The following is a 57,393-nucleotide window of genomic DNA, read 5'->3' as shown; positions in this document are numbered from 1 at the left end:
GCTTTTAAACTTCCTAACTTGTTACGCCGTATCTTTGCCGAAGGGGCATTTTCCCAGGCATTTGTACCGATTCTGGCAGAATATAAAAGCAAGCAGGGTGAAGACGCCACGCGGGTCTTTGTCTCTTATGTTTCTGGCCTGCTGACACTTGCGCTGGCGGTTGTGACGGTCGCTGGCATGCTCGCTGCACCGTGGGTGATCATGGTGACCGCGCCTGGCTTCGCTGACACTGCCGACAAATTTGCCCTGACCAGCCAGCTACTAAAGATAACCTTTCCCTATATCTTGCTGATCTCCCTGGCGTCGCTGGTGGGAGCGATTCTGAATACCTGGAACCGCTTCTCAATTCCGGCGTTTGCCCCGACATTGCTCAATATCAGCATGATTGGTTTTGCGTTGTTTGCCGCGCCGTACTTTAATCCACCGGTGCTGGCGCTGGCCTGGGCTGTTACGGTCGGCGGCATCCTGCAGCTGGTGTATCAGCTACCTCATCTGAAGAAGATCGGCATGCTGGTTTTGCCACGCATTAACTTCCACGATGCCGGAGCAATGCGTGTGGTGAAACAGATGGGACCGGCAATCCTTGGCGTCTCTGTGAGCCAGATCTCCTTAATCATCAACACCATTTTTGCCTCGTTTCTTGCTTCCGGTTCGGTGTCGTGGATGTATTACGCCGACCGCTTAATGGAGTTTCCGTCCGGTGTGCTGGGCGTGGCGCTTGGCACCATTTTGCTACCGTCGCTGTCGAAAAGTTTTGCCAGTGGCAATCATGATGAATACAACCGTTTGATGGACTGGGGGCTGCGTCTTTGTTTCCTGTTGGCGCTGCCAAGTGCGGTTGCGTTGGGCATTCTTTCCGGTCCGTTAACCGTTTCGCTGTTCCAGTACGGTAAATTTACCGCCTTTGATGCGCTGATGACCCAGCGGGCGTTAATTGCCTACTCGGTGGGTTTGATTGGCCTGATTGTAGTGAAAGTGTTGGCTCCTGGCTTTTATTCCCGCCAGGACATTAAAACGCCAGTGAAAATTGCCATCGTTACGCTGATTTTAACGCAATTGATGAACCTGGCGTTTATTGGTCCGTTGAAACATGCCGGGCTGTCACTTTCTATTGGTCTGGCGGCGTGTCTGAATGCTTCGCTGCTTTACTGGCAGTTGCGTAAGCAGAAAATCTTTACCCCGCAACCCGGCTGGATGGCGTTTCTGTTGCGTCTGGTGGTGGCGGTACTGGTGATGTCTGGCGTGCTTTTAGGTATGTTACATATCATGCCGGAGTGGTCATTGGGTACTATGCCCTGGCGTTTACTGCGTTTAATGGCGGTCGTGCTGGCGGGGATTGCCGCGTACTTCGCTGCACTGGCAGTACTGGGCTTCAAAGTTAAAGAATTTGCCCGCCGGACGGTGTAACGATACATTCCGGCCTGCAGTGCAGGCCGGAGTTAATCTTCAGATCGAAATCTTTTTACTGCCGCGATGGGTTGTTGAGGTCTGACCGTTCGCCCCATACAGCGTCGGTTCCTGATGCGGTTTCAACATTTCCAGCGCCTGTTGATTGCGTTCAATCTGTCCTTCCAGTAACCAGCCGTTATGTTGATTCAGTTGGCGTAGTTGCTGCGTTTTGCCAGTAATTTCCTGCCAGCGTTGACTAATATCAACGCTATTTGCTGTATTGGGTTCTTTCCTGCGTAACTGTTCGAGGTAATCCAGCGTCGCCAGCAGAGAGCTTTTTTGTTCTGTAATCCATTGCAACTGGCTGCCGTTGATCTGCCCCATAGAGAGATGTTGCTGCTCTTGATCCATTACCGTTTTGAGATCGTTAAGCACAGCGGACATCTGGTCGAGGATCTCTGCAAGACGCGTCATACGATCAATTACTCTGCAAGTCTTGCTGCGCTTCGTTGATCAGCGCATCGGCAATTTTGCCGGTGTCCATTTTTAGTTCACCGTTACGAATCGCCAGCTTTAACGCTTCGACACGTTCAAGATTGATATCACTGCTGCCGGGTTGCATCAGTTTTGCTTGCGCGTCGCTTAACGTCACACTGGTGCTGGTGGAGGCTGTTGTTTTTGCCGCCCGGGTGTTTGTTACCGGCGCGTCAGTGGTTTCGCGCGGTTGAACGGTGCTTACAGGCTTCAGAGGCGAAGTGCGATCAATACTCATGGTTTATTCCTCATTGAGGGCGCTTTTATCATGTGTTGCTTATTTATCGGCAAGGGACGGGTAATCTTTAACAGCTTACAGGTTTATAAGAATATTCCCATCTGCATCAACAACGCCGCTGACCACTTGTCCCGATACCATGCGCACCCGCGCATTTTGTGCGACGGCTGCATTGTTCAGCGCCTGACCTTCTGCGTTGGCGCTAAACCCATCACCGCTGGCGATAACGTTGACGCGTTGCCCCGCTTTTATCCGCCATGCCTGGCGAAACTGGGTTAACTGGATAGGTTGATCGGGTGATAGATCGCGCAGGCTAACGGCATCAACAAGTTGATTGATATCCAGCACCGTACGCGGTGGCAAGGTATCCAGCCGTCCGCGTTTCAGTTTGACATTGCCAGCTTCCAGCTTTCCTCCACGCACAATGGGCATCGCGGCAACCACATAATTTCCTGTGGCCTGCACATTAACCTGTAAATATCGTTTGTCGTTACCGCAGCGTGCCAACACATTCACATTGCCCCACAGACGGGAATTATTGCTCATCGAAAGCAATGGCTGATCGCACGGCGGTAGCAGATTGGGTGCTGTACGAATAGAAACACGAACCTCATCACTTACCCCCGCGAGTTGGGCGCTAAAAAAGGTGTGCAATTGCGATGTGAGATTGCTCGCCGTACTTAACGGACTGAACAGTATCGCGATGATCGCCACGCTACGTTTTATTGTCAGCATTTTCGCCCCCAGCCATTTCTACAACGTGAATTGTACCTGTCCGCAATGACCATCAACGGCATAAATAGCGACCCATTTTGCGTTTATTCCGCCGATAACGCGCGCGTAAAGGCATTTAAGCTGATGGCAGAATTTTGATACCTGCGGAGGAGATATGCTCGATAAGCTCGACGCCGCCTTACGTTTTCAACAAGAGGCGCTCAATCTGCGCGCCCAGCGTCAGGAAGTGCTGGCAGCAAACATCGCCAATGCCGATACCCCTGGTTATCAGGCGCGCGATATCGATTTTGCCAGTGAACTTAAAAAAGTCATGCAACGTGGACGGGATGCAACCAGTGTGGTTGCTCTGACGATGACCTCAACGAAACACATTCCGGCGCAGGCGCTGACGCCTCCTTCCGCAGAACTGCAATACCGTATTCCGGACCAGCCTTCGCTTGACGGGAATACTGTCGATATGGATCGCGAACGCACCCAGTTTGCCGATAACAGCCTGCAATACCAGATGAGCCTTAGCGCGTTGAGCGGGCAGATCAAAGGCATGATGAACGTTTTACAGAGCGGAAATTAACGGATGGCACTGCTGAATATTTTTGATATCGCCGGGTCGGCGTTAACTGCCCAGTCCCAGCGCCTGAACGTGGCGGCCAGTAATCTGGCGAATGCTGATAGCGTGACCGGTCCCGATGGACAGCCATATCGGGCAAAACAGGTGGTATTCCAGGTTAACGCTGCGCCAGGTGCTGCGACAGGCGGCGTAAAGGTTGCCGATGTTATAGAAAGTCAGGCTCCGGACAAACTGGTTTATGAACCGGGTAATCCGCTGGCGGATGCAAAGGGCTACGTGAAAATGCCAAACGTTGATGTCGTCGGAGAGATGGTTAACACCATGTCGGCGTCACGCAGTTATCAGGCCAATGTTGAAGTGCTCAACACGGTGAAAAGCATGATGCTGAAAACCCTTACGCTCGGTCAATAAAGGAGAAAGCTATGTCTATTGCGGTAACCACCACCGATCCGACGAATACCGGCGTCAGTACCACCAGCAGTAGTTCGCTCACGGGCAGCAACGCCGCAGATTTACAAAGCAGTTTTCTGACTTTGTTGGTGGCGCAGCTGAAAAACCAGGACCCGACCAATCCAATGGAAAACAACGAGCTGACGTCGCAATTGGCACAAATCAGCACGGTCAGTGGGATTGAAAAACTCAATACCACGCTCGGATCTATTTCCGGACAGATTGATAACAGCCAGTCGTTACAGGCCAGTAACCTGATTGGTCACGGCGTGATGATCCCCGGTACCACTGTTCTTGCGGGAATCGGCAGTGAAGAAGGGGCTGTGACCACGACCACGCCGTTTGGTGTTGAGTTGCAACAGGCAGCAGACAAAGTGACGGCCACCATCACCGATAAAAACGGCGCGGTCGTCCGTACCATTGATATCGGTGAACTGACTGCCGGAGTCCACAGTTTCACCTGGGACGGTACGTTGACTGACGGCAGCACTGCGACGAATGGTTCTTACAATGTAGCGATTAGCGCCAGTAACGGTGGTACACAACTGGTTGCCCAACCGCTGCAGTTTGCTCTGGTGCAGGGGGTGATCCGCGGCAACAACGGTAATACGCTGGATCTCGGCACTTACGGCACCACTACCCTCGACGAAGTACGGCAGATAATTTAAGCCTTCACATTTCAGGAGTCAGTCATGGCCTTTTCTCAAGCGGTTAGCGGATTAAACGCTGCCGCCACCAACCTCGATGTTATTGGCAACAATATCGCCAACTCCGCCACCTACGGCTTTAAATCAGGCACGGCCTCTTTTGCCGATATGTTTGCCGGTTCGAAAGTGGGACTGGGGGTAAAAGTTGCTGGTATCACTCAGGACTTTACCGATGGCACGACCACCAACACCGGGCGTGGTCTGGACGTTGCTATTAGCCAGAACGGTTTTTTCCGTCTGGTAGACAGCAATGGTTCGGTGTTCTACAGCCGTAACGGACAATTTAAGCTGGATGAAAACCGTAACCTGGTGAATATGCAAGGTTTACAGCTGACGGGTTACCCGGCAACCGGTACGCCGCCGACTATTCAGCAAGGGGCGAATCCGACCAATATTTCGATTCCGAATACCCTGATGGCAGCGAAAACTACCACCACGGCGTCGATGCAGATCAACCTGAATTCCAGTGATCCGCTTCCCTCTGTTAACGCATTTGATGCCAGCAATGCGGATAGCTATAACAAAAAAGGTTCGGTGACTGTTTTCGATAGTCAGGGTAATGCTCATGATATGAGCGTGTACTTTGTGAAGACCGGGGATAATAACTGGCAGGTCTACACCCAGGATAGTAGTGATCCAAACAGCATTGCGAAGACAGCGACAACACTGGTGTTTAATGCCAATGGCGTTCTGACCTCAAATCCAACAGCGAATATTTCCACTGGCGCAATTAACGGCGCAGATCCCGCCACGTTTAGCCTGAGCTTCCTCAACTCCATGCAGCAAAATACCGGCGCTAACAACATTGTGGCAACCACCCAGAACGGCTACAAACCGGGCGATCTGGTGAGTTATCAAATCAATGATGACGGTACGGTTGTCGGCAACTATTCCAACGAACAAACCCAACTGCTGGGGCAGATTGTACTGGCGAACTTTGCCAACAACGAAGGTCTGGCATCCGAAGGCGACAACGTCTGGTCCGCTACGCAATCTTCTGGCGTGGCGCTGTTGGGGACAGCCGGGACGGGCAACTTTGGCACACTGACCAACGGTGCGCTGGAAGCGTCCAACGTCGATCTCAGTAAAGAACTGGTCAATATGATCGTTGCCCAGCGTAACTATCAGTCTAACGCCCAGACCATCAAAACCCAGGACCAGATCCTCAATACGCTGGTTAACTTACGCTAATCGCTGACGGGATAGCTCAATGGATCACGCAATTTATACCGCGATGGGAGCAGCCAGCCAGACGCTGAATCAACAGGCGGTAACCGCCAGTAATCTGGCCAATGCCTCAACGCCCGGTTTTCGCGCGCAGTTAAACGCCTTGCGCGCAGTGCCGGTGGAAGGGCTTTCACTGCCCACGCGCACGCTGGTAACGGCGTCAACACCGGGTGCAGACATGACGCCCGGCAAGATGGATTACACCTCGCGCCCGCTGGACGTTGCGTTGCAGCAGGATGGTTGGCTGGTCGTGCAGACCGCTGACGGTAGTGAAGGGTATACGCGTAATGGCAGCATTCAGGTTGATCCCACCGGGCAACTGACAATTCAGGGACATCCGGTGGTAGGCGAGGCGGGGCCAATTGCTGTGCCGGAAGGGGCGGAAATCACTATTGCTGCCGATGGCACAATCTCGGCGCTGAATCCGGGCGATCCGGCAAATACGGTTGCGCCAGTGGGGCGTCTGAAGCTGGTGAAAGCCACGGGCAGCGAAGTCCAGCGCGGTGACGATGACATTTTTCGTTTAAGCGCAGAAAGCCAGGCTACGCGTGGGCCGGTACTGCAGGCAGATCCAACCTTGCGTGTGATGTCGGGTGTTCTGGAAGGCAGTAACGTCAATGCCGTTGCGGCAATGAGCGACATGATTGCCAGCGCGCGGCGTTTTGAAATGCAGATGAAGGTGATCAGCAGCGTCGATGATAACGCAGGCCGTGCCAACCAACTGCTGTCGATGAGTTAATTGAAAGGATACATGACAAGTATAAGTTGCCCTATGCGCAAGTTTATCGGGTCTATGGGGGCAATCGCAATTTATCGATTTTGCGAGCACTTGTAGGCCGGATAAGGCGTTTACGCCGCATCCGGCAAGAAGACATATGCACTTTGTCACTAATCCACTACAGGACATTTTATGATCAGTTCATTATGGATCGCCAAAACGGGCCTTGACGCCCAGCAAACCAATATGGACGTCATTGCCAACAACCTGGCAAACGTCAGTACTAACGGTTTTAAGCGTCAGCGCGCGGTGTTTGAAGATCTGCTTTATCAAACCATTCGCCAGCCGGGGGCACAGTCTTCCGAACAAACCACCTTACCCTCCGGATTACAAATCGGCACGGGGGTACGCCCGGTCGCCACGGAACGTTTACACAGCCAGGGCAACCTGTCGCAAACCAATAACAGTAAAGACGTCGCGATTAAAGGGCAGGGCTTTTTCCAGGTGATGTTGCCAGATGGCTCATCAGCCTATACCCGTGACGGCTCTTTCCAGGTGGATCAGAACGGGCAGCTGGTGACGGCCGGTGGTTTTCAGGTGCAGCCAGCGATCACCATTCCGGCGAATGCGTTAAGTATCACCATCGGTCGTGATGGCGTGGTCAGCGTAACCCAACAAGGCCAGGCAGCTCCGGTTCAGGTTGGGCAGCTCAATCTCACCACCTTTATGAATGACACCGGACTGGAGAGCATTGGCGAAAACCTCTACACCGAAACGCAATCCTCCGGTGCACCGAACGAAAGCACGCCGGGCCTGAACGGCGCGGGACTGCTGTATCAAGGGTATGTTGAAACGTCTAACGTCAACGTGGCGGAAGAACTGGTCAATATGATTCAGGTGCAACGCGCTTACGAAATCAACAGTAAAGCGGTGTCCACCACCGATCAGATGCTGCAAAAACTGACGCAACTCTAAGGCTTAACCGGTGGCAGGTTCACCGGTTTACTGATTTTTGAAGATGATAGCCATGCAAAAAAACGCTGCGCATACTTATGCCATTTCCAGCTTGTTGGTGCTTTCACTAACCGGCTGCGCCTGGATACCCTCCACGCCGCTGGTACAAGGGGCGACCAGTGCACAACCGGCTCCCGGTCCGACGCCCGTCGCCAACGGGTCTATTTTCCAGTCTGCTCAGCCGATTAACTATGGCTATCAACCGCTGTTTGAAGATCGTCGACCACGCAATATTGGCGATACGCTGACTATCGTGTTGCAGGAGAACGTCAGCGCCAGCAAAAGCTCCTCTGCGAATGCCAGCCGTGACGGTAAAACTAATTTTGGCTTTGATACTGTGCCGCGCTATTTGCAGGGGTTGTTTGGTAACGCTCGTGCCGATGTCGAAGCCTCCGGTGGTAACACGTTCAACGGAAAAGGCGGGGCCAATGCCAGCAATACCTTTAGCGGTACGTTGACGGTGACGGTTGACCAGGTACTGGTCAACGGCAACCTGCATGTGGTGGGTGAAAAACAGATCGCCATTAATCAGGGTACCGAATTTATTCGCTTCTCTGGCGTGGTTAATCCACGCACTATCAGCGGCAGCAATACCGTACCATCTACTAAGGTGGCGGATGCGCGCATTGAATACGTAGGCAATGGCTACATTAACGAAGCGCAAAATATGGGCTGGTTGCAGCGTTTCTTCCTTAACCTGTCGCCAATGTAAGTGAGGCTGTGGTGATTAAATTTCTCTCTGCATTAATTCTTCTACTGGTTATCACGGCGGCTCAGGCTGAGCGTATTCGCGATCTCACCAGTGTTCAGGGGGTAAGGCAAAACTCACTGATTGGCTATGGCCTGGTGGTGGGGCTGGATGGAACCGGTGACCAGACAACCCAGACGCCGTTTACCACACAAACGCTTAATAACATGCTCTCACAGCTGGGAATTACCGTTCCGACGGGCACCAATATGCAGCTAAAAAACGTCGCTGCGGTAATGGTGACAGCGTCACTTCCGCCGTTTGGACGCCAGGGGCAAACCATCGATGTGGTGGTTTCTTCCATGGGTAATGCCAAAAGCTTGCGTGGCGGTACGTTGTTGATGACACCGCTTAAGGGCGTTGACAGTCAGGTGTATGCGCTGGCGCAGGGCAATATTCTGGTTGGTGGCGCTGGAGCCTCCGCTGGCGGTAGCAGTGTTCAGGTGAACCAACTGAACGGTGGACGGATCACCAATGGTGCGGTTATTGAACGTGAATTGCCCAGCCAGTTTGGCGTCGGGAATACCCTTAATTTGCAACTTAACGACGAAGATTTCAGCATGGCGCAGCAAATCGCTGACACCATCAACCGCGTGCGTGGATATGGCAGCGCCACCGCGTTAGATGCGCGGACTATTCAGGTGCGCGTACCAAGTGGCAACAGTTCCCAGGTCCGTTTCCTTGCCGATATCCAGAATATGCAGGTTAATGTCACCCCGCAGGACGCTAAAGTAGTGATTAACTCGCGCACTGGCTCGGTGGTGATGAATCGCGAAGTGACCCTGGACAGCTGCGCAGTAGCGCAGGGGAATCTCTCGGTTACGGTCAATCGTCAGGCCAATGTCAGCCAGCCAGATACACCGTTTGGTGGTGGACAGACTGTGGTTACTCCACAAACGCAGATCGATTTACGCCAGAGCGGCGGTTCGCTGCAAAGCGTACGTTCCAGCGCCAGCCTCAATAACGTGGTGCGCGCGCTCAATGCGCTGGGCGCTACGCCGATGGATCTGATGTCTATTTTGCAATCAATGCAAAGTGCGGGATGTCTGCGGGCAAAACTGGAAATCATCTGATGATCAGCGACAGCAAACTACTGGCAAGTGCGGCCTGGGATGCGCAATCACTCAACGAACTAAAGGCGAAAGCGGGCGAAGATCCAGCGGCAAATATCCGTCCGGTGGCCCGCCAGGTGGAAGGGATGTTCGTGCAGATGATGTTGAAAAGCATGCGCGACGCTTTACCAAAAGATGGCCTGTTCAGCAGCGAGCACACTCGCCTGTATACCAGTATGTATGACCAGCAGATTGCCCAACAGATGACGGCGGGCAAAGGTCTGGGGCTTGCAGAGATGATGGTTAAACAGATGACGCCAGAACAACCATTGCCAGAGGAGTCCACGCCAGCAGCACCGATGAAATTCCCGCTCGAAACCGTGGTGCGTTATCAAAATCAGACGCTTTCGCAGCTGGTGCAAAAGGCCGTACCACGTAACTACGATGATTCGCTGCCGGGTGACAGTAAAGCATTCCTCGCGCAACTCTCGTTGCCCGCCCAACTGGCAAGCCAGCAAAGCGGTGTGCCACATCATTTGATCCTCGCTCAGGCGGCGCTGGAATCTGGCTGGGGACAACGGCAAATCCGCCGTGAAAACGGCGAGCCGAGTTATAACCTGTTTGGCGTCAAAGCCTCTGGCAACTGGAAAGGGCCAGTCACTGAAATCACCACGACTGAATATGAAAACGGCGAAGCGAAGAAAGTAAAAGCGAAATTTCGGGTCTACAGCTCGTATCTGGAAGCATTGTCGGATTACGTTGGGCTGTTAACACGTAATCCGCGCTACGCTGCCGTGACGACCGCCGCGAGTGCGGAGCAGGGGGCGCAGGCCCTACAGGACGCGGGCTATGCCACCGATCCTCACTATGCCCGCAAACTCACCAACATGATTCAGCAGATGAAATCGATAAGCGACAAAGTGAGCAAAACCTACAGTATGAACATTGATAATCTGTTCTGAATAACTCAAGTCCGGCGGGTCGCTGCCGATAATACTCTGTAATTGAAGGCTTATAAGGAACCTCCATGTCCAGCTTGATCAATAACGCCATGAGCGGACTGAACGCGGCCCAGGCGGCGTTAAATACGGCAAGTAATAATATCTCCAGCTATAACGTTGCCGGATATACCCGCCAAACCACTATTATGGCGCAGGCCAATAGCACGCTGGGCGCTGGCGGCTGGGTTGGCAATGGCGTCTACGTTTCTGGTGTGCAGCGTGAGTATGATGCATTTATTACCAACCAGTTACGTGCGGCGCAGACGCAAAGTAGCGGCCTGACTGCCCGCTATGAGCAGATGTCGAAAATCGACAATATGCTCTCCACCAGTACCTCTTCGCTGGCAACACAGATGCAGGATTTCTTCACCAGCCTGCAAACGCTGGTAAGTAACGCGGAAGACCCGGCAGCGCGCCAGGCGCTGATTGGGAAATCAGAAGGGTTGGTGAATCAGTTTAAAACCACCGATCAATATCTGCGCGACCAGGACAAACAGGTCAATATCGCGATAGGTGCCAGCGTTGATCAGATCAACAATTACGCTAAACAAATCGCCAGCCTGAACGATCAAATCTCGCGTCTGACAGGCGTGGGGGCAGGGGCGTCACCTAACAATCTGCTGGATCAACGCGATCAACTGGTGAGTGAATTAAACCAGATTGTTGGCGTAGAAGTTAGCGTTCAGGATGGTGGCACTTATAACATCACGATGGCCAATGGCTACTCACTGGTTCAGGGAAGTACGGCGCGGCAGCTGGCGGCAGTTCCTTCCACCGCCGACCCTTCGCGTACGACTGTCGCTTATATTGATGGGACGGCTGGCAATATTGAGATCCCGGAGAAATTACTGAATACCGGGTCGCTGGGCGGCATTCTGACATTCCGTTCTCAGGATCTGGACCAGACGCGTAATACGCTTGGACAACTGGCGCTGGCATTTGCCGAGGCTTTCAACACCCAACACAAAGCCGGATTTGATGCTAACGGCGATGCCGGTGAAGATTTCTTTGCTATCGGTAAGCCCGCGGTACTGCAAAACACGAAAAACAACGGTGACGTTGCGATCGGTGCCACGGTAACTGATGCCTCCGCGGTACTGGCGACAGATTACAAAATCTCGTTCGATAATAATCAGTGGCAGGTCACCCGCCTTGCCAGTAATACCACTTTTACGGTGACGCCGGATGCCAACGGTAAAGTGGCATTTGATGGTCTGGAGTTGACGTTTACAGGAACGCCTGCCGTTAACGACAGCTTCACACTGAAACCGGTAAGTGACGCCATCGTCAACATGGATGTATTAATCACCGACGAAGCGAAAATCGCCATGGCGAGCGCAGAAGATGCGGGTGATAGCGACAACCGCAACGGTCAGGCCCTGCTGGATCTGCAAAGCAACAATAAAACGGTGGGCGGTGCGAAATCCTTTAACGACGCTTATGCCTCATTAGTGAGTGATATCGGGAATAAAACCGCGACGTTGAAAACCAGTAGCGCCACGCAAGGTAATGTGGTGACGCAGCTTTCCAATCAGCAGCAGTCGATTTCCGGTGTCAATCTCGATGAGGAGTACGGAAATCTGCAACGTTTTCAGCAGTATTACCTCGTGAATGCGCAGGTTCTGCAGACGGCAAACGCGATTTTTGATGCGCTGATTAACATTCGCTAAGGGGAGATAAAATGCGTTTCAGTACCCAGATGATGTACCAGCAAAACATGCGTGGCATCACCAATTCTCAGGCAGAATGGATGAAGTACGGCGAACAGATGTCGACGGGTAAGCGAGTCGTTAACCCTTCAGATGATCCCATTGCTGCATCACAAGCTGTTGTTCTCTCCCAGGCACAGGCGCAAAACAGCCAGTACACGCTGGCGCGTACTTTCGCCACTCAAAAAGTGTCACTGGAAGAGAGTGTACTTAGCCAGGTCACCACTGCTATCCAGAATGCCCAGGAAAAAATTGTTTACGCCAGCAATGGCACCTTGAGTGACGATGACCGGGCCTCGCTGGCTACGGATATTCAGGGGCTTCGTGACCAGTTGCTGAATCTGGCGAACACCACTGACGGTAACGGGCGCTACATTTTTGCCGGTTATAAAACAGAGACTGCGCCGTTTAGTGAGGTTGACGGTGATTATGTCGGCGGAACAGAAAGTATTAAGCAACAGGTCGATGCTTCGCGTTCGATGGTGATAGGACATACGGGCGACAAAATTTTCGACAGTATTACCAGCAACGCGGTAGCGGAACCAGACGGTAGCGCTTCTGAAACCAATCTTTTTGCCATGCTGGATAGCGCCATCGCAGCCCTGAAAACGCCGGTCGCGGATAGCGAAGCGGATAAAGAAACCGCCGCTGCGGCACTGGATAAAACCAACCGCGGACTGAAAAACTCGCTGAACAATGTGCTGACTGTTCGCGCGGAATTAGGCACGCAGCTGAACGAACTGGAGTCGCTGGATTCATTAGGTAGCGATCGCGCTTTAGGGCAAACGCAGCAGATGAGCGATCTGGTTGATGTGGACTGGAATGCAACTATTTCATCTTACATCATGCAGCAAACGGCATTGCAGGCATCGTATAAAGCATTTACCGATATGCAGGGATTGTCGCTCTTCCAGCTCAACAAATAAGCTCGCTTTAAAACATATCATGAAACTGGGTATGTTTTGTCTGCCCGCTCCGGGATCGCCGGGGCGGGCATTTTTTTGCCTATTTTGTATTGTTGGTTAGCAAGGATGCCATTTGATGAATTTTAATATGTTGACTCAAAGATGAAATAAAAAAGCCCTGGCAGTTACCAGGGCTTGATTACTTGAGCTAATTATTACTCAACAGGTTGCGGACGCGCAGGAGCGGCAGATGCATGATGCGTTGCCGTATGACCACCTGCGGCACCTTTACCTTCGAAGGCGAAAGTAGGGCGCTGCCAGTCACTGTGACGCGGTGCTTCCGGAACATATTCCGGTGCCGGAGCGCGCGTCATCGGCGCGGTAGCGTGGTTATGCTCAACGGTGACCTCAGGTTCAACCGCAGCTACCGTTTCAACTTCTGCTGTGACTTCAGCGACGACTGGCGCGGCAGGTTGAGCAACAACTTCAGGTTCAGCAACCACAACCTCAGCAGTTTCGGCAACTTCTTCAATATCTGCCGTCTCTTCCTGCGGTTCAACCACCGGTTCTGCGTGTTCTGCAACTTCCTGGGCTACGGCAACATCAGACTCGGTAATCACCTGCGGCTGTTCAGTTACCGCGGCAGCAATCACTTCAGGATGCGTCGTTTCAACCACTTCCGGTTGCGGTTCGGTAACCTGAACGGGGGCTTCTACGACTTCAGCCACTTCTTCAACAACTGGCGTGCTAACAACAGGTTCGGCAGCGGCGGCGACAGGGACCTCAGTCACCATCGGCTGCACTTGTACTTCTTCCTGTTCGCGCTGCTCTTCAACCTGTACATCTTGCGGACGTACAATTGGATAGCGGATCCAGACTTTGCCAGAGGCCAGTTCCGGAGACGCGCACGCTACGGTCAACGGCATTGGCGACTGGGTTGGATAACGCTCGTCACGATAGCGACGACGACGCTGACCACTTACGCGCAGGTGACGAGGCGAGCGGCGAGAACGACGCGGCATGCCACCGTTGTCACGGTTATCAGCATTGTTCTCTTCTTGCTGTTCTGGTGCAGTTTGCGCTACGACTGGCAGCGGAACTTTCACCAATTCTGTGCGTGGGGCTGCCGCTTCCTGAACAATTGGTTCGGCTGCGACAGTTTCTTCAACCACCGGTGCGACTACCGCTTCTTCGGCTACGCTTTGCTCGTAACGCACTTTCTGATTGAGCTGACGCTGTTTACGACGCGGCTGAACCGGACGTACACGTTCTTCCTGTTCGGTTTCCTGAACAGATTGCTCTTCAACATTCAGCGCCTTCACTTCTTGTTGCGCCTGACGTTTATCATCGTTACGGCGGCGGCTACGTTCACGACGCGGCGTTTGCTGCTCGTCGGTGGTACGCGCTTTTTCCGTTACCTCTGCCTGCTGACGGCTCTCACGCGTCTCGGCAGTCTGCTGCTGTGCCTGGCGACGATTACGACGGTTTTCTTCGCGATTATCGCTGCCTTCAGTACGTTCACTACGAGGGTCGCGGCGCTCATTACGGTCACGGCGGTTGTTCTGACGAGGCTTGCGACGATCCTGTTGACGTTCCGGTTTCGCTTCTGCTTTCGGTGTTGGTTGCTCGGACGGTTTGGTTTCTTCACCACCGCTGAACAGCGCTTTCAGTGCGCCGAAGAAGCGGCTCAACAGCCCAGGTTGGGCAGGAGCGGCTGGTGTTGCCGGTGCAGATTTAGGTGCTGGGGCTACGACAGGCGCGGCAGGTTCAGCTGGCGTTGGTGCTGGCGGCACATCCGGCATGGCAAAGGTTGCCAGCGCAGGTTGTTCCGGACGCTTACGTTCAGCGAACTCTTCTTCAGACGGCAGCGCCATCGCTTCTTCATGCAGCTTCGGCAGCATGTAGCTTAAGGTTGGGGTTTCTTCCCCTTTGCGCACGCGCAGCACATGGTAGTGCGGGGTTTCCATCTGATCGTTTGGCACAATCACACAGCGTACGCCGTCCTGACGAGTTTCAATCGCATTTACCGCAGAACGTTTTTCATTCAGCAGGTAAGAAGCAATTGGCACAGGAACAATGGCGTGAACTTCCTGGGTGTTCTCTTTCAGCGCTTCTTCTTCGATCAGACGCAGAATAGAGAGCGACAGCGATTCGTTGTCACGAACGGTACCGGTACCGGAGCAGCGCGGGCAGACGTGATGGCTGGATTCACCCAGTGATGGGCTCAGGCGCTGACGGGACATTTCCAACAGGCCAAAGCGAGAAATATGGCTGATTTGAATACGCGCACGGTCCTGACGCACCGCTTCACGCAGACGGTTTTCTACCGCACGCTGGTGGCGTACAGGCGTCATGTCGATGAAGTCGATAACAATCAGGCCGCCGAGGTCACGCAGGCGCAGCTGACGAGCAATCTCATCGGCAGCTTCGAGGTTAGTGTTAAACGCGGTTTCTTCGATATCGCCGCCGCGGGTCGCGCGTGCGGAGTTGATGTCGATGGCCGTTAACGCTTCGGTGCTGTCGATAACAATCGAACCACCGGATGGCAGACGAACTTCACGCTGGAAGGCGGACTCGATCTGCGACTCGATCTGGTAGTGGCTGAACAGCGGGATCTCGCCGGTGTACAGTTTGATTTTGCTGCTGAAATCCGGGCGGCCTAATGCAGCGATATGCTGACGTGCCAGTTCGAGCACTTTCGGGTTATCGATAAGGATTTCGCCGATGTCCTGGCGTAAGTAATCGCGGAATGCGCGAACGATTACGTTGCTCTCCTGATGAATCAGGAACGGAGCCGGGCGGCTTTCAGCGGCTTTTTTGATGGCTTCCCAGTGTTTCAGACGGAAGCTTAAATCCCATTGCAGCGCCTCAGCAGATTTGCCGACGCCAGCGGTGCGCACGATAAGCCCCATGCCTTCCGGCAGTTCAAGGCTTGCCAGTGCTTCTTTTAATTCGGTACGGTCGTCGCCTTCGATACGACGAGAAATACCGCCCGCGCGCGGGTTGTTCGGCATCAGAACCAGATAGCTACCCGCCAGACTGATAAAGGTGGTTAATGCCGCGCCTTTGTTGCCGCGCTCTTCTTTATCGATCTGAACAATGACTTCCTGACCTTCACGCAACACATCTTTAATGTTGGGACGACCATGAGCACTGTAGTTAGCAGGGAAATATTCGCGGGCAATTTCTTTTAGTGGGAGGAAACCGTGACGTTCAGCGCCGTAATCAACAAAAGCAGCTTCCAGACTCGGTTCAATGCGGGTGATTTTACCTTTGTAGATGTTTGCCTTTTTCTGCTCGTGCCCTGGACTTTCGATATCCAGGTCATACAGACGCTGCCCATCTACAAGGGCAACGCGCAACTCTTCCTGCTGAGTTGCGTTGATTAACATTCTTTTCATCGTAACTTACTCATTATTCTTACATTGACGACTAAGCTGCGGGCAAAGTAACGCCTTTCCGGGTGTGAACCGATGGCCTCGTGTCTAGTCGCGTCGCCAACCTCACGGTTATCGTCAGCTCAAAGAGGCGCAGAGTGTCGGTTGCCCGTTTTTCATGCGGAAAAACAGCGCAATTATCAAAGAAACAGACTGGGTATTACTCTCCAGAAATATTTCCATCTACCGGTAAGGACTGCAACCCGCAGCCCGCTAACTGCCTGAAAGATCAATACGTCTTACGCCATTGCTGCGTGGATGATCGGTCGGGCAAAATGGGTTATTCCGTAAAATTTCTTGTTTTAACAAGGATGGACACGGAAACGGCCTCATTATTCCACTGCAAGCCTTGTTATAGCAAGATGACTTTTACCATTTATCACCCGCTTACTCACAGTTTTTTCACTTCTTGCTGGTGATTGGTTTAATAACCATCAATAAAGTGATCACCTAGTGAAGTAATAAGGTGTAAAACTAAATATAAGCATAGAAAAATGAGTGGCGCGAATCCTGTTGGCTAATTAGAATCGCCCACCATGAAAACAGAGACTCCATCCGTAAAAATTGTTGCTATCACCGCTGACGACGCGGGGCAACGTATCGACAACTTTTTGCGTACCCAATTGAAAGGCGTACCAAAAAGTATGATTTACCGTATTTTGCGTAAAGGCGAAGTGCGGGTGAACAAAAAACGTATTAAGCCTGAATATAAACTCGAAGCGGGTGATGAGGTGCGTATCCCACCGGTTCGCGTTGCTGAGCGGGAAGAAGAGGCGGTTTCGCCACATCTGCAAAAGGTGGCGGCGCTGGCGGACGTCATCTTATATGAAGATGATCATATCCTGGTGCTGAATAAACCTTCCGGTACGGCGGTACATGGCGGCAGTGGTTTAAGCTTCGGCGTTATTGAAGGTTTGCGGGCGTTGCGCCCGGAAGCGCGGTTCCTTGAACTGGTTCATCGTCTTGACCGGGACACCTCAGGTGTGTTGCTGGTAGCGAAAAAACGCTCGGCGTTGCGTTCTCTGCATGAGCAATTACGTGAAAAAGGGATGCAAAAAGATTACCTGGCGCTGGTGCGCGGTCAGTGGCAGTCGCATGTGAAGAGCGTCCAAGCGCCGTTACTGAAAAATATTCTGCAAAGCGGCGAACGTATCGTGCGTGTGAGTCAGGAAGGCAAACCGTCGGAAACACGCTTTAAAGTGGAAGAGCGCTATGCATTTGCCACCCTGGTGCGTTGTAGCCCGGTAACAGGGCGTACTCATCAGATCCGTGTGCATACACAATATGCGGGTCATCCGATTGCCTTTGACGATCGCTACGGTGACCGTGAATTTGACAGACAGCTCACTGAAGCAGGCACGGGATTAAATCGCCTGTTCCTGCACGCCGCAGCGTTGAAGTTTACTCATCCGGGGACCGGTGAGGTGATGCGTATTGAAGCGCCGATGGATGAAGGTTTGAAGCGTTGTTTGCAAAAGCTGCGTAACGCGCGCTAATACAAGCATATAAACCTGATAATGGGCGGTTGGCCTGATAAGGCGTTTACGCCGCATCAGGCCGCCAGCACCGATTGCCGGATGCGAAGTAACCGCATCCGGCGCAAAAAACTATCCCATCAGCGGGTTTTTCCCTTCCCGACGTAACATCTGACACAGCGCGATTAGCGGTAAACCAACCAGCGTGTTAGGATCACGCCCCTCTAAACGCTCAAACAGCGTAATGCCAAATCCTTCACTCTTAAAGCTACCCGCGCAGTGCAGGGGATGCTCTTTACGCACGTAATTATCAATCTCCGCCTCGCTCAGGTGACGGAAATGGACGTCAAAAGGCTCCACTTCTGTTTGTAGATGCCCATTCGCCGAATTAAACAACGCCAGTCCAGTATAGAAGGTGACGATATTGCCGCTGGCTTTGCGTAATTGCAGACGGGCATTTTCTTCCGTTAACGGTTTACCGGTGATTTCGCCATCAAGAACACATACCTGGTCTGAACCAATAATTAAATGATCCGGATAACGTGACGCCAGAGATTGCGCTTTTTCTTGTGCCAGTCGAAGCACCAACTGTCGCGGTGATTCGTCGCTGCGTGGAGTTTCGTCGACCTCGGGTGCTGCACATTCAAAAGAGATTTGCAGTTTTTCCAGAAGAGCGCGACGCCAGGGCGAGGTGGAGGCTAAAATAAGTTTAGGCATATTTTTTTCCATCAGATATAGCGTATTGATGATAGCCATTTTAAACTATGCGCTTCGTTTTGCAGGTTGATGTTCGTTATCAGCACTGAACGAAAATAAAGCAGTAACCCGCAATGTGTGCGAATTATTGGCAAAAGGCAACCACAGGCTGCCTTTTTCTTTGACTCTATGACGTTACAAAGTTAATATGCGCGCCCTATGCAAAAGGTAAAATTACCCCTGACTCTCGATCCGGTTCGTACGGCTCAGAAACGCCTTGATTACCAGGGTATCTATACTCCTGATCAGGTTGAGCGCGTCGCCGAATCCGTAGTCAGTGTGGACAGTGATGTGGAATGCTCCATGTCGTTCGCTATCGATAACCAACGTCTCGCAGTGTTAAATGGCGATGCGAAGGTGACGGTAACGCTCGAGTGTCAGCGTTGCGGGAAGCCGTTTACTCATCAGGTCTACACAACGTATTGTTTTAGTCCTGTGCGTTCAGACGAACAGGCTGAAGCACTGCCGGAAGCGTATGAACCGATTGAGGTTAACGAATTCGGTGAAATCGATCTGCTTGCAATGGTTGAAGATGAAATCATCCTCGCCTTGCCGGTAGTTCCGGTGCATGATTCTGAACACTGTGAAGTGTCCGAAGCGGACATGGTCTTTGGTGAACTGCCTGAAGAAGCGCAAAAGCCAAACCCATTTGCCGTATTAGCCAGCTTAAAGCGTAAGTAATTGGTGCTCCCCGTTGGATCGGGGATAAACCGTAATTGAGGAGTAAGGTCCATGGCCGTACAACAGAATAAACCAACCCGTTCCAAACGTGGCATGCGTCGTTCCCATGACGCGCTGACCGCAGTCACCAGCCTGTCTGTAGACAAAACTTCTGGTGAAAAACACCTGCGTCACCACATCACTGCCGACGGTTACTACCGCGGCCGCAAGGTCATCGCTAAGTAATCACGCGTCTGCGTGATGAAGCTTAGTGAGGATTTTCCCCAGGCAACTGGGGAAAGACCAAACCGGGCGGCGACGATACCTTGACACGTCTAACCCTGGCGTTAGATGTCATGGGAGGGGATTTTGGCCCTTCCGTGACAGTGCCTGCAGCATTGCAGGCACTGAATTCTAATTCGCAACTCACTCTTCTTTTAGTCGGCAATCCCGACGCCATCACGCCATTACTTGCTAAAGCTGACTTTGAACAACGTTCGCGTCTGCAGATTATTCCTGCGCAGTCAGTTATCTCCAGTGATGCCCGGCCTTCGCAAGCTATCCGCGCCAGTCGTGGGAGTTCAATGCGCGTGGCCCTGGAGCTGGTGAAAGAAGGTCGAGCGCAAGCCTGTGTCAGTGCCGGTAATACCGGGGCGCTGATGGGGCTGGCAAAATTATTACTCAAGCCCCTGGAGGGGATTGAGCGTCCGGCGCTGGTGACGGTATTACCGCATCAGCAAAAGGGCAAAACGGTGGTCCTCGATTTAGGGGCCAACGTCGATTGTGACAGTACAATGTTGGTGCAATTTGCCATTATGGGCTCAGTTCTGGCTGAAGAGGTGGTGGAAATTCCTAATCCTCGCGTGGCGTTGCTCAATATTGGTGAAGAAGAAGTAAAGGGTCTCGACAGTATTCGGGATGCCTCAGCGGTGCTTAAAACAATCCCTTCTATCAATTATATCGGCTATCTTGAAGCCAATGAGTTGTTAACTGGCAAGACAGATGTGCTGGTTTGTGACGGCTTTACAGGAAATGTCACATTAAAGACGATGGAAGGTGTTGTCAGGATGTTCCTTTCTCTGCTGAAATCTCAGGGTGAAGGGAAAAAACGGTCGTGGTGGCTACTGTTATTAAAGCGTTGGCTACAAAAGAGCCTGACGAGGCGATTCAGTCACCTCAACCCCGACCAGTATAACGGCGCCTGTCTGTTAGGATTGCGCGGCACGGTGATAAAAAGTCATGGTGCAGCCAATCAGCGAGCTTTTGCGGTCGCGATTGAACAGGCAGTGCAGGCGGTGCAGCGACAAGTTCCTCAGCGAATTGCCGCTCGCCTGGAATCTGTATACCCAGCTGGTTTTGAGCTGCTGGACGGTGGCAAAAGCGGAACTCTGCGGTAGCAGGACGCTGCCAGCGAACTCGCAGTTTGCAAGTGACGGTATATAACCGAAAAGTGACTGAGCGTACATGTATACGAAGATTATTGGTACTGGCAGCTATCTGCCCGAACAAGTGCGGACAAACGCCGATTTGGAAAAAATGGTGGATACCTCTGACGAGTGGATTGTCACTCGTACCGGTATCCGCGAACGCCACATTGCCGCGCCAAACGAAACCGTTTCAACCATGGGCTTTGAAGCGGCGACACGCGCAATTGAGATGGCGGGTATTGAGAAAGACCAGATTGGCTTGATCGTTGTGGCAACGACTTCTGCGACGCACGCTTTCCCGAGCGCAGCTTGTCAGATTCAAAGCATGTTGGGCATTAAAGGTTGCCCGGCATTTGACGTTGCAGCAGCCTGCGCAGGTTTCACCTATGCATTAAGCGTAGCCGATCAATACGTGAAATCTGGGGCGGTGAAGTATGCTCTGGTCGTCGGTTCCGATGTACTGGCGCGCACCTGCGATCCAACAGATCGTGGGACTATTATTATTTTTGGCGATGGCGCGGGCGCTGCGGTGCTGGCTACCTCTGAAGAGCCGGGAATCATCTCCACCCATCTGCATGCCGATGGTAGCTATGGTGAATTGCTGACGCTGCCTAATGCTGACCGTGTGAATCCAGAGAATTCAATTCATCTGACGATGGCGGGCAACGAAGTCTTCAAGGTTGCGGTAACGGAACTGGCGCACATCGTTGATGAGACGCTGGCGGCGAATAATCTTGACCGTTCTCAACTGGACTGGCTGGTTCCGCATCAGGCTAACCTGCGTATTATCAGTGCAACGGCGAAAAAACTCGGCATGTCGATGGACAATGTCGTGGTGACGCTGGATCGCCACGGTAATACCTCTGCGGCCTCTGTCCCGTGCGCGCTGGATGAAGCTGTACGTGACGGGCGCATTAAGCCGGGACAGTTGGTTCTGCTTGAAGCCTTTGGCGGTGGATTCACCTGGGGCTCCGCGCTGGTTCGTTTCTAGGATAAGGATTAAAACATGACGCAATTTGCATTTGTGTTCCCTGGACAGGGTTCTCAAACCGTTGGAATGCTGGCTGATATGGCGGCGAGCTATCCAATTGTCGAAGAAACGTTTGCAGAAGCTTCTGCGGCGCTGGGCTACGATCTGTGGGCGCTGACCCAGCAGGGGCCAGCTGAAGAACTGAATAAAACCTGGCAAACTCAGCCAGCGCTGTTGACTGCATCTGTTGCGCTGTATCGCGTATGGCAGCAGCAGGGCGGTAAAGCACCGGCAATGATGGCCGGTCACAGCCTGGGGGAATACTCCGCGCTGGTTTGCGCTGGTGTGATTGATTTCGCTGATGCGGTGCGTCTGGTTGAGATGCGCGGCAAGTTCATGCAAGAAGCCGTACCGGAAGGAACGGGCGCTATGGCGGCAATCATCGGTCTGGATGATGCGTCTATTGGAAAAGCGTGTGAAGAAGCTGCAGAAGGTCAGGTCGTTTCTCCGGTAAACTTTAACTCTCCGGGACAGGTGGTTATTGCCGGTCATAAAGAAGCGGTTGAGCGTGCTGGCGCTGCCTGTAAAGCTGCGGGCGCAAAACGCGCTCTGCCGTTACCAGTGAGCGTACCGTCTCACTGTGCGCTGATGAAACCAGCAGCCGACAAACTGGCAGTAGAATTAGCGAAAATCACCTTTAACGCACCAACAGTTCCTGTTGTGAATAACGTTGATGTGAAATGCGAAACCAATGGTGATGCCATCCGTGACGCACTGGTACGTCAGTTGTATAACCCGGTTCAGTGGACGAAGTCTGTTGAGTACATGGCAGCGCAAGGCGTAGAACATCTCTATGAAGTCGGCCCGGGCAAAGTGCTTACTGGCCTGACGAAACGCATTGTCGACACCCTGACCGCCTCGGCGCTGAACGAACCTTCAGCGATGGCAGCGGCGCTCGAGCTTTAAAAGAGGAAAATCATGAATTTTGAAGGAAAAATCGCACTGGTAACCGGTGCAAGCCGCGGAATTGGCCGCGCAATTGCTGAAACGCTCGCAGCCCGTGGCGCGAAAGTTATTGGCACTGCGACCAGTGAAAATGGCGCTCAGGCGATCAGTGATTATTTAGGTGCCAACGGCAAAGGTCTGATGTTGAATGTGACCGACCCGGCATCTATCGAATCTGTTCTGGAAAAAATTCGCGCAGAATTTGGTGAAGTGGATATCCTGGTCAATAATGCCGGTATCACTCGTGATAACCTGTTAATGCGAATGAAAGATGAAGAGTGGAACGATATTATCGAAACCAACCTTTCATCTGTTTTCCGTCTGTCAAAAGCGGTAATGCGCGCTATGATGAAAAAGCGTCATGGTCGTATTATCACTATCGGTTCTGTGGTTGGTACCATGGGAAATGGCGGTCAGGCCAACTACGCTGCGGCGAAAGCGGGCTTGATCGGCTTCAGTAAATCACTGGCGCGCGAAGTTGCGTCACGCGGTATTACTGTAAACGTTGTTGCTCCGGGCTTTATTGAAACGGACATGACACGTGCGCTGAGCGATGACCAGCGTGCGGGTATCCTGGCGCAGGTTCCTGCGGGTCGCCTCGGCGGCGCACAGGAAATCGCCAACGCGGTTGCATTCCTGGCATCCGACGAAGCAGCTTACATCACGGGTGAAACTTTGCATGTGAACGGCGGGATGTACATGGTCTGACCGCGATTTGCACAAAATGCTCATGTTGCGCGCAGTCTGCGTGGTTATGAGTAATAATTAGTGCAAAATGATTTGCGTTATTGGGGGGTAAGGCCTCAAAATAACGTAAAATCGTGGTAAGACCTGCCGGGATTTAGTTGCAAATTTTTCAACATTTTATACACTACGAAAACCATCGCGAAAGCGAGTTTTGATAGGAAATTTAAGAGTATGAGCACTATCGAAGAACGCGTTAAGAAAATTATCGGCGAACAGCTGGGCGTTAAGCAGGAAGAAGTTACCAACAATGCTTCTTTCGTTGAAGACCTGGGCGCGGATTCTCTTGACACCGTTGAGCTGGTAATGGCTCTGGAAGAAGAGTTTGATACTGAGATTCCGGACGAAGAAGCTGAGAAAATCACCACCGTTCAGGCTGCCATTGATTACATCAACGGCCACCAGGCGTAAGTGAACATCTCCAGGCGGTCGTTCGACCGCCTGAGTTTTATCTTTTTGTCCCACTAGAATCATTTTTTCCCTCCCTGGAGGACAAACGTGTCTAAGCGTCGTGTAGTTGTGACCGGACTGGGCATGTTGTCTCCTGTCGGCAATACCGTAGAGTCTACCTGGAAAGCTCTGCTTGCCGGTCAGAGTGGCATCAGCCTAATCGACCATTTCGATACTAGCGCCTATGCAACGAAATTTGCTGGCTTAGTAAAGGATTTTAACTGTGAGGACATTATCTCGCGCAAAGAACAGCGCAAGATGGATGCCTTCATTCAATATGGAATTGTCGCTGGCGTTCAGGCCATGCAGGATTCTGGCCTTGAAATAACGGAAGAGAACGCAACCCGCATTGGTGCCGCAATTGGCTCCGGGATTGGCGGCCTCGGACTGATCGAAGAAAACCACACATCTCTGATGAACGGTGGTCCACGTAAGATCAGCCCATTCTTCGTTCCGTCAACGATTGTGAACATGGTGGCAGGTCATCTGACTATCATGTATGGCCTGCGTGGCCCAAGCATCTCTATCGCGACCGCCTGTACTTCCGGCGTGCACAACATTGGCCATGCTGCGCGTATTATCGCGTATGGCGATGCTGACGTGATGGTTGCAGGTGGCGCAGAGAAAGCCAGTACGCCGCTGGGCGTTGGTGGTTTTGGCGCGGCACGTGCATTGTCTACCCGCAATGATAACCCGCAAGCGGCGAGCCGCCCGTGGGATAAAGAGCGTGATGGTTTCGTACTGGGCGATGGTGCCGGTATGCTGGTACTTGAAGAGTACGAACACGCGAAAAAACGCGGTGCGAAAATTTACGCTGAACTCGTCGGCTTTGGTATGAGCAGCGATGCTTATCATATGACGTCACCGCCAGAAAATGGCGCAGGCGCAGCTCTGGCGATGGCAAATGCTCTGCGTGATGCAGGCATTGAAGCAAGTCAGATTGGCTACGTTAACGCGCACGGTACTTCTACGCCGGCTGGCGATAAAGCTGAAGCGCAGGCGGTGAAAACCATCTTCGGTGAAGCTGCAAGCCGCGTGTTGGTAAGCTCCACGAAATCTATGACCGGTCACCTGTTAGGTGCGGCGGGTGCAGTAGAATCTATCTACTCCATCCTGGCGCTGCGCGATCAGGCTGTTCCGCCAACCATCAACCTGGATAACCCGGACGAAGGTTGCGATCTGGATTTCGTACCGCACGAAGCGCGTCAGGTTAGCGGAATGGAATACACTCTGTGTAACTCCTTCGGCTTCGGTGGCACTAATGGTTCTTTGATCTTTAAAAAGATCTAAGTTGTCATTTTCCACCCTTATAAAAGGTCCGCTTGCGGGCCTTTTTTCTTAGCTTTTATTCCGACTTGTTCCGTAGTGAACATGCTGCCACACTAACAATTCTCTGATAAGGAGCCGGTATGTTCTTAATTAACGGTCATAAGCAGGAATCGCTGGCAGTAAGCGATCGGGCAACGCAGTTTGGTGATGGTTGTTTTACCACCGCCAGAGTTATCGACGGTAAAGTCAGTTTGTTATCGGCGCATATCCAGCGACTACAGGATGCTTGTCAGCGGTTGATGATTTCCTGTGACTTCTGGCCTCAGCTTGAACAAGAGATGAAAACGCTGGCAGCAGAACAGCAGAATGGTGTGCTGAAAGTCGTGATCAGTCGCGGTAGTGGCGGGCGAGGGTACAGCACATTGAACAGTGGACCGGCAACGCGGATTCTCTCCATTACGGCTTATCCTGCACATTACGACCGTTTGCGTAACGAAGGGATGATGTTGGCGCTAAGCCCGGTGCGGCTGGGGCGCAATCCTCATCTTGCAGGTATTAAACATCTTAATCGGCTTGAGCAAGTATTGATCCGCTCTCATCTTGAGCAGACAAACGCTGATGAGGCGCTGGTCCTTGACAGCGAAGGGTGGGTTACGGAATGCTGTGCGGCTAATTTGTTCTGGCGGAAGGGTAACGTAGTTTATACGCCGCGACTGGATCAGGCAGGTGTTAACGGCATTATGCGACAATTCTGTATCCGTTTGCTGGCACAATCCTCTTATCAGCTTGTCGAAGTGCAAGCCTCTTTGGAAGAGGCGTTGCAGGCAGATGAGATGGTTATTTGTAATGCGTTAATGCCAGTGATGCCCGTACGTGCCTGTGGCGATGTCTCCTTTTCGTCAGCAACGTTATATGAATATTTAGCCCCACTTTGTGAGCGCCCGAATTAGTCATGAAAAAAGTGTTATTGATAATCTTGTTATTGCTGGTGGTACTGGGTATCGCCGCTGGTGTGGGCGTCTGGAAGGTTCGCCATCTTGCCGACAGCAAATTGCTTATCAAAGAAGAGACGATATTTACCCTGAAGCCAGGGACCGGACGTCTGGCGCTAGGTGAACAGCTTTATGCCGATAAGATCATCAATCGCCCACGGGTTTTTCAATGGTTGCTGCGTATCGAACCGGATCTTTCTCACTTTAAAGCCGGGACTTACCGCTTTACACCGCAGATGACCGTGCGCGAGATGCTGAAATTGTTGGAAAGCGGTAAAGAAGCACAGTTCCCGCTGCGACTGGTAGAAGGGATGCGTCTGAGCGACTACCTCAAGCAATTGCGTGAGGCTCCGTATATCAAGCACACGCTGAGCGACGATAAGTACGCCACCGTAGCGCAGGCACTTGAACTGGAAAACCCGGAGTGGATTGAAGGTTGGTTCTGGCCAGACACCTGGATGTATACCGCCAATACCACCGATGTCGCGTTACTCAAGCGAGCGCACAAGAAAATGGTGAAAGCGGTCGATAGCGCCTGGGAAGGGCGTGCGGACGGTCTGCCTTATAAAGATAAAAACCAGTTGGTGACGATGGCATCAATTATCGAAAAAGAAACCGCCGTTGCCAGTGAACGCGATCAGGTTGCCTCAGTATTTATCAACCGTTTACGCATTGGTATGCGCCTGCAGACCGACCCGACCGTGATTTACGGGATGGGAGAGCGTTATAATGGCAAACTTTCTCGTGCAGACCTGGAAACGCCGACAGCGTATAACACCTATACCATTACCGGTCTGCCGCCAGGTGCGATAGCGACGCCGGGGGCGGATTCGCTGAAGGCTGCTGCGCATCCGGCAAAAACGCCGTATCTCTATTTTGTGGCCGATGGTAAAGGTGGTCACACGTTTAATACCAATCTTGCCAGTCATAACAAGTCTGTGCAGGATTATCTGAAAGTGCTTAAGGAAAAAAATGCGCAGTAAGTATATCGTCATTGAGGGGCTGGAAGGCGCAGGCAAAACTACCGCGCGTAACGTGGTGGTTGAGACGCTTGAGCAACTGGGTATCCGCGACATGGTTTTCACTCGGGAACCTGGCGGTACGCAACTTGCCGAAAAGTTAAGAAGCCTGGTGCTGGATATCAAATCGGTAGGCGATGAAGTCATTACCGATAAAGCCGAAGTTCTGATGTTTTATGCCGCGCGCGTTCAACTGGTAGAAACGGTCATCAAACCTGCGCTGGCTAACGGCACCTGGGTGATTGGCGATCGCCACGATCTCTCCACTCAAGCCTATCAGGGTGGAGGACGAGGTATTGACCAACATATGCTGGCAACACTGCGTGATGCTGTTCTCGGGGATTTTCGCCCTGACTTAACGCTTTATCTTGATGTCACCCCAGAGGTCGGCTTAAAACGTGCTCGCGCCCGTGGTGAGCTGGATCGTATTGAGCAAGAGTCATTCGATTTCTTTAATCGCACCCGCGCCCGCTATCTGGAACTGGCAGCACAAGATAAAAGCATTCATACCATTGATGCCACCCAGCCGCTGGAGGCCGTGATGGATGCAATCCGCACTACCGTGACCAACTGGGTGAAGGAGTTGGACGCATGAGATGGTATCCATGGTTACGACCTGATTTCGAAAAACTGGTAGCCAGCTATCAGGCCGGAAGAGGTCACCATGCGCTACTCATTCAGGCGTTACCGGGCATGGGCGATGATGCTTTAATCTACGCCCTGAGCCGTTATTTACTCTGCCAACAACCGCAGGGCCACAAAAGTTGCGGTCACTGTCGTGGATGTCAGTTGATGCAGGCTGGCACACATCCCGATTACTACACCCTGGCTCCCGAAAAAGGGAAAAATGCGCTGGGCATTGATGCGGTACGTGAGGTCACCGAAAAGCTGAATGAGCACGCACGCTTAGGTGGTGCGAAAGTTGTCTGGGTAACCGATGCTGCCTTACTAACCGACGCCGCGGCTAACGCATTGCTGAAAACGCTTGAAGAGCCACCAGCAGAAACGTGGTTTTTCCTTGCTACCCGCGAGCCAGAACGTTTACTGGCAACATTACGTAGTCGTTGTCGGTTACATTACCTTGCGCCGCCGCCGGAACAGTACGCCGTGATCTGGCTTTCACGCGAAGTGACAATGTCACAGGATGCACTACTTGCCGCATTGCGCTTAAGCGCCGGTTCGCCTGGGGCGGCACTGGCGTTGTTTCAGGGAGATAACTGGCAGGCTCGTGAAACATTGTGTCAGGCGCTGGCATATAGCGTGCAATCGGGCGACTGGTATTCGCTGCTAGCGGCCCTTAATCATGAACAAGCTCCGGCACGTTTACACTGGCTGGCAACGTTGCTGATGGATGCGCTAAAACGCCATCATGGCGCTGCGCAGGTGACCAATGTTGATGTGCCGGGCCTGGTCGTCGAACTGGCAAACCATCTTTCTCCCTCGCGCCTGCAGGCTATACTGGGGGATGTTTGCCACATTCGTGAACAGTTAATGTCTGTCACAGGCATCAACCGCGAGCTTCTCATCACCGATCTTTTACTGCGTATTGAGCATTACCTGCAACCGGGCGTTGTGCTACCGGTTCCTCATCTTTAAGAGAGACATCATGTTTTTAGTCGACTCACACTGCCATCTCGATGGTCTGGATTATGAATCTTTGCATAAGGACGTGGATGACGTTCTGGCGAAAGCCGCCGCACGCGATGTGAAATTTTGTCTGGCAGTCGCCACAACATTACCGGGTTATTTACACATGCGGGATCTGGTAGGCGAACGCGACAACGTCGTATTTTCTTGTGGCGTGCATCCACTCAACCAGAATGATCCCTACGATGTAGAAGATTTACGTCGTCTGGCGGCAGAAGAGGGCGTTGTAGCGCTGGGTGAAACCGGGCTGGATTATTATTACACGCCGGAAACTAAAGTACGTCAGCAAGAGTCCTTCATCCATCATATCCAGATTGGTCGTGAACTGAACAAGCCGGTTATCGTCCACACCCGTGACGCCCGCGCCGATACGCTGGCAATTCTGCGCGAAGAAAAAGTGACGGATTGCGGTGGCGTACTACACTGTTTTACAGAGGACAGAGAAACGGCGGGCAAATTACTGGATCTCGGATTTTACATCTCCTTTTCCGGCATTGTGACCTTCCGTAATGCGGAGCAACTGCGCGATGCTGCGCGTTATGTCCCCCTGGATCGGTTACTGGTGGAAACTGACTCACCTTACCTTGCGCCAGTACCGCATCGAGGAAAAGAGAATCAACCTGCGATGGTTCGTGACGTTGCAGAATACATGGCTGTGTTGAAAGGTGTTGCCGTTGAAGAACTGGCGCAGGTAACCACCGATAACTTCGCCCGTCTGTTTCACATCGACGCTTCCCGCCTTCAATCCATCCGTTGAATGAGTTTTTTTAAAGCTCGTAATTAATGGCTAAAACGAGTAAAGTTCACCGCCGAAAATCGGGCGGTGAATAACCACGTTTGAAATATTGTGACATATGTTTTGTCAAAATGTGCAACTTCTCCAATGATCTGAAGTTGAAACGTGATAGCCGTCAAACAAATCGGCACTGAATTATTTTACTCTGTGTAATAAATAAAGGGCGCTTAGATGCCCTGTACACGGCGAGGCACTCCCCCCTTGCCACGCGTGAGAACGTAAAAAAAGCACCCATACTCAGGAGCACTCTCAATTATGTTTAAGAATGCATTTGCTAACCTGCAAAAGGTCGGTAAATCGCTGATGCTGCCGGTATCCGTACTGCCTATCGCAGGTATTCTGCTGGGCGTCGGTTCCGCGAATTTCAGCTGGCTGCCCGCCGTTGTATCGCATGTTATGGCAGAAGCAGGCGGTTCCGTCTTTGCAAACATGCCACTGATTTTTGCGATCGGTGTCGCCCTCGGCTTTACCAATAACGATGGCGTATCCGCGCTGGCCGCAGTTGTTGCCTATGGCATCATGGTTAAAACCATGGCCGTGGTTGCGCCACTGGTACTGCATTTACCTGCTGAAGAAATCGCCTCTAAACACCTGGCGGATACTGGCGTACTCGGGGGGATTATCTCCGGTGCGATCGCAGCGTACATGTTTAACCGTTTCTACCGTATTAAGCTGCCTGAGTATCTTGGCTTCTTTGCCGGTAAACGCTTTGTGCCGATCATTTCAGGCCTGGCTGCCATCTTTACTGGCGTTGTGCTGTCCTTCATTTGGCCGCCGATTGGTTCTGCAATCCAGACCTTCTCTCAGTGGGCTGCTTACCAGAACCCGGTAGTTGCGTTTGGCATTTACGGTTTCATCGAACGTTGCCTGGTACCGTTTGGTCTGCACCACATCTGGAACGTACCTTTCCAGATGCAGATTGGTGAATACACCAACGCAGCAGGTCAGGTTTTCCACGGCGACATTCCGCGTTATATGGCGGGTGACCCGACTGCGGGTAAACTGTCTGGTGGCTTCCTGTTCAAAATGTACGGTCTGCCAGCTGCCGCAATTGCTATCTGGCACTCTGCTAAACCAGAAAACCGCGCGAAAGTGGGCGGTATTATGATCTCCGCGGCGCTGACCTCGTTCCTGACCGGTATCACCGAGCCGATCGAGTTCTCCTTCATGTTCGTTGCGCCGATCCTGTACATCATCCACGCGATTCTGGCAGGCCTGGCATTCCCAATCTGTATTCTTCTGGGGATGCGTGACGGTACGTCGTTCTCGCACGGTCTGATCGACTTCATCGTTCTGTCTGGTAACAGCAGCAAACTGTGGCTGTTCCCGATCGTCGGTATCGGTTATGCCATTGTTTACTACACCATCTTCCGCGTGCTGATTAAAGCACTGGATCTGAAAACGCCGGGTCGTGAAGACGCGACTGAAGATGCAAAAGCGACAGGTACCAGCGAAATGGCACCGGCTCTGGTTGCTGCATTTGGTGGTAAAGAAAACATTACTAACCTCGACGCATGTATTACCCGTCTGCGCGTCAGCGTTGCTGATGTGTCTAAAGTGGATCAGGCTGGCCTGAAGAAACTGGGCGCAGCGGGCGTAGTGGTTGCTGGTTCTGGTGTTCAGGCGATTTTCGGTACTAAATCCGATAACCTGAAAACCGAGATGGATGAGTACATCCGTAACCACTAATCCGTAAGACGTTGGGGAGACTAAGGCAGCCAGATGGCTGCCTTTTTTACAGGTGTTATTCAGAATTGATACGTGCCGGTAATGCTGAAATTACGCGGTGCGCCGTAGACGATAGAACCTTCCACGTTGGTATCGTAGGTTTTGTCGAACAGGTTATTGACATTCCCCTGTAACGAGAAGTTTTTCGTCACCTGGTAGCGGGTGAAGAGATCCACCAGCGCGTAGCTACCTTGCTCGGCGCGGAAGGTGCCATACGGCGTCACGGTGTCGGTATACACGCGATTTTGCCAGTTAACACCACCGCCGACCGTCAACTCTGGCATGACAGGCAACCGATAGCTGGTGAACATTTTAAACGTGGTGCGTGGCAGATTAGGATTAACGGCGTTTCCTTCGTTATCCTCGGCAATATAGCGCGTTGCGCCAAACGTCAACTGCCAGTTGTCGGTAATTGCGCCGTTGAGTTCAAATTCCACACCTTTACTGACTGTCCCATCCACCGCTTTATAGGCGGTTTCGCCGTTGCTGCCGGGGATAGGTGTACCGGTGGACTGAGCGACATTATCCTGCTCAATACGGAAGATGGCTAACGTGGTGGTCAGACGGCTATTCATCCAGTCCGATTTCAGACCTAGCTCGTAGTTGTTACCGGTGATTGGAGTCAGATATTTGCCTGAACTGTCACGATCATTTTGCGGCTGGAAAATAGAGGTATAGCTGGCGTAGGTCGACCAGTTGTCATTGATGTCAAACACCAGTCCAGCATAAGGCGTGGTGTGGTTTTTCTCCATGCTGTAAGTCAGCGTATCAACTCGCCAGTTGGTATAACGTGCGCCGAGGATCAGATGCAGCGGATCGGCAAGGGTGACACGAGTGGCAGCATATAACGATTTCATATGTGTGGTATCGTTCTGCGCCAGGCTCTGTGGTGACCAGTCGGTTTGTGGGAAATTGCCATTAAAGTTGTAGAAACTGCCAATTTCATCCGGGAAAATGTTGGCCCATGAACTGAAGTAACGATTGTTTTGTTTGCTGTAACTGCCACCAAACATTAAATTGTGCTGACGACCAAACAATTCATAACTACCGTCAGCGAACAGATCCAGCGCATCAACTTTACGTTTGCCGCTGTTCCAACCGGTGCCGCCGACATAATCAAAGCCAGGTCCATAATTGCTGTATGGCCCAACCAGCATACCATCCGCTTTGTTTACGTAGGCATCGACATACATCATTTTGCTGTCAAATTCGACTTCAGAGTGGGTGGCATTCAGCGTCGCTTGCCAGGTATCAGCAAACCGCTGCTTCAGGGTCATAAAGACCTTGTTGATCTCTTTATCGTTGTACGCCCAGTCAGGTGCGGTACTGCGTGCGCGATCGTAACTGTTGCTGCTGCCATCAGTATTCCAGCGCGGTAAACCACCCCAGGTTGGGCTATTAACATCAATACGCTGATATTCGTAACCGGCTGAAAGCATCGTAAGATCGCCTAAATCAGCATCGACAATGCCGGAGAAGAAGGTCTTTTCACTGTTGTAGCGGTCCAGCCATGAGTCGTTATTCTGGTAGCCGCCGACAATTCGTGCGCGGATTTTACCGTCTTCGGTGAGTGGGCTTTGTAAATCCGCCACATACCGTTCTTTGTTCCAGCTACCGTATTCCGCCGAGACATCGCCTTTAAATTCACGACTGGTCGCGTGTTTTCGAACCATATTAATTGCCGCAGATGGATTACCCGTCCCGGTCATGAGGCCTGTCGCGCCACGCACTACTTCTACGCGTTCAAACAGTGCCATATCAGAAAGTGCGTCGCCCAGATTCCAGCGCGATTCAAAATAGGTGGGGATACCATCAACCATATAGTTATCGATCTGGAATCCGCGGGAATAATAAAGAGCACGATCGGAATCCGCCTGACTTTTGCTGATCCCCAGCGTGTTTTCCATCACTTCGCCCAGCGTTTGTAACTGCTGATCTTCCATCCGCTGCTGGCTAACAATAGTGACCGACTGAGGAATATCACGTTGAGTCATCTGCATTTTTGTACCCGCAGAGGTAGACGTTACGTTGTAATCATTTTCGCCATCATCTGGGGCTGTGGCTGAACCCTCAACAATCACCGTTTCTTCAGTGGCTGGTGCAGCAAAAGCGGCGGAAGGTAATAGTGCCAGTGCTATGCAACCGGCAAGGAGTGACGGTTTGATGATGGCTTGATGTTGATTATCCCTGTTAAATTGTGTCGAAAGCATTTGAAATCTCTTGGTTTATGTTGGCGTCAGGCTCATGCCGAAGCAGGGTGATGAGCGGTTATATTTAGTGTGCGAATAATTTTTGTGTGTAAATGCAAATGAGAAATACACGCATTCATATTTGGAGTGTAAACCAAACAGAGAATGTCTTTTCAGCGCATTCGCAGGCAGAAATGGGAATAATGGCGATATATACGGCAGCAAAACGATTTTTTGCTTAAGAAATCGTGAGTTAAGGTTGAAAGAGCAGGTTTAACTCGACCATACTCTATACTCGCAGTGTGGCGCGGCGTAGCATGGCGCAACGCATGGCTATTTGAAAAAGGAAAATGTCGTGGCAGAAGAAACTATATTCAGCAAAATTATTCGTCGTGAGATCCCCTCCGATATCGTCTACCAGGATGATCTGGTAACGGCGTTTCGCGATATTTCGCCGCAAGCGCCAACGCATATTCTGATCATTCCGAATATCCTCATTCCGACTGTGAACGACGTGTCAGCTGAGCATGAGCAGGCGCTGGGACGCATGATCACCGTAGCGGCAAAAATTGCTGAGCAAGAAGGTATTGCCGAAGATGGCTATCGTCTGATCATGAACACCAACCGCCATGGCGGACAAGAGGTTTACCACATCCATATGCATTTGTTGGGTGGCCGTCCGCTGGGACCAATGCTGACGCATAAAGGTCTGTAACGATGAGAAAAGGATGCTTTGGGCTGATGTCTCTGGCGTTGTTAGTGCTGGTGGGCTGTCGTTCACATCCGGAAATTCCGGTGAATGATGAGCAATCGCTGGTGATGGAGTCATCTTTATTGGCTGCGGGCATCAGTGCAGAAAAGCCCGTCCTTTCGACATCTGATATTCAACCTTCAGCATCCTCAACGCTTTATAACGAAAGGCAAGAACCCGTTACCGTTCATTATCGTTTTTACTGGTATGACGCCAGAGGGCTGGAGATGCATCCTCTGGAAAGGCCACGCAGCGTTACCATTCCCGCACATTCGGCGGTCACGCTGTACGGCAGCGCCAATTTTCTGGGGGCGCACAAAGTCAGACTTTATCTATATTTGTAAGGGGTGAATCTTGATGACAAAAATGAGTCGCTACGCCTTGATTACCGCGCTGGCGATGTTTCTTGCCGGGTGTGTGGGGCAACGTGAACCTGCACCGGTAGAAGAAGTGAAACCAGCGCCGGAACAACCTGCTGAGCCACAACAGCCTGTCCCCACAGTGCCATCGGTGCCGACGATACCGCAGCAGCCAGGCCCAATTGAGCACGAAGATCAAACTGCACCGCCTGCGCCGCATATTCGTCATTATGACTGGAATGGCGCAATGCAGCCGATGGTCAGTAAGATGCTTGGGGCTGACGGCGTGACTGCGGGTAGCGTCCTGCTGGTTGATAGCGTTAACAACCGTACTAACGGTTCGTTGAATGCCGCAGAAGCGACCGAAACGCTGCGAAATGCGCTGGCTAATAACGGTAAATTTACCCTGGTTTCCGCCCAGCAGCTGTCAATGGCTAAGCAACAATTAGGTTTATCGCCGCAGGACAGTTTAGGCACCCGTAGTAAAGCCATAGGCATTGCCCGCAATGTTGGCGCTCATTACGTGCTGTACTCCAGCGCCTCTGGCAACGTTAACGCTCCGACCCTACAAATGCAGCTGATGCTGGTGCAGACGGGCGAAATTATCTGGTCAGGTAAAGGTGCCGTTTCGCAGCAATAATCCCCTCACGCGCGACGAATTGCTGTCGCGCTTTTTCCCGCAGTTTCATCCCGTCACGACGTTTAATAGTGGGCTTAGTGGCGGGAGTTTTCTCATTGAACATCAGGGCCAGCGTTTTGTTGTGCGTCAGCCGCACGATCCTGATGCGCCGCAGTCCGCGTTCTTGCGCCAGTATCGGGCTTTATCACAACTACCCGCATGCATTGCACCGAAGCCGCATTTATATCTCCGTGACTGGATGGTGGTCGACTATCTGCCCGGCGAGGTAAAAACGTATTTGCCGGATACCAACGAACTGGCAGGCTTGCTGTATTATCTACATCAACAACCGCGTTTTGGCTGGCGAATAACGCTGTTGCCGTTACTGGAACTGTACTGGCAGCAAAGCGATCCGGCGCGGCGGACAGTGGGTTGGCTGCGAATGTTAAAACGTCTGCGCAAAGCGCGGGAACCACGGCCTTTACGCTTAAGTCCATTGCATATGGATGTCCACGCCGGAAATTTAGTGCATAGCGCGTCAGGGTTAAAACTCATCGACTGGGAGTATGCCGGAGATGGTGATATCGCGCTGGAACTGGCGGCGGTGTGGGTGGAAAATATTGACCAGCATCGGCAATTGGTCAATGACTATGCCACTCGCGCGAAGATTTATCCGGCGCAATTATGGCGTCAGGTCAGGCGATGGTTTCCCTGGCTGCTGATGCTCAAAGCAGGGTGGTTTGAGTACCGCTGGCGACAAACCGGCGATCAACAATTTATCAGGCTGGCCGATGACACGTGGCGGCAGCTATTAATAAAACAATAAGGAGAGCAGTGTGGGTCCAGTAATGTTGGATGTCGAAGGTTACGAACTGGACGCGGAAGAGCGTGAAATACTGGCGCATCCGCTGGTGGGAGGGCTGATTCTCTTTACGCGAAACTATCATGATCCTGCCCAGTTACGTGAACTGGTGCGCCAGATCCGCGCAGCATCGCGCAATCATCTGGTGGTGGCGGTAGATCAGGAAGGTGGACGCGTGCAGCGTTTTCGTGAAGGTTTTACCCGCTTGCCAGCGGCACAATCATTCGCTGCGCTGTTGGGAATGGAAGAAGGCGGAAAACTGGCGCAAGAGGCAGGTTGGTTGATGGCCAGTGAAATGATTGCTATGGATATTGATATCAGCTTTGCGCCAGTGCTGGACGTCGGGCATATCAGCGCGGCGATTGGCGAGCGTTCTTATCATGCCGATCCACAAAAAGCCCTGGCAATTGCCAGCCGTTTTATTGATGGTATGCATGAAGCGGGAATGAAAACTACCGGGAAACACTTCCCAGGTCACGGTGCAGTAACGGCAGACTCACACAAAGAAACACCGTGCGACCCACGTCCGCAAGCGGAGATTCGCGCTAAAGATATGTCGGTCTTCAGTTCCTTAATCCGCGAAAATAAACTCGACGCCATTATGCCTGCGCATGTGATCTACAGTGATGTTGATCCGCGTCCGGCGAGCGGTTCTCCCTACTGGCTGAAAACCGTTTTGCGTCAGGAATTGGGTTTTGACGGCGTGATTTTCTCTGACGATTTATCGATGGAAGGCGCAGCGATTATGGGCAGTTATGCCGAGCGTGGACAGGCATCACTGGATGCAGGTTGCGATATGATCCTGGTCTGCAATAATCGTAAAGGGGCCGTCAGCGTGTTAGATAATCTGTCACCGATCAAGGCAGAACGTGTTACACGTTTGTATCATAAAGGTTCATTTTCGCGACAGGAACTGATGGACTCGGCTCGCTGGAAAGCGATCAGCACCCGTCTGAATCAGTTACATGAACGCTGGCAGGAAGAGAAGGCAGGTCATTAACCCTGGCTTATGTGAGGAAGCGATGATTATCTATTTGCACGGTTTTGACTCTAACTGTCCGGGTAACCACGAGAAAGTCTTACAATTGCAGTTTATTGACCCGGATGTACGGCTAATAAGCTACAGTACGCGGCATCCGAAACATGATATGCAGCATTTGCTCAAAGAAGTGGACAAAATGTTGCAACTGAACGTCGACGAGCGCCCGCTCATTTGTGGTGTTGGTCTGGGCGGTTATTGGGCTGAGCGGATTGGTTTTCTCTGTGATATCCGCCAGGTGATCTTCAACCCCAATTTGTTCCCTTATGAGAACATGGAAGGGAAGATTGATCGCCCGGAAGAGTATGCCGATATTGCCACTAAGTGTGTGACCAACTTCCGTGAGAAGAATCGCGATCGTTGCCTGGTGATTTTGTCGCGTAATGATGAAGCGCTTAACAGCCAGCGGACATCTGAAGAGTTGCATCATTATTACGAGATTGTCTGGGACGAAGAGCAGACGCACAAATTCAAGAATATCTCCCCGCATTTACAGCGCATTAAAGCGTTCAAAACCCTCGGGTAAATGCCCTCGTCGCATCAGGTAACCTTGCCGGTACCTGATGCGCTCCGGATTCTGTGGTTTGGATAAGGCGTTCACGCCGCATCCGACAGTCGAGCATCAATGCCTGATGCGCCTTTTATCAGGCCTACCGAATGCCCTCCATACACCCCTCACTCTATATCACTCTCACAAGTTCGCTCAAATAATAAACAACAAACTCTGTTTTTTGATCTCACCCGGTAAAGTCGCCTATCTTTTCAGCAACAAAACTTGATTAACATCAATTTTGGTATGACCAATGCACCATTCATGTTATTCTCAATAGCGAAGAACATTTTCATTGCTGTAACCTGTTGTTAATTAAGAGCTATGTTAATAACCATTAATTAACAATTGGTTAATAAATTTAAGGGGGTCACGTTGACTACGCCATTGAAAAAAATTGTGATTGTCGGCGGCGGTGCTGGTGGGCTGGAAATGGCAACACAGCTGGGGCATAAGCTGGGACGCAAGAAAAAAGCCAAAATTACGCTGGTCGATCGTAACCACAGCCACCTGTGGAAACCGCTGCTGCACGAAGTGGCGACTGGCTCGCTTGATGAAGGCGTCGATGCGTTGAGCTATCTGGCCCATGCGCGCAATCATGGTTTCCAGTTCCAGCTGGGTTCCGTAATTGATATTGATCGTGAAGCGAAAACAATCACTATTGCAGAACTGCGCGACGAGAAAGGTGAACTGCTGGTTCCGGAACGTAAAATCGCCTATGACACCCTGGTAATGGCGCTGGGTAGCACCTCTAACGATTTCAATACACCAGGTGTCAAAGAGAACTGCATTTTCCTCGATAACCCGCACCAGGCGCGTCGCTTCCACCAGGAGATGCTGAATCTGTTCCTGAAATACTCCGCCAACCTGGGCGCGAATGGCAAAGTAAACATTGCGATTGTCGGCGGCGGCGCGACGGGTGTAGAACTCTCCGCTGAATTGCACAACGCGGTCAAGCAACTGCACAGTTACGGTTATAAAGGTCTGACCAACGAAGCCCTGAACGTAACGCTGGTAGAAGCGGGCGAACGTATTTTGCCTGCATTGCCGCCACGTATCTCTGCTGCGGCCCATAGTGAGTTAACGAAACTAGGCGTTCGCGTGCTGACGCAAACCATGGTCACCAGTGCTGATGAAGGCGGCCTGCACACTAAAGATGGCGAATATATTGAGGCTGATCTGATGGTGTGGGCAGCCGGGATCAAAGCGCCAGACTTCCTGAAAGATATCGGTGGTCTTGAAACCAACCGTATCAACCAGCTGGTGGTGGAACCGACGCTGCAAACCACTCGCGATCCAGACATATACGCTATTGGCGACTGCGCGTCATGCCCGCGTCCGGAAGGGGGCTTTGTTCCGCCGCGCGCTCAGGCCGCACATCAGATGGCAACCTGTGCAATGAACAACATTCTGGCGCAGATGAACGGTAAGCCGCTGAAAAATTATCAGTATAAAGATCACGGTTCGCTGGTATCGCTGTCGAACTTTTCCACCGTCGGTAGCCTGATGGGTAACCTGACGCGCGGCTCAATGATGATTGAAGGACGAATTGCGCGCTTTGTATACATCTCGCTGTACCGAATGCACCAGATTGCGCTGCATGGTTACTTTAAAACCGGATTAATGATGCTGGTGGGGAGTATTAACCGTGTTATCCGTCCACGTTTGAAGTTGCATTAATCGGCTTGTACTGGCGGATGCGGCGTAAACGCCTTATCCGCCCTGGACAAATGGTACGAGCGGTAGGCCTGATAAGACGCGTTAAGCGTCGCATCAGGCATTCCTTCAGACTCCTCCGAATCCCTAAGTATTTCCAGCCATTCCCGCGCTTTTCATCTTCTGTCTGATAGCTGCTTTTCTCCTTCGCTTGCATGATTGGCATAACAGCAAAGAAGGAGGTATTCCCGTGAATAAGTCAATGTTGGCGGGTATCGGGATTGGTGTCGCAGCTGCGCTGGGCGTAGCGGCAGTGGCCAGTCTGAACGTGTTTGAACGTGGCCCGCAATACGCTCAGGTTGTTTCTGCAACCCCAATCAAGGAAACGGTTAAAACACCGCGTCAGGAGTGTCGCAACGTTACAGTGACCCATCGTCGACCGGTGCAGGATGAAAATCGCATTACCGGGTCGGTGCTCGGCGCTGTTGCTGGCGGCGTGATTGGGCATCAGTTTGGTGGTGGTCGCGGTAAAGATGTCGCCACTGTTGTGGGGGCGCTGGGGGGTGGATATGCAGGTAACCAGATCCAGGGCTCTCTCCAGGAAAGCGATACTTACACGACTACGCAACAGCGTTGTAAAACGGTGTATGACAAGTCAGAAAAAATGCTCGGTTATGATGTGACCTATAAGATTGGCGATCAGCAGGGCAAAATCCGCATGGACCGCGATCCGGGTACGCAGATCCCGCTAGATAGCAACGGGCAGCTGATTTTGAATAACAAAGCATAACAAGGTTGTACTCTGCAATTTAGCCCCTCATTCGCTCAAGCTGAGGGGCTTTTTTTGCGACTTATTTCAGCAGTTCCGGCCATAAACGCAAAGTCGTTCGGGCAATCTGCATCAGTTTTTCCAGCGATGCACCTTCGCGTGCGCTGATCGACATCCCCTGAATAATACAATTAAGGAATTCTGCCAGATGCGTCACGTCACAGTGGGTCGGGATTTCCCCGCGCGCTTGTCGTTGACATAAAAACTGCTGCAAAGTGCGCTCTTGCATCGCATGGCGTGATTTCAGCGTATTGGCGATATCTCCAGAATCCGGGGAGAGGGTGGTGCAGTTGTTGATCATGAAGCAGCCCGCCGGGGTGTCTTTGCTGGTAAAGCAGTTGGCGATGGCAGCAAAATAGTCAGCCAGCGCAGACGCCACGCTTTTCTCTTCACAAAACAGCTGTGCTTCATGCTTAGCGGCAAAACGATCGATATAGCGGTCGAGTACGGCGCGGAATAACCCCTCTTTGTTGGTAAATTCCGCGTATAGCGTGGGCGCTTTAGCTCCGGTCGCTTCAACGAGGTCCGCAAGAGAAGTCGCTTCATAACCGTGCTGCCAGAACAATTTCATGGCCTTATCAAGCGCGGCATCCCTGTCGAACACTTTTGGGCGGCCACGGCTTTTTTTTACACATTGTGTTGAGTCAGTTGCCATGATGCCGTTGTACCTGGTGACTGTGAATGAAAGGTTATTATAAAAATAATCACCTCCGTTCACCAGTCCAGATTCCATAAAAATAATTGCTTTCTATTTAACTGAAATTTAAAGGTTTTTAAATTAATTAATGATTGTTATAAAAAATATCTTGTATGTGATCCAGATCACATCTATCATTTAGTTATCGATCGTTAAGTAATTGCTTGCGACGTCATTCATCTGCATAAGGCCACTATTATGAAAAACGTAAAAACCCTCATCGCTGCGGCGATTTTAAGCTCCATGTCATTTGCCAGCTTTGCGGCTGTCGAAGTTCAGTCCACGCCAGAAGGCCAACAAAAAGTCGGTACTATCAGTGCTAACGCGGGGACAAATCTGGGATCGCTGGAAGAGCAGCTGGCGCAAAAAGCGGATGAGATGGGCGCAAAATCTTTCCGTATTACTTCTGTAACCGGTCCGAATACCCTCCATGGAACAGCAGTAATTTATAAATAAGCATTAACCCTCATTAATGCCTGCTACTGCTGATTTTTTCCCCGCGACATGCTGTGTCGCGGGGATTTTTTTATCCGAGCTTTACAGAGTTTGTGGGCTCACTTGATGACGGCGGACATCCACCGGCATCCCGGAACGGACATCCATCACATGTTGCATCACTTCAGCGTCAGTTTGTGCTGCATCTTTAAATGATTGCATTGCGCTATTCAGCGTAATTGGCAGCAGCTGCGGATCGTCATCAATCTTCTCTGACAGCGGCTGATGTACTTCAACCAGACGCGCACCGTTTGGTTCGGCAGAGACTTTAATCGGGGTGTTGATGATATTCACTTTGGTGCCTGGGGTGACCTGGCTAAAGAGTGTTTTGATATCGTCATCCCGCAGACGAATACAGCCAGAACTTACCCGCATGCCAATGCCGAAATCAGCGTTCGTACCGTGAAGCAAATAAACGCCGCCATAGGCCGCCAGACGAATCGCATGATGGCCCATTGGGTTATCCGGTCCAGCCGGAACTACCGCAGGCAACTCAATTCCCTGTGCCTTATACCGCGCGCGAATGTTTGCCGTTGGCGTCCAGGTTGGGTTTGCACGCTTGTCAGAAACGGTGGTCACCATTGTCGGTGTCAGCGTGTCACCACCTAACTGACCAATGCCGATGGGATATACGGTTACCGAATTTTTTCCCGGCGGATAATAATAGAGACGCAGCTCCGCAATGTTGATCACAATGCCTTCGCGCGGCGCGTCTGGAAGTAGGGTTTGCAACGGGATCGTTAACACGCTACCCGCGCGCGGTACGTAAGGATCAACGCCGGGGTTAGCCTGTAACAGAGCGAGAAAGCCGACGTTATATTTTTTGGCGATCGCTTCCAGAGAACCACCGTCATTTTCCACCACATGAAATTTGTTTTCACCAACCAGACGACTGCCCGCTGACGGCAGCGGCCAGGTGTTGGCTTTTGCCGGTAGCGCCAGCGCCACGGCAGCGGCGAACGTAAAAAACGTTAGCCAGCGAGAAAAACGCGTTTTGATCATCACCAAAGTCCATAATAAATATAAGGTTATTGTAATAAAAAGGTAAGTCTGAATTATGGAGGGTGACAGTGTCGGATAATGCAGGGAAGTGCAAAGAATTTGTAAATATTGCAGATGGGGGCGCAGAAACGCCCCCGATTTACCATTAAGCGATCGCGTTCTCTTCCAGTTCACGCATAAACTGGCGTACCCATTCGATACGCGTTTTCCGCTCGCTCAAATCCTGAATAAACTTCAGACGCGTCGGACCATCAAGGCGGTAATGCTGCGGCTGTTTTTGCAGCAAACCAATCAACCAGGCCGGATTAACGTGATTCTTCTCGGCAAATTCGATCACGCCGCCTTTCTCATTACCTTCCAGCTTCCTGATCCCCAGTTTCTGCGCTTGCTGGCGCAGACGGGCAATATCCAGCAGGGTACGCGCCGGATCCGGCAGCAGGCCGAAGCGATCGATAAGCTCGACTTTGATCTCTTCCAGTTCGTTTTCCGTTTTGGCGCTGGCAATACGTTTGTAGAACGACAGACGCGTGTTCACGTCAGGGATGAAATCATCTGGCAATAGCGACGGCATCCGCAGCTCGACTTCTGTTTGCTGGCTGGTGAGATCTTCCAGCGACGGCTCGCGTCCGGCTTTCAGCGCATCGACGGCGTTTTCCAGCAACTCCATATACAGTGAGAAACCGATGGTTTCCATTGAGCCGCTTTGTTCTTCGCCAAGCAGTTCACCTGCGCCGCGGATCTCCAGATCGTGCGTTGCCAGCGCAAAACCTGCACCGAGATCTTCCAGCGAGGCAATCGCTTCAAGACGTTTTTGCGCATCGGTAGTCATCGCTTTTGGATGCGGCGTCAGTAGCCATGCATATGCCTGGTGGTGAGAACGCCCGACGCGACCGCGCAACTGGTGCAACTGTGCCAGACCGAAGTGATCCGCGCGTTCAATGATAATGGTGTTGGCGGTAGGAATGTCGATCCCGGTTTCGATAATGGTGGTACAAACCAGCACGTTGAAACGTTGATGATGGAAATCATTCATCACCCGTTCCAGTTCGCGCTCACGCATTTGCCCGTGACCGATGGCAATCCGCGCTTCAGGTACCAGTTCTGCCAGCCGTTCGGCGGCTTTCTGGATGTTTTCCACATCATTGTAGAGATAATAAACCTGTCCTCCGCGCAAAATTTCACGCAGGATCGCCTCCCGGACCACCAGACTGTCATACTCACGGACAAAGGTTTTAACTGCCAGACGACGGGCGGGCGGCGTGGCGATAATCGACAGATCGCGCATTCCGCTCATTGCCATATTCAGCGTACGTGGGATCGGCGTTGCGGTAAGCGTCAGAATATCCACGTTCGCGCGCATCGCTTTAATGCGCTCTTTATGACGCACCCCGAAGCGGTGTTCTTCATCGACAATCAGCAGGCCTAAATCTTTAAACTTGACGTCACTTTGCAGCAGTTTGTGCGTACCGATCAGAATATCGATTTTCCCTTCCGCCACTTCCGCAAGGATTTGCGTCTGCTCTTTGGCGCTGCGGAAACGGGAGATCATTTCGATACGTACCGGCCAGTTGGCGAAACGGTCGCGGAAGTTGTCGTAATGCTGCTGCGCGAGAAGGGTGGTAGGCACCAGCACCGCCACCTGTTTGTGGTTATCTACCGCCAGGAAAGCGGCGCGCATCGCCACTTCTGTTTTACCAAAGCCAACATCGCCGCACACCAGACGATCCATTGCCAGCGGCTGACACATGTCGCTAAGCACCGCATTAATGGCTTGAGCCTGATCCGGCGTGGTTTCAAACGGGAAGCTGTCGCAGAATAACTGATACTGCTCACGATCGTGTTTAAACGCGAAGCCCTCTTTGGCGGCGCGTTGCGCGTAGATATCCAGCAATTCCGCCGCCACATCACGCACTTTTTCCGCCGCTTTCTGCCGTGCGCGTGACCAGGCATCGCCACCAAGTTTATGCAGTGGTGCGTTTTCTTCTGCGCCACCCGCGTAACGGCTAATCAGATGCAGTGACGACACCGGAACATACAGTTTGGCGTCGTTGGCATAGGTGAGCATCAAATACTCGCCAGTAATGCCTCCAGCTTCGAGCGTGGTCATTCCGGCATAACGACCGACGCCGTGCTCCAGATGGACCACCGGCTGACCAATATGCAGCTCCGCAAGGTTACGGATCAGTGTATCGGGGTTGATGGCGCGGCGAGAATCCTGACGACGACGGGCAACGCGTTCACCGAGCAGATCGCTTTCGCAAATCAGCGCCAGGTTACGCATCGTATCGACAAAACCATGTTCGGCAGCGCCAATCATCAGATAACGCCCACGGTCGCTGGCTTCATCAAGACGCATAATGCGTTGCGGAGCAATTTTAATTCGCGCGAGCAGTTCACCCAGCGCTTCACGGCGACCTTCACTTTCTACCGAGAACACCACCGGACCGTCGAAAGTCTCGAGGAACTTACGCAGCGCATCCAGCGGCGCTTTTTGTTGTGCCTGAATGGCCAGGTCTGGCAGTTTCTGGAAACCTAAATTGGCATTCGCTGCTTTTGTCGGTAAATGTTCAGTTTTTAGCTGCACACGCGGCCAGTTTTTCAGCTCTGAAAAGAGCTCGTCTACCCGCAGCCAGAGCGATTGTGGTGGCAACAGTGGACGCATCGGATCGACGCCGCGATTTTCAAAACGCGCCAGCGTGTCAGCCTGGAAACGTTCGGCACTGTTTTCCAGATCGCCAGTATTTATCAGCAGCGTATTGGCAGGGAAATAACTGAACAGTGGCGGCAGCGGTTCGCTGAAGAATAGCGGCTGCCAGTACTCGATCCCGGCAGGTAATGTGCCTTTACTCACTTGCTGGTAAATATGTTCCGGATCGCGCTTCACTTCGAAGGTATCGCGCCACTGGCTGCGGAACAGTTCAATTGCCGCTTTATCGGTCGGAAATTCGTGCGCGGGCAGCAGATTGATCTCTTCTACTTCCTCCAGCGTGCGCTGGCTATCGACGTCAAACACCCGCAGGCTGTCGATTTCATCATCAAAGAAATCAAGACGATAAGGCAGCTCACTCCCCATCGGGAAGAGATCCAGCAACGCGCCGCGCGTGGCGTATTCGCCGTGCTCCATCACCTGGTCAACATGGCGATAACCGGCGCTGTCCAGTTGGGTTCGTAATGCATCTCGTGACAGGCGCTGACCTTTTTTCATCACCAGCGCATGACCGTGGAGAAAGTTGTGCGGGCAAACGCGCTGCATAAGCGTATTCACCGGAACAATCAGTACGCCACGCTGCATGGTCGGTAGCTGGTAAAGGGTGGAAAGGCGCGAGGAGATAATGTCCTGATGAGGCGAAAAACTGTCGTAAGGGAGGGTTTCCCAGTCCGCCAGATTCATCACCATCTGATCGGTGAACTGGCTGATTTCATCATGCAAACGCAGAGCATTTTGCATATCTGGTGCAATGAGTACCACCGGACCGGCGTGACGTTCGGCAATTTCCGCTACCAGCGTCGCGCAGGCAGCGCCGGTTAACTCGCCCAGCAGACGCTGCTCACCCGCTTTGACGGGCAGCGTATAACGATATTGTTCAGGCATAACGGTTGTCAGATTCTCGTTAGGATATGCCTCAACATATGGGGGCATATCTCTGATAAGCAATGCTGTTCATTATCCGTAATCGACATGGTTTAGCAAATTGAATCGCCCCGGCTGGGGCGATGGCTTAGCGGGAGTAACTGACGGCCGCGGGCAGAGAAGGCGGGGAGAACAACAGATCGCTGAATGCGCGCTGTGAAAGTTTTCTTACCAGCAAGCCCGCAACAGTACAGATGAACAAACTAACAAAGGGGTAAACCAGCAGGAGTGTCAGTTCGACTTGCGGCGACCAGCGTGCTGCGTTCATTTGCGCAAGCAGAGTTAAGCTGAATATTTCAACCAGAATGCGATGGGTGGTGTAGATAGCAATGGTGTTGGAACCAATCACATTCAGCAGGCTGGAGGAACGCATACCGAAACGCTGCTCGTACTGATAAAACAGCTTCATGATTACCACAATCGATACCAGCGACAACAGCAGCGAGATAGTAAACAACCAGGCACCGACCGCCAGAACGGTCAGCAAAGAAGCCATCAGCAGATGGCGGCGCAACGGCACCTCTTTAACACAGGTCATTATTGTTGCGCCAAACCATGCGCCAAGGCTGTAATAAGGCAAATTGCGGATCACACTGTTCATTCCCCACCACGGCGTGGGAACGAAATTAACCGCCACACTCATCAGTACAAACAGAACAAATAACGGCAGGGCCAGGCGGTTAAAAATTTTACATATCACGAAATAGACAATTAAAGCATACAGATACCACAAGCTGGTGCTGGCGGTGATCATCCCGTGCAGGAACTCACCGGTAGAATCGGCATAAGCGGCATTGGAGGCATTACTTAAATTGCGCTCAGGTGCCAGCCACTGATTTAGTGCACTTATCGCCAGCCACTGCACTACGCCCCAAAGTGCCAGCACCCAGAAGATGTTCCAGATGCGTTTATCGAGACAATTTCCCCACGGTACGCTGTCGATATAGCGGCGAATCAAATAGCCAGAGATAAAGAAAAAAACCGGCATACGAAAGGGTGCAAGGTAAAGATTGAAATAGATCCAGCATTTGCTCAGGACTTCCGATAACGGATGCTGAAAAGTGGTCAGATGCGGATAAAAGGTAATGACCGAGTGATAAATCACTACCAGACAAATACATAACCCTTTGATCTGGTTAATCCATAGCTCTTTTTGTTTCATCAGGACAACACGCTCTTTTTATTTAACATGCTGTTAATCCTGCGGGGCGAGTTGCGTGGTGTAATGCGTATCTGTCTGTATTTGGTTATTTTTCAGATAAAGATCAGCCCACAAGGCCGATGAGAAAATGAGGCCCTTTAGCCGATTGATTTACGGGGGCTTTTCAGATTAGCCCTGACGATCACTTACAGTTCAGACGTTTACCCATCCCGCTTTCGCTTATATACTCGTGTCTTTGCTACAGCAACCAGACGGATTTCATGTACCAACCTGTCGCTCTATTTATTGGCCTGCGTTACATGCGTGGGCGTGCAGCGGATCGCTTCGGTCGTTTCGTCTCCTGGCTTTCTACCATCGGCATTACCCTCGGGGTGATGGCGCTGGTCACAGTATTGTCAGTGATGAACGGCTTTGAGCGCGAGCTGCAAAACAACATCCTTGGCCTGATGCCACAGGCAATTCTCTCTTCTGAGCATGGCTCTCTTAACCCGCAGCAACTCCCGGAAACGGCAGTCAAACTGGACGGCGTTAATCGCGTCGCACCTATTACTACCGGTGATGTGGTACTGCAAAGCGCGCGCAGCGTGGCGGTCGGGGTGATGCTGGGTATCGACCCGGCGCAAAAAGATCCACTAACGCCGTATCTGGTCAATGTGAAACAAACTGACCTCGAGCCGGGGAAATATAATGTCATCCTCGGTGAACAGCTTGCCTCACAGTTGGGCGTCAATCGCGGTGATCAAATCCGCGTGATGGTGCCATCTGCTAGCCAGTTCACGCCGATGGGGCGTATTCCAAGTCAGCGCCTGTTCAATGTGATTGGCACTTTCGCCGCCAACAGTGAAGTCGATGGCTATGAAATGCTGGTGAATATTGAGGATGCCTCGCGTCTGATGCGTTATCCGGCAGGCAATATTACCGGCTGGCGTTTGTGGCTGGATGAGCCGCTGAAAGTCGACTCATTAAGTCAGCAAAAACTGCCTGAAGGCAGCAAATGGCAGGACTGGCGTGACCGTAAAGGCGAGCTGTTCCAGGCCGTACGCATGGAAAAAAATATGATGGGCTTGCTGCTGAGCCTGATTGTCGCCGTTGCGGCATTTAACATTATTACCTCGCTGGGACTGATGGTGATGGAGAAGCAGGGCGAAGTGGCCATTCTTCAGACTCAGGGGCTGACTCCGCGTCAAATCATGATGGTCTTTATGGTGCAAGGGGCCAGCGCCGGGATTATCGGTGCGATCCTCGGAGCGGCGCTTGGCGCACTGCTTGCCAGCCAGTTGAATAATCTGATGCCGATAATCGGCGTCCTGCTTGATGGTGCGGCGCTGCCGGTCGCTATCGAGCCTTTACAGGTCATTGTTATTGCGCTGGTGGCGATGGCTATCGCGCTGCTGTCTACGCTTTACCCTTCCTGGCGCGCTGCCGCCACTCAACCCGCTGAGGCTTTACGTTATGAATAAGATCCTGTTGCAATGCGACAACCTGTGCAAACGCTATCAGGAAGGCAGTGTGCAAACCGATGTACTGCACAATGTCAGTTTCAGCGTGGGCGAAGGTGAAATGATGGCGATCGTCGGCAGCTCTGGTTCCGGTAAAAGCACCTTGCTGCACCTGTTAGGCGGGCTGGATACGCCAACCTCCGGCGATGTGCTCTTTAACGGTCAACCGATGAGCAAACTGTCGTCGGCGGCCAAAGCGGAACTGCGTAACCAGAAGCTGGGATTTATTTATCAGTTTCACCACCTGTTGCCGGATTTTACCGCCCTGGAAAACGTGGCTATGCCGCTGTTGATTGGCAAGAAAAAGCCCGCTGAAATCAACAGCCGTGCGCTGGAAATGTTAAAAGCGGTGGGGCTGGAGCATCGTGCGAATCATCGCCCATCTGAACTTTCTGGCGGCGAACGCCAGCGTGTGGCGATTGCCCGTGCGCTGGTCAATAACCCGCGGCTGGTACTGGCGGATGAACCTACCGGTAACCTCGATGCACGTAACGCCGACAGCATCTTCCAGTTGCTTGGGGAATTGAATCGCTTGCAGGGCACCGCCTTCCTGGTGGTTACTCACGACCTGCAACTGGCGAAACGTATGAGCCGCCAACTGGAAATGCGTGATGGACGTCTGACGGCGGAACTGAGCCTGATGGGGGCGGAGTAATGGCGATGCCTTTATCGTTATTGATTGGCCTGCGTTTTAGCCGCGGACGGCGACGCGGCGGCATGGTGTCGTTGATCTCCGTCATTTCTACCATTGGCATTGCCCTCGGCGTGGCGGTATTGATCGTCGGCTTAAGCGCGATGAACGGCTTTGAACGCGAACTGAATAACCGCATTCTGGCGGTAGTACCGCACGGTGAAATTGAGGCGGTAGATCAGCCGTGGACCAACTGGCAGGAAGCACTGGATAACGTGCAGAAAGTGCCGGGTATTGCCGCCGCTGCGCCGTATATCAATTTCACCGGACTGGTAGAAAGTGGTGCCAATCTGCGCGCAATCCAGGTGAAGGGCGTTAACCCGCAACAGGAACAGCGTCTGAGCGCATTACCCTCGTTTGTCCAGGGCGATGCGTGGCGCAATTTTAAAGCGGGCGAACAGCAAATTATCATCGGCAAAGGCGTGGCGGATGCGCTGAAAGTGAAGCAGGGGGATTGGGTGTCGATTATGATCCCCAACTCGAATCCTGAGCATAAACTGATGCAGCCAAAACGTGTGCGTTTGCACGTTGCCGGTATTTTGCAGTTGAGTGGCCAACTCGATCACAGTTTTGCCATGATCCCGCTGGCCGATGCTCAGCAATATCTTGATATGGGTTCCAGCGTGTCAGGTATTGCCCTTAAAATGACGGATGTTTTCAACGCCAATAAGCTGGTACGCGATGCGGGGGAAGTGACCAACAGCTATGTTTATATTAAAAGCTGGATTGGTACTTACGGCTATATGTATCGCGATATCCAGATGATCCGCGCCATTATGTATCTGGCGATGGTACTGGTGATTGGTGTGGCCTGTTTCAACATCGTCTCCACCTTAGTGATGGCGGTGAAAGACAAGAGTGGCGATATCGCAGTATTAAGAACGCTGGGGGCGAAAGATGGTTTAATTCGCGCCATCTTTGTCTGGTATGGATTGCTGGCAGGGCTGTTCGGCAGCCTGTGTGGTGTGATTATCGGCGTAGTTGTTTCACTGCAACTTACCCCGATTATTGAGTGGATTGAAAAGCTGATCGGTCATCAGTTCCTCTCCAGCGATATCTATTTTATTGACTTCTTGCCATCGGAATTGCACTGGCTGGACGTCTTCTACGTACTGGTCACAGCATTGTTGCTGAGTCTTTTGGCAAGCTGGTATCCGGCGCGGCGCGCCAGTAATATTGACCCTGCGCGAGTCCTTAGCGGCCAGTAAAGGCAGTACATTAAAACAAGGAGCGGCAATGTATTACGGGTTTGATATTGGTGGAACAAAAATTGCGCTAGGCGTGTTTGATAGCGGTCGGCAGTTGCAGTGGGAAAAGCGGGTGCCGACACCGCGTGACAGCTATGACGCATTTTTAGATGCAGTGTGCGAGCTGGTAGCCGAAGCTGACCGGCGTTTTGGCTGTAAAGGTTCTGTCGGCATCGGTATTCCGGGAATGCCGGAAACAGAAGATGGTACGCTGTATGCCGCCAATGTCCCTGCTGCCAGCGGTAAACCGCTGCGTGCCGACCTGAGCGCACGTCTTGATCGCGATGTACGCCTTGATAACGATGCCAACTGCTTTGCCCTTTCTGAAGCATGGGATGATGAATTTACTCAATATCCACTGGTGATGGGGTTGATTCTCGGCACCGGCGTTGGCGGCGGGCTGATTTTCAACGGTAAACCCATTACCGGTAAAAGCTATATTACCGGCGAGTTTGGCCATATGCGTCTGCCGGTTGATGCGTTAACCATGATGGGGCTGGATTTCCCGTTACGCCGCTGCGGCTGTGGTCAGCATGGCTGCATTGAAAATTATCTGTCTGGTCGCGGTTTTGCGTGGCTGTATCAACACTATTATCATCAACCGTTGCAGGCTCCTGAGATCATTGCGCTTTATGATCAAGGCGATGAGCAGGCAAGGGCGCACGTTGAGCGTTATCTGGATTTATTAGCGGTTTGTCTGGGAAATATCCTGACCATTGTTGACCCTGACCTGGTCGTCATTGGTGGTGGCTTATCGAATTTCCCGGCAATCACAACGCAACTGGCGGAAAGGTTGCCTCGTCATCTCTTACCTGTAGCTCGTGTTCCGCGCATTGAACGCGCGCGCCACGGTGATGCGGGGGGAATGCGTGGTGCGGCCTTCCTACATCTAACCGATTAATCAACAGAGGTTGCTATGCTGTCGCGTCGGGGTCATCGGTTAAGTCGTTTTCGTAAAAATAAACGCCGCCTGCGCGAGCGTTTGCGTCAGCGTATTTTTTTCAGAGATAAAGTGGTGCCGGAAGCAATGGAAAAACCAAGAGTACTCGTACTGACAGGGGCTGGGATTTCTGCGGAATCAGGTATTCGTACCTTTCGCGCCGCAGATGGCCTGTGGGAAGAACATCGGGTTGAAGATGTGGCAACGCCGGAAGGTTTTGATCGCGATCCTGAACTGGTGCAAACGTTTTATAACGCCCGTCGTCGACAGTTGCAGCAGCCAGAAATTCAGCCTAACGCTGCACATCTTGCGCTGGCGAAACTGCAAGATGCTCTCGGCGATCGCTTTTTGCTGGTGACGCAGAATATCGACAATCTGCATGAACGCGCAGGCAATACCAATGTGATTCATATGCATGGGGAACTGCTGAAAGTATGTTGTTCGCAAAGTGGCCAGGTCCTCGACTGGACCGGAGACGTTACGCCAGAAGATAAATGCCATTGTTGCCAGTTCCCGGCACCCTTGCGCCCGCACGTAGTGTGGTTTGGCGAAATGCCACTCGGCATGGATGAAATTTATATGGCGTTGTCGATGGCCGATATTTTCATTGCCATTGGTACTTCGGGGCATGTTTATCCGGCGGCTGGGTTTGTTCACGAAGCGAAACTGCATGGCGCGCACACCGTGGAACTGAATCTTGAACCGAGTCAGGTTGGTAATGAATTTGCCGAGAAATATTACGGTCCGGCAAGCCAGGTGGTGCCAGAGTTTGTTGAAAAGTTGCTGAAGGGATTATAAAGCGGGAAAAATTGCCTGATGCGCTACGCTTTTCAGGCCTGTGAAGGGGCGCAATTAATTGAATTTGCGGGTTTTGTGGGCCGGATAAGGCGTTCGCGCCGCATCCGGCATAATACATGCGAACTTTACTGCCTCTTTTACCGTTTACTCGTCCATAGTAACGCGGCAATAAACGTACAGACACCAATCAGCCCTGCCCAGAGTGGCGATATTCTGGTAATCGCAAAGCTGTTATCGATATACAAACATAAAGCCTGATAACCCATATTGGCAACAGCCATCGCCACTGCAAATTTTAACGCATAATAAAGGCGCGTTGTGTAGTTAAAAAATGCAGCAAAGACGATGAATGCAACTGCCCAGGCAAAAAGGCCTAATGTCGTGGTACTGCCGGGTGGATCATTTTCATGCTGTTGTCCGGGATGCGGATAATATGTCAGTGGTGGCGTCGGTTGTTTTAATATCTGTGCTTGTAAAACAGCCAATGCATTATTGATACCCTGATACCAGAGATCCGCATGTAAATAAGCCAGCGTGTGATTTTCTACCAGAAGGCCGAGATGTTTATCGTCCATACTGCTTTCGACCTGGCCGTTGGTTATCATAATTAACCGTGGCTCGCGGGTAGTAAAGAGTAACAGAACACTTCCTTTTACATTACTCATTGAAGATGCCGCATGCGCCAGCATCGCTTTGCCATTTTGCCTGAGACTGGCTTCATTATTAATGTCGGGTAAAACCACAATAAACGGTGCAACTCCGGTTTGTTGGCGAAAAAGTTCGGCTTTATGCGCGATCTCTTCAGCATCTGGTACAGTACCGGTAACATCCGTAAAAAGTGTCTTCATTATTGGAATTAAGGGCTTACTGATTGCCGTCAGAGGCAGGAACATCAGTAAACTGAGCAGTATCATGATTTTTTTCATGGGCGGGACTTCCGTTTCCTGCGTGTCTTTTTTGAGGAGGGCATACTGATTAATAAACCGACGGCGATAAAAATAACGCCCATAATGCCGATAAACCCCCATTTAAAAAAATTAACCCACGGGTTATTTATCTCAGCCTTTTCAGGATGTCCTGGAGAATAATAAACATTAACTTTATCGCCTTCGCTGTCTTCATAAAAATCGCTGCCAATACTCGAATTGAAAATTAGCGTGTAATCTGGCGTCGGACGAAAGGCAACGACGGGATACCACGAACCATTTTTACCCGTGCGATGAGAATGACTGGAGTGCCAGACGGTATCAACAATGACGCCTTCAGTATGAATCGCGTCTTTGCTATAGGTGAACTGGTTATAAAAGATAACAACAGAAATGAGGATCAGTACCAGACCGATACCGAAGAATATACGAAAGAAAACTCTACTGTCCTGGCTCATTAGCCACATCCTTGCTAAATAAAAAACGGGCGGTAATACCACCGCCCACTTGCTGAATTAACGTCCTGCTTTCAGCTTCTGATAATACTCTTCATAAATGCTGCTGGCGGAGCCTACGTCATTTTGCCATTCACCATTTTTAATGGTTTCAGCATCCGGGTAGAGCGTTTTATCGTTCGCCACTTCCGGACTTAACAGCTTACGCGCCGCAAGGTTTGGCGTTGGATAACCGATAGTTTCAGCAACCTGTTTTGCCACATCCGGGCGCAGCAGGAAGTTGATCAATTTCAGCGCGCCTTCTTTGTTTTTGGCATTTGCCGGGATCGCCAGGCTGTCCATCCAGAAAATGCCGCCTTCTTTCGGCCATACCACATCAATTGGCGTACCCGCCTGGCGTGCAACGAAAGCAGAACCGTTCCAGATCATGCCGAGGTTAACTTCGCCTTCCATATACGGGTTAGCGGGGTTATCGGAGTTAAACGCCGCGACGTTTGGCATCAGTTTTTTCAGCTCGTTGTATGCAGCTTCAATCTCTTTCGGATCGGTGGTGTTACCGGAGTAGCCCAGCTTACGCAGCGCCATCTGGAACACTTCACGGGCATCGTCGGTCAGCAGCAGGCTGCCTTTGTACTCAGGCTTCCACAGATCGGCCCAGCTGGTGACAGATTTCGGATCCACCGCATCACCGTTAACGCCAATCGCCGTTGCACCCCAGATATACGGAATGGAATAGTCGTTATTCGGGTCAAACGGCTTGTTGAGCATGTCTGGATCGAGGTTGCTGAAATTGCTTAACTTCGACTTGTCGATCTTCTGGATCATCCCTTCTTTACGCATTTTATCGACGTAATAGGTTGAAGGAACCACCAGGTCATAGGCACCGTCTTTGTACGTTTTCAGCTTCGCGTACATGGTTTCGTTCGACTCGTAAGTCGAATAGATAACCTTAATACCGGTTTCTTTGGTGAACTGTTCAAGCAGTCCTGGCGGCACGTACTCGGTCCAGTTGTAGAAATACAGCGTGTTGTTGTCATCGGCGTGAGCGGCGCTCATGCCCAGTGCCAGAGCACCCGCCGCGAGCAGGTGGCGTGACCATTTTTTCATTTAACGTCCCCTGTGTTACCTTTCGTTTTATCACGAGCAATAAGCTGGCTGGCAATTACCATCACCAGCGACAGCACCAGTAATATGGTTGCCAGCGCGTTAACTTCCGGCGATACGCCGACTTTGACCATCGAATAAATTTTTAACGGCAGAATTTCATAACTCGGCCCGGTGACAAACGAAGAAACCACCACGTCGTCCATCGACAGGGTAAAGCTTAACACCCAGCCCGCCGCTACCGCTGGCATTGCCAGAGGCAGAATGATTTTTCGCAGAATGGTAAATTCGCTGGCACCGAGATCTTTCGCCGCTTCCAGCATTCGCACGTCAAAACCTTTCAGGCGCGAATACACTGTCACCACCACAAATGGCAGGCAGAAGGTGATATGCGAGAACAGCAGCGACCAGAAGCCAAGCTGAATACCCAGCAGCATAAACAGCACCAGCAGCGAAATCGCCATCACGATATCTGGTGACATCATCACCACAAACAGCATTCCGCTAACGAACGGCTTACCACGAAAGCGATAACGGTACAGCGCAACTGCCGTCAGTGAACCGATAAGCGTAGCAAACGTCGCCGAAAACACCGCCATTGTTAGTGAATGCTGCGCTGCCTGTAACAGGCTGTCGTTGTTCATCAGCAGGCTATACCATTTGGTGGTAAAACCCTGCCAGTTGATGCCAAAGCGCGAGCTGTTAAAGGAGTTCACAATCAAAATAATGATTGGGATATACAGGTACGCGTAGATAGCGGTCATAAAACCGCCGCGAAGCAGTCGACCGATCATTCGAGTTCCACCTTCTTATTCATAAGGCGGGACACTTTCAGGATTTTGAATTTATTCAATTTTTCCCTTTCTCCAAAATCTCTCCAAAACGTTTCCCCAAAACTAGGCCACGCATTTTACAACACTTTTTTCCTGAGATGGTGACGGATATTCCATATGGTGTTTGTCAAATAACCAACTTAACCCATTCCTGACCTCGAGTATCGTTATAGCGATCGGTGGTTGCCTGGACTTTATGTCCTAGTAATGTTTTTGTATCGATACCCTGTGCACGGTACAGCCGTTCTGATAGAGAGCGTTGTTCATGAAATGTTGGCGAAGTTTTTCCTGCTGGTGGAATTATCCCAGCCAGATCCCGTGCTTTGGCAAAGTAGTCGCTCAGGTTGTCTTTACTCATCGGCTTCGGTTGTTTCTGGTGCCGACTATGGATTAGATATGGACTTAATATTCTGTCTCGGCACCCATCAATAACTTCTTTTAACGTTATCCCAATGGCATCACAGCGTAGTGTAAGCGGTAACGCCAGACGCATTCCGGTTTTTCCCTGGGTGATATGCAAGTGTTCGTTCCACACATCTGAAAAACGCATGTGGCAAATGTCATCACGGCGCTGACCAGTAACAATCGCAAGAAGCATTGCGTTACGGATAAAGTGTTTTTCAGGCGTTGCATTGTAAATTTTTTGCCAGTCTTCCATGGTGAGCCTGGCTCTGGTTACTTTAGGGATCGGTTTACGGGTAGCCTCCGGAGGATTCCATCCAGGAGGAACTTCCCCTGCATGCTGTGCTTCTTTATAAATATCAACCCATAATCCACGATTTACTCTCGCTGTGCTGACCATGTCTTTATCCAGCCACTCATCCAGTATTAATGCAAAGTCTCTTACTTCCAGTTCTTTCAATGGGTGGTTTCCCAGACGGGAAACCAGGTATGCAGCCATTCGAGTTTTTTCTTTGTGAGTTGTAGCTGCAATATCTCCATTTTTCAGTCGCGTGTCCTGTATTTTCAGATATCGATCAACCCATGCCTTTAATCTGATACCCCGACGTTTTGTTGCTGACGGACTTTCATCAATTTTGCGCATGAAATATTCAGCTTCTGCTGCAGCTATTCGCTGATTGGCTGTGGAAGCGATTTTTTCTGCCTTACCTTTGTCTGTTCCGAGTCCGTGAAATTTTCCAGTCACAGGATTTTTATACTGGTAGTAAACTCTGCCAGTTCTGCGATCAAACTTTTCGTAAAGACCGGCTACGTCAGTGCTGTTTTTTCGTGGCCTCGGTGACATGAGTTAAAATCTCCTTCAGTGCATCATCATCGCCAGTATGAATTTCCGGCGCAATTCCCGTTTCACCAGGCCCAACAAATACTGCTCGGCGATCTATCAGCCAACGCCCACGAATTTTTTGTGGCCTTGGAACGATGTATCCTAGTTTTCCGTATTTCACCAGGGTAGTGTTTGTTATTGGGAGACTGAACCGTTTTGGTTTCCACTCGTCGAGCGTTATCAGGTACTGTTCGCTCATGGCTATCACTCCGGAACGCGCCAGTTGCAGAATATCAACGACAACTGGCGACGGTTGAACATTAAAAATCAGCCTGACTCGGGATCAGTTTTTGCCAGATAACTGAAACGTATTTTGCCTGGTAACGGGCGTCATCAAGTGCATTATGGCGCTCACCTTCGAATGGAATAGCCGTTCTGGCATCGAAGTCTATGGCTTTCCCCAG

Annotated in this window: 58 protein-coding genes (1 of these 58 only partly in view); 41 read left to right on the top strand and 17 right to left on the bottom strand. The window is 51.6% G+C overall.

Annotated features, from left to right (window positions below):
• A protein-coding gene (gene murJ / locus C4F37_RS00300; RefSeq protein ID WP_001050672.1) for a murein biosynthesis integral membrane protein MurJ crosses the window boundary here: on the top strand, window positions 1–1,407 show its 3' portion. 129 nt of this gene lie to the left of the window's left edge; only the last 1,407 of its 1,536 coding nucleotides appear in the window; its start codon lies off the left edge, out of view; it ends in the stop codon at window positions 1,405–1,407.
• 39 nt (window positions 1,408–1,446) lie between these two features.
• Here the strand turns inward: murJ and flgN are convergent, their stop codons facing one another.
• From flgN to flgA, 3 genes are all read right to left on the bottom strand, one after another.
• A complete protein-coding gene (gene flgN, locus C4F37_RS00295; RefSeq protein WP_000197362.1) occupies window positions 1,447–1,863 on the bottom strand; it encodes a flagella biosynthesis chaperone FlgN in 417 nt (138 codons plus the stop codon).
• 4 nt (window positions 1,864–1,867) lie between these two features.
• Window positions 1,868–2,161 carry a flagellar biosynthesis anti-sigma factor FlgM gene (flgM, locus tag C4F37_RS00290; protein ID WP_000020884.1) on the bottom strand — a complete coding sequence of 98 codons (294 nt, stop codon included), beginning with the start codon at window positions 2,159–2,161 and terminating at the stop codon, window positions 1,868–1,870.
• A gap of 75 nt (window positions 2,162–2,236) precedes the next feature.
• On the bottom strand, window positions 2,237–2,896 hold the full coding sequence (flgA, locus tag C4F37_RS00285) for a flagellar basal body P-ring formation chaperone FlgA (RefSeq protein WP_001538554.1): 660 nt from the start codon (window positions 2,894–2,896) through the stop codon (window positions 2,237–2,239).
• A gap of 154 nt (window positions 2,897–3,050) precedes the next feature.
• On the opposite strand from flgA, the gene flgB reads away from it, so the two are divergent.
• The 11 genes from flgB (at window position 3,051) to flgL (ending at window position 13,016) form a co-directional block, all read left to right on the top strand.
• The gene (flgB, locus tag C4F37_RS00280) at window positions 3,051–3,467 is read left to right on the top strand and encodes a flagellar basal body rod protein FlgB (RefSeq protein WP_000884694.1); all 417 of its coding nucleotides are present in this window, start codon (window positions 3,051–3,053) and stop codon (window positions 3,465–3,467) included.
• Between the two features lie 3 nt (window positions 3,468–3,470).
• Window positions 3,471–3,875 carry a flagellar basal body rod protein FlgC gene (gene flgC, locus C4F37_RS00275; protein ID WP_001196460.1) on the top strand — a complete coding sequence of 135 codons (405 nt, stop codon included), beginning with the start codon at window positions 3,471–3,473 and terminating at the stop codon, window positions 3,873–3,875.
• Window positions 3,876–3,886: 11 nt separating this feature from the next.
• Window positions 3,887–4,582 carry a flagellar hook assembly protein FlgD gene (gene flgD / locus C4F37_RS00270; protein ID WP_001538555.1) on the top strand — a complete coding sequence of 232 codons (696 nt, stop codon included), beginning with the start codon at window positions 3,887–3,889 and terminating at the stop codon, window positions 4,580–4,582.
• 24 nt (window positions 4,583–4,606) lie between these two features.
• Window positions 4,607–5,812 (top strand): flagellar hook protein FlgE, encoded by a 1,206-nt coding sequence (gene flgE / locus C4F37_RS00265; protein WP_000885856.1) that lies wholly within the window; start codon window positions 4,607–4,609, stop codon window positions 5,810–5,812.
• Window positions 5,813–5,831: 19 nt separating this feature from the next.
• Window positions 5,832–6,587 (top strand): flagellar basal-body rod protein FlgF, encoded by a 756-nt coding sequence (gene flgF / locus C4F37_RS00260; RefSeq protein ID WP_001538556.1) that lies wholly within the window; start codon window positions 5,832–5,834, stop codon window positions 6,585–6,587.
• A gap of 171 nt (window positions 6,588–6,758) precedes the next feature.
• Window positions 6,759–7,541: a flagellar basal-body rod protein FlgG gene (flgG, locus tag C4F37_RS00255; RefSeq protein WP_000625837.1), complete on the top strand. Its 783-nt coding sequence runs from the start codon at window positions 6,759–6,761 to the stop codon at window positions 7,539–7,541.
• A gap of 52 nt (window positions 7,542–7,593) precedes the next feature.
• The gene (gene flgH / locus C4F37_RS00250) at window positions 7,594–8,292 is read left to right on the top strand and encodes a flagellar basal body L-ring protein FlgH (protein WP_001773889.1); all 699 of its coding nucleotides are present in this window, start codon (window positions 7,594–7,596) and stop codon (window positions 8,290–8,292) included.
• A gap of 11 nt (window positions 8,293–8,303) precedes the next feature.
• The gene (flgI, locus tag C4F37_RS00245) at window positions 8,304–9,401 is read left to right on the top strand and encodes a flagellar basal body P-ring protein FlgI (RefSeq protein WP_000589300.1); all 1,098 of its coding nucleotides are present in this window, start codon (window positions 8,304–8,306) and stop codon (window positions 9,399–9,401) included.
• Complete coding sequence (flgJ, locus tag C4F37_RS00240; RefSeq protein WP_001305885.1) at window positions 9,401–10,342, top strand: flagellar assembly peptidoglycan hydrolase FlgJ; 942 nt, start codon at window positions 9,401–9,403, stop codon at window positions 10,340–10,342. Before flgI ends, flgJ begins: the two co-directional genes overlap by 1 nt.
• 65 nt (window positions 10,343–10,407) lie before the next feature.
• Window positions 10,408–12,051, top strand: coding sequence for a flagellar hook-associated protein FlgK (flgK, locus tag C4F37_RS00235; RefSeq protein ID WP_001773890.1), 1,644 nt, complete (start codon window positions 10,408–10,410; stop codon window positions 12,049–12,051).
• Between the two features lie 11 nt (window positions 12,052–12,062).
• A complete protein-coding gene (gene flgL / locus C4F37_RS00230) occupies window positions 12,063–13,016 on the top strand; it encodes a flagellar hook-associated protein FlgL (RefSeq protein ID WP_001538559.1) in 954 nt (317 codons plus the stop codon).
• 194 nt (window positions 13,017–13,210) lie between these two features.
• On the opposite strand, the gene rne is transcribed toward flgL, so the two are convergent.
• A complete protein-coding gene (rne, locus tag C4F37_RS00225) occupies window positions 13,211–16,396 on the bottom strand; it encodes a ribonuclease E (protein WP_001538560.1) in 3,186 nt (1,061 codons plus the stop codon).
• 572 nt (window positions 16,397–16,968) lie between these two features.
• Here rne and rluC point away from each other — a divergent pair.
• Window positions 16,969–17,928, top strand: coding sequence for a 23S rRNA pseudouridine(955/2504/2580) synthase RluC (rluC, locus tag C4F37_RS00215; RefSeq protein ID WP_000846326.1), 960 nt, complete (start codon window positions 16,969–16,971; stop codon window positions 17,926–17,928).
• A 111-nt stretch (window positions 17,929–18,039) separates the two neighbouring features.
• Here the strand turns inward: rluC and yceF are convergent, their stop codons facing one another.
• A complete protein-coding gene (gene yceF, locus C4F37_RS00210) occupies window positions 18,040–18,624 on the bottom strand; it encodes a 7-methyl-GTP pyrophosphatase (RefSeq protein ID WP_001125202.1) in 585 nt (194 codons plus the stop codon).
• 198 nt (window positions 18,625–18,822) lie between these two features.
• Here yceF and yceD point away from each other — a divergent pair, with 198 nt between their 5' ends.
• From yceD to ptsG, 14 genes are all read left to right on the top strand, one after another.
• Window positions 18,823–19,344 carry a 23S rRNA accumulation protein YceD gene (yceD, locus tag C4F37_RS00205; protein ID WP_001174481.1) on the top strand — a complete coding sequence of 174 codons (522 nt, stop codon included), beginning with the start codon at window positions 18,823–18,825 and terminating at the stop codon, window positions 19,342–19,344.
• 51 nt (window positions 19,345–19,395) lie between these two features.
• Window positions 19,396–19,569 (top strand): 50S ribosomal protein L32, encoded by a 174-nt coding sequence (gene rpmF, locus C4F37_RS00200; RefSeq protein ID WP_000290727.1) that lies wholly within the window; start codon window positions 19,396–19,398, stop codon window positions 19,567–19,569.
• Between the two features lie 80 nt (window positions 19,570–19,649).
• A complete protein-coding gene (gene plsX / locus C4F37_RS00195) occupies window positions 19,650–20,720 on the top strand; it encodes a phosphate acyltransferase PlsX (RefSeq protein ID WP_071590017.1) in 1,071 nt (356 codons plus the stop codon).
• 67 nt (window positions 20,721–20,787) lie between these two features.
• The gene (fabH, locus tag C4F37_RS00190) at window positions 20,788–21,741 is read left to right on the top strand and encodes a beta-ketoacyl-ACP synthase III (protein WP_001538562.1); all 954 of its coding nucleotides are present in this window, start codon (window positions 20,788–20,790) and stop codon (window positions 21,739–21,741) included.
• Between the two features lie 15 nt (window positions 21,742–21,756).
• Window positions 21,757–22,686 carry an ACP S-malonyltransferase gene (gene fabD, locus C4F37_RS00185; RefSeq protein WP_000191380.1) on the top strand — a complete coding sequence of 310 codons (930 nt, stop codon included), beginning with the start codon at window positions 21,757–21,759 and terminating at the stop codon, window positions 22,684–22,686.
• 12 nt (window positions 22,687–22,698) lie between these two features.
• Window positions 22,699–23,433: a 3-oxoacyl-ACP reductase FabG gene (gene fabG, locus C4F37_RS00180; protein ID WP_001008535.1), complete on the top strand. Its 735-nt coding sequence runs from the start codon at window positions 22,699–22,701 to the stop codon at window positions 23,431–23,433.
• 210 nt (window positions 23,434–23,643) lie between these two features.
• Entirely contained in the window at window positions 23,644–23,880 is a 237-nt protein-coding gene (gene acpP / locus C4F37_RS00175; protein WP_000103754.1) for an acyl carrier protein, read from the top strand.
• Window positions 23,881–23,967: 87 nt separating this feature from the next.
• Window positions 23,968–25,209 (top strand): beta-ketoacyl-ACP synthase II, encoded by a 1,242-nt coding sequence (gene fabF, locus C4F37_RS00170; RefSeq protein WP_000044679.1) that lies wholly within the window; start codon window positions 23,968–23,970, stop codon window positions 25,207–25,209.
• Window positions 25,210–25,328: 119 nt separating this feature from the next.
• Entirely contained in the window at window positions 25,329–26,138 is an 810-nt protein-coding gene (gene pabC / locus C4F37_RS00165; RefSeq protein WP_000478680.1) for an aminodeoxychorismate lyase, read from the top strand.
• Window positions 26,139–26,140: 2 nt separating this feature from the next.
• A complete protein-coding gene (gene yceG / locus C4F37_RS00160) occupies window positions 26,141–27,163 on the top strand; it encodes a cell division protein YceG (protein WP_000756838.1) in 1,023 nt (340 codons plus the stop codon).
• Entirely contained in the window at window positions 27,153–27,794 is a 642-nt protein-coding gene (tmk, locus tag C4F37_RS00155; protein WP_001257002.1) for a dTMP kinase, read from the top strand. Before yceG ends, tmk begins: the two co-directional genes overlap by 11 nt.
• A complete protein-coding gene (gene holB, locus C4F37_RS00150) occupies window positions 27,791–28,795 on the top strand; it encodes a DNA polymerase III subunit delta' (RefSeq protein ID WP_001267913.1) in 1,005 nt (334 codons plus the stop codon). The genes tmk and holB overlap by 4 nt, the downstream gene beginning before the upstream one ends.
• 10 nt (window positions 28,796–28,805) lie before the next feature.
• Window positions 28,806–29,603 carry a metal-dependent hydrolase gene (locus C4F37_RS00145; protein WP_000480245.1) on the top strand — a complete coding sequence of 266 codons (798 nt, stop codon included), beginning with the start codon at window positions 28,806–28,808 and terminating at the stop codon, window positions 29,601–29,603.
• A 294-nt stretch (window positions 29,604–29,897) separates the two neighbouring features.
• Window positions 29,898–31,331 (top strand): PTS glucose transporter subunit IIBC, encoded by a 1,434-nt coding sequence (ptsG, locus tag C4F37_RS00140; protein ID WP_000475719.1) that lies wholly within the window; start codon window positions 29,898–29,900, stop codon window positions 31,329–31,331.
• 59 nt (window positions 31,332–31,390) lie between these two features.
• On the opposite strand, the gene fhuE is transcribed toward ptsG, so the two are convergent.
• Window positions 31,391–33,580, bottom strand: a complete 2,190-nt coding sequence (gene fhuE / locus C4F37_RS00135; RefSeq protein WP_000953410.1) for a ferric-rhodotorulic acid/ferric-coprogen receptor FhuE — start codon at window positions 33,578–33,580, stop codon at window positions 31,391–31,393.
• A 334-nt stretch (window positions 33,581–33,914) separates the two neighbouring features.
• On the opposite strand from fhuE, the gene hinT reads away from it, so the two are divergent.
• From hinT to C4F37_RS00090, 8 genes are all read left to right on the top strand, one after another.
• The gene (gene hinT / locus C4F37_RS00130) at window positions 33,915–34,274 is read left to right on the top strand and encodes a purine nucleoside phosphoramidase (protein ID WP_001298479.1); all 360 of its coding nucleotides are present in this window, start codon (window positions 33,915–33,917) and stop codon (window positions 34,272–34,274) included.
• Window positions 34,275–34,276: 2 nt separating this feature from the next.
• A complete protein-coding gene (locus C4F37_RS00125) occupies window positions 34,277–34,654 on the top strand; it encodes a YcfL family protein (protein ID WP_001225269.1) in 378 nt (125 codons plus the stop codon).
• A 13-nt stretch (window positions 34,655–34,667) separates the two neighbouring features.
• Complete coding sequence (gene lpoB, locus C4F37_RS00120) at window positions 34,668–35,309, top strand: penicillin-binding protein activator LpoB (protein WP_000164439.1); 642 nt, start codon at window positions 34,668–34,670, stop codon at window positions 35,307–35,309.
• The gene (gene thiK, locus C4F37_RS00115; RefSeq protein ID WP_001116602.1) at window positions 35,290–36,114 is read left to right on the top strand and encodes a thiamine kinase; all 825 of its coding nucleotides are present in this window, start codon (window positions 35,290–35,292) and stop codon (window positions 36,112–36,114) included. The genes lpoB and thiK overlap by 20 nt, the downstream gene beginning before the upstream one ends.
• Window positions 36,115–36,124: 10 nt before the next feature.
• Window positions 36,125–37,150 carry a beta-N-acetylhexosaminidase gene (gene nagZ, locus C4F37_RS00110; RefSeq protein WP_000529300.1) on the top strand — a complete coding sequence of 342 codons (1,026 nt, stop codon included), beginning with the start codon at window positions 36,125–36,127 and terminating at the stop codon, window positions 37,148–37,150.
• 22 nt (window positions 37,151–37,172) lie between these two features.
• Window positions 37,173–37,715 carry an alpha/beta hydrolase YcfP gene (gene ycfP, locus C4F37_RS00105; protein ID WP_001538564.1) on the top strand — a complete coding sequence of 181 codons (543 nt, stop codon included), beginning with the start codon at window positions 37,173–37,175 and terminating at the stop codon, window positions 37,713–37,715.
• A gap of 399 nt (window positions 37,716–38,114) precedes the next feature.
• Entirely contained in the window at window positions 38,115–39,419 is a 1,305-nt protein-coding gene (ndh, locus tag C4F37_RS00100; protein ID WP_001295966.1) for an NADH-quinone dehydrogenase, read from the top strand.
• Window positions 39,420–39,645: 226 nt separating this feature from the next.
• Window positions 39,646–40,185, top strand: a complete 540-nt coding sequence (locus C4F37_RS00090; RefSeq protein ID WP_001043458.1) for a glycine zipper 2TM domain-containing protein — start codon at window positions 39,646–39,648, stop codon at window positions 40,183–40,185.
• A 61-nt stretch (window positions 40,186–40,246) separates the two neighbouring features.
• Here the strand turns inward: C4F37_RS00090 and comR are convergent, their stop codons facing one another.
• A complete protein-coding gene (gene comR, locus C4F37_RS00085) occupies window positions 40,247–40,879 on the bottom strand; it encodes a TetR family copper-responsive transcriptional repressor ComR (protein ID WP_024186827.1) in 633 nt (210 codons plus the stop codon).
• Between the two features lie 240 nt (window positions 40,880–41,119).
• Here comR and bhsA point away from each other — a divergent pair, with 240 nt between their 5' ends.
• On the top strand, window positions 41,120–41,377 hold the full coding sequence (gene bhsA, locus C4F37_RS00080) for a multiple stress resistance protein BhsA (protein ID WP_000800153.1): 258 nt from the start codon (window positions 41,120–41,122) through the stop codon (window positions 41,375–41,377).
• An 81-nt stretch (window positions 41,378–41,458) separates the two neighbouring features.
• Here the strand turns inward: bhsA and ldtC are convergent, their stop codons facing one another.
• The 3 genes from ldtC to C4F37_RS00065 form a co-directional block, all read right to left on the bottom strand.
• A complete protein-coding gene (gene ldtC, locus C4F37_RS00075) occupies window positions 41,459–42,421 on the bottom strand; it encodes a L,D-transpeptidase LdtC (RefSeq protein ID WP_012578883.1) in 963 nt (320 codons plus the stop codon).
• A 142-nt stretch (window positions 42,422–42,563) separates the two neighbouring features.
• A complete protein-coding gene (gene mfd, locus C4F37_RS00070; RefSeq protein WP_024186828.1) occupies window positions 42,564–46,010 on the bottom strand; it encodes a transcription-repair coupling factor in 3,447 nt (1,148 codons plus the stop codon).
• A 127-nt stretch (window positions 46,011–46,137) separates the two neighbouring features.
• Window positions 46,138–47,211, bottom strand: a complete 1,074-nt coding sequence (locus C4F37_RS00065) for an acyltransferase family protein (RefSeq protein ID WP_001538568.1) — start codon at window positions 47,209–47,211, stop codon at window positions 46,138–46,140.
• Window positions 47,212–47,471: 260 nt separating this feature from the next.
• On the opposite strand from C4F37_RS00065, the gene lolC reads away from it, so the two are divergent.
• The 5 genes from lolC to cobB are packed head-to-tail and all read left to right on the top strand — an operon-like array spanning window position 47,472 to window position 52,386.
• Complete coding sequence (gene lolC / locus C4F37_RS00060; protein ID WP_000284714.1) at window positions 47,472–48,671, top strand: lipoprotein-releasing ABC transporter permease subunit LolC; 1,200 nt, start codon at window positions 47,472–47,474, stop codon at window positions 48,669–48,671.
• Window positions 48,664–49,365, top strand: a complete 702-nt coding sequence (gene lolD, locus C4F37_RS00055; protein WP_001538569.1) for a lipoprotein-releasing ABC transporter ATP-binding protein LolD — start codon at window positions 48,664–48,666, stop codon at window positions 49,363–49,365. The genes lolC and lolD overlap by 8 nt, the downstream gene beginning before the upstream one ends.
• Window positions 49,365–50,609 (top strand): lipoprotein-releasing ABC transporter permease subunit LolE, encoded by a 1,245-nt coding sequence (lolE, locus tag C4F37_RS00050; protein ID WP_001251368.1) that lies wholly within the window; start codon window positions 49,365–49,367, stop codon window positions 50,607–50,609. Before lolD ends, lolE begins: the two co-directional genes overlap by 1 nt.
• A gap of 28 nt (window positions 50,610–50,637) precedes the next feature.
• Window positions 50,638–51,549 carry an N-acetylglucosamine kinase gene (gene nagK / locus C4F37_RS00045; RefSeq protein ID WP_000291301.1) on the top strand — a complete coding sequence of 304 codons (912 nt, stop codon included), beginning with the start codon at window positions 50,638–50,640 and terminating at the stop codon, window positions 51,547–51,549.
• Window positions 51,550–51,564: 15 nt separating this feature from the next.
• Entirely contained in the window at window positions 51,565–52,386 is an 822-nt protein-coding gene (gene cobB, locus C4F37_RS00040) for a Sir2 family NAD+-dependent deacetylase (RefSeq protein WP_001538573.1), read from the top strand.
• Between the two features lie 137 nt (window positions 52,387–52,523).
• On the opposite strand, the gene C4F37_RS00035 is transcribed toward cobB, so the two are convergent.
• The 7 genes from C4F37_RS00035 to C4F37_RS00005 form a co-directional block, all read right to left on the bottom strand.
• Complete coding sequence (locus tag C4F37_RS00035; RefSeq protein ID WP_000723290.1) at window positions 52,524–53,312, bottom strand: TPM domain-containing protein; 789 nt, start codon at window positions 53,310–53,312, stop codon at window positions 52,524–52,526.
• The gene (locus C4F37_RS00030) at window positions 53,309–53,770 is read right to left on the bottom strand and encodes a DUF3592 domain-containing protein (RefSeq protein WP_001298471.1); all 462 of its coding nucleotides are present in this window, start codon (window positions 53,768–53,770) and stop codon (window positions 53,309–53,311) included. The genes C4F37_RS00035 and C4F37_RS00030 overlap by 4 nt, the downstream gene beginning before the upstream one ends.
• 57 nt (window positions 53,771–53,827) lie before the next feature.
• Window positions 53,828–54,874, bottom strand: coding sequence for a spermidine/putrescine ABC transporter substrate-binding protein PotD (potD, locus tag C4F37_RS00025; protein WP_000759310.1), 1,047 nt, complete (start codon window positions 54,872–54,874; stop codon window positions 53,828–53,830).
• Window positions 54,871–55,665 (bottom strand): spermidine/putrescine ABC transporter permease PotC, encoded by a 795-nt coding sequence (potC, locus tag C4F37_RS00020; protein WP_000580316.1) that lies wholly within the window; start codon window positions 55,663–55,665, stop codon window positions 54,871–54,873. Before potC ends, potD begins: the two co-directional genes overlap by 4 nt.
• Before the next feature lie 166 nt (window positions 55,666–55,831).
• Entirely contained in the window at window positions 55,832–56,950 is a 1,119-nt protein-coding gene (locus C4F37_RS00015; RefSeq protein ID WP_000074984.1) for a phage integrase Arm DNA-binding domain-containing protein, read from the bottom strand.
• Window positions 56,919–57,188 (bottom strand): excisionase, encoded by a 270-nt coding sequence (locus tag C4F37_RS00010; protein WP_000003742.1) that lies wholly within the window; start codon window positions 57,186–57,188, stop codon window positions 56,919–56,921. Before C4F37_RS00010 ends, C4F37_RS00015 begins: the two co-directional genes overlap by 32 nt.
• A 61-nt stretch (window positions 57,189–57,249) precedes the next feature.
• Window positions 57,250–57,393: 3'-5' exoribonuclease domain-containing protein (locus tag C4F37_RS00005; RefSeq protein WP_136140070.1), on the bottom strand; the 144-nt coding region annotated here is incomplete at its 5' end.

The sequence above is a fragment of the Escherichia sp. R1 genome (genome assembly GCF_003000935.1).
Taxonomy (GTDB): domain Bacteria; phylum Pseudomonadota; class Gammaproteobacteria; order Enterobacterales; family Enterobacteriaceae; genus Escherichia; species Escherichia coli.
The sequence above is the reverse complement of the archived record's forward strand: the minus strand, read 5'-3'. Positions and strand labels throughout refer to the sequence as shown.

What these genes read in the sequence shown, in the direction of transcription:
- flgN (WP_000197362.1), bottom strand. Translation starts at nt 1,863, where the DNA reads ATGACGCGTCTTGCAGAGATCCTCGACCAGATGTCCGCTGTGCTTAAC.
- flgM (WP_000020884.1), bottom strand. Translation starts at nt 2,161, where the DNA reads ATGAGTATTGATCGCACTTCGCCTCTGAAGCCTGTAAGCACCGTTCAA.
- flgA (WP_001538554.1), bottom strand. Translation starts at nt 2,896, where the DNA reads ATGCTGACAATAAAACGTAGCGTGGCGATCATCGCGATACTGTTCAGT.
- flgB (WP_000884694.1), top strand. Translation starts at nt 3,051, where the DNA reads ATGCTCGATAAGCTCGACGCCGCCTTACGTTTTCAACAAGAGGCGCTC.
- flgC (WP_001196460.1), top strand. Translation starts at nt 3,471, where the DNA reads ATGGCACTGCTGAATATTTTTGATATCGCCGGGTCGGCGTTAACTGCC.
- flgD (WP_001538555.1), top strand. Translation starts at nt 3,887, where the DNA reads ATGTCTATTGCGGTAACCACCACCGATCCGACGAATACCGGCGTCAGT.
- flgE (WP_000885856.1), top strand. Translation starts at nt 4,607, where the DNA reads ATGGCCTTTTCTCAAGCGGTTAGCGGATTAAACGCTGCCGCCACCAAC.
- flgF (WP_001538556.1), top strand. Translation starts at nt 5,832, where the DNA reads ATGGATCACGCAATTTATACCGCGATGGGAGCAGCCAGCCAGACGCTG.
- flgG (WP_000625837.1), top strand. Translation starts at nt 6,759, where the DNA reads ATGATCAGTTCATTATGGATCGCCAAAACGGGCCTTGACGCCCAGCAA.
- flgH (WP_001773889.1), top strand. Translation starts at nt 7,594, where the DNA reads ATGCAAAAAAACGCTGCGCATACTTATGCCATTTCCAGCTTGTTGGTG.
- flgJ (WP_001305885.1), top strand. Translation starts at nt 9,401, where the DNA reads ATGATCAGCGACAGCAAACTACTGGCAAGTGCGGCCTGGGATGCGCAA.
- flgK (WP_001773890.1), top strand. Translation starts at nt 10,408, where the DNA reads ATGTCCAGCTTGATCAATAACGCCATGAGCGGACTGAACGCGGCCCAG.
- flgL (WP_001538559.1), top strand. Translation starts at nt 12,063, where the DNA reads ATGCGTTTCAGTACCCAGATGATGTACCAGCAAAACATGCGTGGCATC.
- rne (WP_001538560.1), bottom strand. Translation starts at nt 16,396, where the DNA reads ATGAAAAGAATGTTAATCAACGCAACTCAGCAGGAAGAGTTGCGCGTT.
- rluC (WP_000846326.1), top strand. Translation starts at nt 16,969, where the DNA reads ATGAAAACAGAGACTCCATCCGTAAAAATTGTTGCTATCACCGCTGAC.
- yceF (WP_001125202.1), bottom strand. Translation starts at nt 18,624, where the DNA reads ATGCCTAAACTTATTTTAGCCTCCACCTCGCCCTGGCGTCGCGCTCTT.
- yceD (WP_001174481.1), top strand. Translation starts at nt 18,823, where the DNA reads ATGCAAAAGGTAAAATTACCCCTGACTCTCGATCCGGTTCGTACGGCT.
- rpmF (WP_000290727.1), top strand. Translation starts at nt 19,396, where the DNA reads ATGGCCGTACAACAGAATAAACCAACCCGTTCCAAACGTGGCATGCGT.
- fabH (WP_001538562.1), top strand. Translation starts at nt 20,788, where the DNA reads ATGTATACGAAGATTATTGGTACTGGCAGCTATCTGCCCGAACAAGTG.
- fabD (WP_000191380.1), top strand. Translation starts at nt 21,757, where the DNA reads ATGACGCAATTTGCATTTGTGTTCCCTGGACAGGGTTCTCAAACCGTT.
- fabG (WP_001008535.1), top strand. Translation starts at nt 22,699, where the DNA reads ATGAATTTTGAAGGAAAAATCGCACTGGTAACCGGTGCAAGCCGCGGA.
- acpP (WP_000103754.1), top strand. Translation starts at nt 23,644, where the DNA reads ATGAGCACTATCGAAGAACGCGTTAAGAAAATTATCGGCGAACAGCTG.
- pabC (WP_000478680.1), top strand. Translation starts at nt 25,329, where the DNA reads ATGTTCTTAATTAACGGTCATAAGCAGGAATCGCTGGCAGTAAGCGAT.
- yceG (WP_000756838.1), top strand. Translation starts at nt 26,141, where the DNA reads ATGAAAAAAGTGTTATTGATAATCTTGTTATTGCTGGTGGTACTGGGT.
- tmk (WP_001257002.1), top strand. Translation starts at nt 27,153, where the DNA reads ATGCGCAGTAAGTATATCGTCATTGAGGGGCTGGAAGGCGCAGGCAAA.
- holB (WP_001267913.1), top strand. Translation starts at nt 27,791, where the DNA reads ATGAGATGGTATCCATGGTTACGACCTGATTTCGAAAAACTGGTAGCC.
- C4F37_RS00145 (WP_000480245.1), top strand. Translation starts at nt 28,806, where the DNA reads ATGTTTTTAGTCGACTCACACTGCCATCTCGATGGTCTGGATTATGAA.
- ptsG (WP_000475719.1), top strand. Translation starts at nt 29,898, where the DNA reads ATGTTTAAGAATGCATTTGCTAACCTGCAAAAGGTCGGTAAATCGCTG.
- fhuE (WP_000953410.1), bottom strand. Translation starts at nt 33,580, where the DNA reads ATGCTTTCGACACAATTTAACAGGGATAATCAACATCAAGCCATCATC.
- C4F37_RS00125 (WP_001225269.1), top strand. Translation starts at nt 34,277, where the DNA reads ATGAGAAAAGGATGCTTTGGGCTGATGTCTCTGGCGTTGTTAGTGCTG.
- lpoB (WP_000164439.1), top strand. Translation starts at nt 34,668, where the DNA reads ATGACAAAAATGAGTCGCTACGCCTTGATTACCGCGCTGGCGATGTTT.
- ycfP (WP_001538564.1), top strand. Translation starts at nt 37,173, where the DNA reads ATGATTATCTATTTGCACGGTTTTGACTCTAACTGTCCGGGTAACCAC.
- comR (WP_024186827.1), bottom strand. Translation starts at nt 40,879, where the DNA reads ATGGCAACTGACTCAACACAATGTGTAAAAAAAAGCCGTGGCCGCCCA.
- bhsA (WP_000800153.1), top strand. Translation starts at nt 41,120, where the DNA reads ATGAAAAACGTAAAAACCCTCATCGCTGCGGCGATTTTAAGCTCCATG.
- mfd (WP_024186828.1), bottom strand. Translation starts at nt 46,010, where the DNA reads ATGCCTGAACAATATCGTTATACGCTGCCCGTCAAAGCGGGTGAGCAG.
- C4F37_RS00065 (WP_001538568.1), bottom strand. Translation starts at nt 47,211, where the DNA reads ATGAAACAAAAAGAGCTATGGATTAACCAGATCAAAGGGTTATGTATT.
- lolC (WP_000284714.1), top strand. Translation starts at nt 47,472, where the DNA reads ATGTACCAACCTGTCGCTCTATTTATTGGCCTGCGTTACATGCGTGGG.
- lolD (WP_001538569.1), top strand. Translation starts at nt 48,664, where the DNA reads ATGAATAAGATCCTGTTGCAATGCGACAACCTGTGCAAACGCTATCAG.
- lolE (WP_001251368.1), top strand. Translation starts at nt 49,365, where the DNA reads ATGGCGATGCCTTTATCGTTATTGATTGGCCTGCGTTTTAGCCGCGGA.
- nagK (WP_000291301.1), top strand. Translation starts at nt 50,638, where the DNA reads ATGTATTACGGGTTTGATATTGGTGGAACAAAAATTGCGCTAGGCGTG.
- cobB (WP_001538573.1), top strand. Translation starts at nt 51,565, where the DNA reads ATGCTGTCGCGTCGGGGTCATCGGTTAAGTCGTTTTCGTAAAAATAAA.
- C4F37_RS00035 (WP_000723290.1), bottom strand. Translation starts at nt 53,312, where the DNA reads ATGAAAAAAATCATGATACTGCTCAGTTTACTGATGTTCCTGCCTCTG.
- C4F37_RS00030 (WP_001298471.1), bottom strand. Translation starts at nt 53,770, where the DNA reads ATGAGCCAGGACAGTAGAGTTTTCTTTCGTATATTCTTCGGTATCGGT.
- potD (WP_000759310.1), bottom strand. Translation starts at nt 54,874, where the DNA reads ATGAAAAAATGGTCACGCCACCTGCTCGCGGCGGGTGCTCTGGCACTG.
- potC (WP_000580316.1), bottom strand. Translation starts at nt 55,665, where the DNA reads ATGATCGGTCGACTGCTTCGCGGCGGTTTTATGACCGCTATCTACGCG.
- C4F37_RS00015 (WP_000074984.1), bottom strand. Translation starts at nt 56,950, where the DNA reads ATGTCACCGAGGCCACGAAAAAACAGCACTGACGTAGCCGGTCTTTAC.
- C4F37_RS00010 (WP_000003742.1), bottom strand. Translation starts at nt 57,188, where the DNA reads ATGAGCGAACAGTACCTGATAACGCTCGACGAGTGGAAACCAAAACGG.